Here is a 57671-nt window from a genome sequence, read left to right on the forward strand (position 1 = left end):
TAGTGTTCATGTCCCTGCTGTCTTTAACGATAATGGAGAGAGTTAATTTAAATTTGGGCTTTTGGCTATTGATTCCACTGATTGCTTTCGGTATCTGTTCCGTGTTGTATTGGCATCACACTGAGCTGACAGGGCAGGGGGACATAAGGCTTTACGCCATCACCCAGTTTTATTCCATGTTTGTCATCATGTTCGTGTTGCTTCTTTTTCCTAAACCCTACCCACCGTTAAACCGTTATTTATGGATGTTCCTTTTTTATGGTCTGGCTAAAATGGCTGAGTATTTTGATAGACCCATCTACAACTTAGGCCATGTACTGAGCGGACATACTTTAAAACATTTCCTGGCTGCAACCAGCGTGTATTTTGTTGTCGTCATTTTAAACGACAGTCTTGTAAAGCGTGCCAATAGCGTCTAATGTTTATCATGACCTCATCTGAAAAAAGGTTCATTTATCTATGACTCCTGCGGAATCAACTCCGTCTGAACAAGCGATTGCCTGGTACTGGAAGCCCTTTTACTGGCTTTTGGCCTTTATTCGTGTTGTCTGCCAGTTGGCCATCATCTCCTGGTCGAGTCTTGCTCTTTATTATTCGAATTTACCTTGGGTTTCTACACGCATCATCATGGGTATTTCTTTTGCTCTCTTTGGTGTCTGGGCATTTTGGATTACAAAAAAGCCACGCGGCGTGATCGTGTTTTTCATCTTATTTATTGGGATTCTCATCTGGTGGAGCACGATTTTACCCTCTCACGATCGTGAATGGCGGCCTGAAGTTGCTGTTATGCCCAGAGCGATTATCAATGGGGATACCGTACGTTTTACCGGATTTCGCAATTTTGAGTACCGCAGCCGTAATGATTTTACCCCTCGTTATGAAGAACGCGAAGTCTCCCTTGCGCATTTAACAGGAGTGGATTTTTATATTTCCTATTTTATGCAGGGACCAGTTGGCCATACTTTTGTAAGTTTCATTTTTGACAATGCTCCTCCCGTGAGTATTTCTATTGAAACCAGACCTGAAGTAGGCGAATCATTTGCTCCCGTTGCATCCATGTTTAAGCAGTTTGAACTGATTTACGTGGTTGGTGATGAACGAGACCTGGTGCGGGTGCGCACTAATTATCGTGGTGAACAGGTTTATCTTTATCATTTAAATATTACCAGAGAAAATGCACGTAACCTCTTCATGGTGTATCTGAACCGAATTAATGAGCTTGCTGATAAGGCCGAGTTTTATAATTTGTTAAGTAATAGCTGTACCGTGAATATTATTCGTTATGCTAATAAAGCAGGGCGTGAAGGACGCATGAATATCCGCCATTATTTAAATGGCCTGATTGATGGTTATCTTTATTCGCATGGATGGTTAGATACTGACTTGACCTTTGACGAATTACGCCGCCGATCTTTGATTAATGCCGCCGCCGAAGCCGCGGATCAAAGCCCCGATTTTTCAAAACTCATCCGGGTATCATTACCGTCAAATGATTAGGTCACCACAACCCAATCCATGCCCCAGCTACAAACCTTGCCAGGATTCAAGGTCTGTAGCCCCTTCCCCGATCCACGTCGTCCTGAGCGTGTCTTTTTGCGCGAAGGATCTCCAAGTATACCATGCCGATTTCAGGAGATCCTTCGCGCAAAAAGACGCGCTCAGGACGACGTAGGACTGTGATAACATTGTGATAACACAGATCTAATTCGAGCTTCTTACGTACGGTTACGGCTCGATTTTTAGTGTGCTGCAACTTTGGCACAATCTCTCGGAAACCCCTTGACCCCGCTTGCCTTTTAGGGCGTTGTGCGCAGGGACGCGCACATCGACCGCATGGATGCAGGTTTCCCTAAAAGGCAAGCGGGGTCAAGGGGTTTCTTGCTCTGAACTTCCACACTTCCACACTTTCGCACTGGAATTACTTATAAAGTTCATTGCCACTTCGATCCCGGCTGCAAGATAAACCACGATTAATGCGCGGCATCCCAGTTATCACCTGTTCCTATCGAAACAACCAGGGGTACCGATAAATGTACGGTTTGCTCCATCAGATTGTGAATAATGCGTGTGCAGGCTTCCAATTCTTCTTTCTTAACTTCAAAGACCAATTCATCGTGAACCTGCATGATCATTCGCGCAGGAGGGTTGGTTTGCGAATTTTGCCAGGCAGCAATGGCTAACATGGTTTTTTTAATGATGTCCGCTGCTGTACCTTGCATAGGGGCATTAATAGCAGTCCTTTCAGCAGCCTTTTGGCGCATGATATTACGGGCATTAATTTCCGGTAAATACAATCTTCTGCCAAACAACGTTTCAACATAACCCTGCTCATGAGCCTGCTTACGCGTTCGTTCCATGTATTCAAGCACTTTAGGGTAACGATGGAAATAGGTATCAATATAATGCTGCGCATCATGCCGATCTACACCAATCTGTTTTGCCAGGCCAAAGGCTGACATGCCATAAATTAAACCGAAATTGACTGCTTTAGCCCTGCGCCGTTGTTCATGGGTGACGTCATCAAGCGGTGTTTGAAAGATTTCACTGGCAGTGGCCGCGTGAATATCCCAGCCATTGGCAAAGGCTTTTAATAAATTCTCATCCTGCGATAAATGAGCCATGATACGTAATTCGATTTGCGAATAGTCTGCTGCCAGTAGGACGTATCCCGGAGGAGCAATGAATGCTGTACGGATAAGCCTTCCTTCCTCATTGCGTATAGGAATATTCTGTAAATTGGGCTCACTGGACGACAGACGCCCTGTAGCCGCTACCGCCTGATTATAAGAAGTATGAACCCGTTGTGTCCTTGAGTTAATCTTCTTGGGTAAGGCATCAATATAAGTCGAAACCAGTTTGCTCAATCCCCGGTATTCCAGAATAACCGCGGCTAACCTGTAATCAAAAGCAAGCTCCTGCAAAACCGATTCCGCTGTAGACGGTTGTCCTGTTGGCGTCTTGGCAATGACAGGAAGTTTTTGTTCATCAAACAGAATTTCCTGTAATTGTTTTGGTGAGTTGAGATTAAAGGGTCTGCCTGCCAGTTGCAGCGCTTCTTCTTCAAGAGCCACAATACGCTCTTTCAAACGCGCTCCATGCAGTTCTAAAGTATTTTGATCGATAAGTACACCCTGTCGTTCCATATCCGCCAGAACAGTAATCAAGGGCATTTCAATGTCGTGAAAAACCTGGCGTAAGGATTCATCCATCATCGGAGACAGCTTATGATGCAACTGTAAGGTAACGTCAGCATCTTCAGCTGCATAAACGCCTGCTTTCTCTACAGGAACCTGATCAAAACGAAGTTGTTTGGCTCCTTTGCCTGCAACGTCCTCAAAACTGATGGTTTTATGGCCCAGATATTTCAAGGCCAGGCTGTCCATATCATGTCGGCCTGCCCCACTATTAAGAACATAAGATTCCAGCATAGTGTCATAGGCTATACCTTTTAAGCTGATGCCATGATTCTTGAATACTCCGTAATCGTATTTAATATTTTGGCCTATTTTACCGATGTCTGGATTCTCTAAAACTGGTTTTAATGCGGTCAGCACCTCTTCACGATTCAACTGGGGACTGCCATCAGTATGAGTCAGAGGTATATAAACAGCATGGCCTTCTTCGATGGCCAGCGAAATTCCTACAATTTCAGCATTCATCACATCAAGATCAGTGGTTTCTGTGTCAACACAAAACTGCCTGCACTGTTCCAGGCGGTTAAGCCAATGGTTCAATTGTGGTAATGTGGTGACCATTTCATAGGGCGATGCTGCAGTTGCTGACTGTTCGACTCCAGTGGCTTTATTTTCTTCCTGCCCCAATAATTCCTTCAGCCAGTTTTTAAACTCCAGGTCACGGACTAATGTGAGCAGTCGCTCGTTATCGGAAGCCCTGGGTTTTAGTTCGTTAATATTTAGAGGCAAATCGACATCGGTTTTAATGGTAACCAATTTTTTTGATAAAGGGAGTTGGGGGATGCTGGCACGCAGATATTCCCCGATTTTTCCGGTGATATTATGGGCATTTTGAATTAAGTTATCGAGCGACTGATATTCGGACAACCATTTGACCGCAGTTTTGGGACCACATTTGGTTACCCCTGGTACATTATCTACACTGTCTCCAATCAAGGTCAGATAGTCGATAATCTGTTCTGGGGCTATCCCGAATTTTTCTTTAACGCCATTAATGTCCATGCTGTAATTACTCATGGTATTAACCAGCGAAATATGCTCATTAACCAATTGTGCCATATCCTTATCACCTGTGGATATGACGACTGGAATTCCTTGCTCGGTTGCCTGTCTGGCTAAAGTACCAATGACATCATCGGCTTCCACGCCTTCTATAATCAGCAAAGGCAAACCCATAGCCTGCAGCAGTTCCATTAATGGTTGAAATTGCGAACTCAATTCCTGAGGCATTGGCGGCCTGTTGGCCTTATATTCCGGGTACCATTCATCTCTGAAAGTTTTCCCTTTGGCATCAAAAACTACGGCAATTTCTTCGGGCTGATAATCCTTAATTAATTTTTTGATCATGTTTGCCACGCCATACACTGCGCCGGTGGCTTGGCCTTTGGAGTTAGTCAAAGGGGGCAGGGCATGAAAAGCACGAAAAAAATAAGAAGAGCCATCAATTAAAATCAGCGGTGCCTGCATAATTATTCTACCTCTTGACTGGTGATGCGCTTGTTCAGTAACGCAACCTGCTCGGTCAAGGTCTTAATATTTTTACGCATCAGAGGAATACGATTGACTGATAACTCATGTTTTATGGCCAGATCTTTCGGTCGTGCAGGATTACCCAGATAGACAGTGCCTTCTTTCAAATGTTTGTTAGGTGGTACGCCTGTACGGGCACCCAAGATCACGCCATCATCAATACGGACGTGGTCGCTTACCCCAACATTGGCGGCGAATATCACGTGATTGCCAGTGACGGTACTGCCGGCAATACCAGTGAATCCACAGAGAATATTATGCTTGCCTAATTTGACTGAATGCGCCACTTGGACCAGATTGTCAATTTTTGTACCCTCACCAATAAGGGTTGCGCCAAGCGTTGCGCGATCTACCGCTGTATTGGCGCCAATTTCCACATCATTTTCGATAACGACATGTCCCAGATGGGGGAATTTAAGATGTTGCCCATCGACAAACTTGTAGCCAAAGCCATCAGAGCCAATAACCGTTGATGCATGAATAGTTACTCTGGAACCAATCTGGCAATTGTCATAAACGGTGACATGAGAGTGAATGGTACTGTGTTCACCTACAGTCACATCATGGCCAATATGGATATGGCTTTTAAGGATGCTGTGATTACCAATGGTACTCCCTGATTCAATGACTACATAAGGCCCTATAAAAACCTCTTCTCCGAGGATTACTCCTTCACCAATGACGGCGGTTGGATGTATGCCGCTGTCCCTTTTTTTCGGGGGATTAAAATGATTAAGTAACTTGATAAAGGCTTTAAAAGGATGGGCTACCTGAATGAGTGGTTTTGTCGATTGGGTGATTGAGCCATTAACTAAAATTGCGGCTGCATCAGATGCTTCTGCAGCTTTAATGTTTTCATCACCTTCGGCTAAAACCAAAGATCCAAAGACAATATCATCAATAGGCGCTAATGACGAAATGGTTATTGAATCGTCGCCTATTATTACCCCTTGAACCAGGTTTGCTATATCCCGAAGTGAACTATTCATTCATGAACCTTTTTAATGCCGCAAAATAGGCTGATTATATACTCGTTACAGTACCTTTGAAATATAATGCTGAAAAACAGGTCAAGTCTTTTCCAGAAAAATACAATCATTCTTTTCTGCTCTGAAAGAGTACTGGCATTTTGCAGGAATTTGAGTATAAAATCGGGTAATCAGCTTTTAATTTATTGGTTTTATTGCCTTATTTTGAACTCAAAAGGACGGGATATGTTTAAAAAAATAATACTCGCAGGAGTTGGCGCCAGTTTTTCCCTCAGTGTTGCAGCAGGTCAATCTATTTATGATATTGACCTGCCTCTGGCCTGGGGCTCAATCATTACTTTAAGTGGTGGACCTTCCTGGGGAACAGCAGGTCAAAATCAATACTTATATCCTTCACCACTCCCGATGTATAATTTTTATACTTATAATTCACCAACAAGCACTATGGCCAATGCGGAAATCTTTTTTGGCTTGCAACGCCCCATTCTTCCTTATATGCTGGGTGAGTTGGGTCTTGGTGTGGCGGGTGTCAGTGATGCAAAAGTAACCGGTACGGTGAATGTAAACGGGTTCCCGGATCTTTATGGTTACGAATATAAAGTAAACCATGTCCGTATAGAATTAAAAGGTAAACTGATTGGTAATACCTGTCAGCCAGTACAGCCTTATGTCAGTGGCAGCCTTGGCGTCGGGTTTAATAATTCACACGATTACCGCAATGGCTATATCGATCCTAATCTGTATTTGCCACCATGGTTTGAATCAAATACTACCGTTGCTTTCGCCTATAGTTTAGGGGCAGGTGTTCAAACAATGGTTAGCAAGCATTGGCAGGTTGGCGTCGGGTATGAATTTGCTGATTTGGGTAAAAGCTTTTTAGGTGACGATAACGCTACACTGGTAACGGGTCCGCGTTTAACCCATATGTATAATCATCAATTACTGTTCAGTTTAAGCTTCTTGTATACTTAGCTGTTCACGTCGTCCTGAGCGCGTCTTTTGGCGCGAAGGACGACGTAGATCATCATCCTCTGTACTTACGCAATATCAACGCCGCATTCGCCCCACCAAAAGCAAAATGGTTGGATAGGGCAATTTCAATGGGCTTAGCCCGTGCCTCATTAGCTACGTAATCAAGGTCGCATTCAGGATCAGGCGTTTGCAAATTGATAGTAGGTAATAACATATCTTTTTGTAAACTCAAGGTAGTGGCAATTATTTCCATAGCGCCTGCCGCCCCAATAGTATGCCCCGTCATTGCCTTTTGCGCGGTTACCGGAATTTCATAAGCTCTCTCACCAAAAACGGCTTTGATGGTTTGAGTTTCAGTACTGTCATTCAATTGGGTTCCTGTTCCATGCGCATTAATGTAATGGATATCATTTGGCGACAGGCGTGCGTCATTTAATGCCGCATGAATCGCACGGGTTTGTCCCTGTGAATTGGGGGCGGTTACATGAAAGGCATCACAGCTGGCACCAAAGCCAATAATCTCGGCAAGAATTGTTGCGCCTCGTGCTTTAGCCTGTTGTAATTCTTCCAGAATCAGGATTCCGGCTCCATCAGCCATTACCATCCCGTCACGGTTCAAATCAAATGGGCGGCTGGCTTGTGATGGATTTTCATTGTTGGTAGACATCACGCGTAATTTGCACCATCCCGCCATAACAGATTCCCATACCAATGACTCAGTGCCTCCGCAGACGGCTGTGGTGAGGTTGCCTTGGGCAATTTGCTGATAGGCTGTACCAATAGCCTCTCCGGAAGAAACACAGGCGTTAGAAATGGTCGAATTAGGGCCTCCTAAACCAAAGGCAATTGCTACATGGTTGGCAACCGAGTTAGGCATTGCCCTGATGATGCTCAGTGGCGGGATTTTTTTCCAGGTTTCGGTGAAAAAGATTTTGTAGCCCAGTTCCATTTCAGGGTGACCACCAAGGCTGGTACCAATATAGGTTCCTGCCGTTGCGAGTTCTTCTGCCCCGAGTCCTGAGCGCTCTATGGCATGATGAGCGCAATATAAGGCAAACTGAGCCGCTTTTGGGTAGCGTTTGCTCTTATTAAATTCGGGAAGATGATCCAGTGACAAATCAGTCACTTCCCCCGCAATTTGAGTTGTATAAGGTGATGGATCATAAGCCTGGATACGTTTGATACCACAAAGTCCCTGCTGTGCAGCATCCCAAAACTTTTCTATACCAGTGCCTATGGAAGATGTTATTTCCATGCCCGTTATAACAACCCTTTTTTTCATTCATAGTCCTTTTTATCAAATAAAAAAGCCATATTCGGCGCGTTTTGAGATAACCTCCTTTAAAAACACCCAATTGCGTTTTTTAGAATTATGGTGAATGGTTATCTAAGCCTTCCATAAATAGACATCAGCAATACTAAAGGTGAGGTTTAAATCCTGTCAAGAATTATATGGACAGGCTTACGAAAAACTCATTTCGTCAGAGTTTTTTGTAAGTCTTTATGAATTAATGCACGATTATTGAGGCAGTTGATGCAGCTTGATTTCCCAATAATCACAGGCATTTTGAGTGACAAAGCCAAGTCGGGTATAGAGATCAAGAGCCCTTAAATTATGGGTTTCAACATCCAGGTTAAGATGCGGTTTGCCTTCGCTTAGAGCCAGATTGATGCAGTGAGCAATTAATGCTGTGCCCAGGCCTTTACCCTGTTGTGCGGGCAATATCGCGATATCAGACAGTGTGGCGCCATTCTCTTGCCAGCGCAGGTGCGCTTTTCCTACGGGTTGGTTATTTTGCAGAGCAATAACGATCTGATATTCCCTGCCATTCAATATATGTTCAAATCGTGCCACAGAATCCACATGATGCATGGGAAAACAGTGCTTATCTATGCTGCATAAAACGGGAATGTCGTCCATAGTTCCCTTACGGAAGGTCAGGGATTGGTTGTAATCCAGTAAAGGATTGAGATCATCCCTTTCCATATAATATTCACTATGCAGATAAGACAGTCCCTTTTGAGTAAGCCACTGGTTATTCAGGTGAGAGGGGCTGGAAAAGATAAGATTTTCATAATTCTGGCTTTGAATCAGCGGTACAATTTCCTGAATCAGTTGTCTGGCAATTCCTTTTCTACGCATAGAAGGGGTAACCAGGGTTGCGATCTCTACTGCATCTTCATAAAAAAAATAAGCGCTTAAAAAACCTACCAGTTCTTTTTCCTTATAAAAAAGCAGGCTTGCAGGCAGGCTTCTGGCCTGATTCAGAATATGAGTGTACACATTGGGTGTACTGCCATCTACTTTTTTGCACTGGGCTACTAAATGTTCCAGTTCTTGCAGTTGCGATGCATTAAGCTGATTCGTATGGTTAATCATAATGGGGCTTTTTTAGTTAATACTTATTACTGCTAAGATTAGCGTGTTTTGCACCGTTTTTCCTATTTTTTAGAAAAAAGTTTTAATTGCTTGCTGCATTAAAGATAGAATAGTTGTTTGCCTTAACCAGTAGTAGCGAAGGAACTTATGTCAACAGCAATTTTTTGGTTTAGACAAGATCTCAGGTGTTATGATAATCCTGCATTAACCCTTGCCTGTAAAAATCATCAGAAGATTATTCCTTTATACATCAAGGAAATAAAACCGGCGTTGGCCATGGGTGGAGCACAACTCTGGTGGCTGCATCATTCTTTGCTTTCGTTAAAAAGCAATTTGCAGCAAGTCAATCTGGATTTGTATTTGCGGCAAAGCGATCCCATGACCTTGTTTAAAGAGCTAATTAGCCAATATCAGGTAGAGGCAGTGTATTGGAATCGTTGCTATGAGCCTATGCACAGCGCAAGAGATCAGGCCATCAAGACTGAATTAAAAGCAATGGGCATTCAGGTCATCAGCTGTAACGGCAGTTTGTTGCACGAGCCCTGGGAAGTGATGAACCAAAGTGGAAACTATTTTAAAGTATTTACTCCGTATTGGAAGCAATGCTTACGTCAGATGCAACCCAGACCTTTAATGAATGTTGCCAAATGGCCTTTAAGCCAATCTATCCCTTCTGACCCGTTGGATGAATGGAATTTGCTGCCTAAAAAGCCTGATTGGGCTGTGGGCTTTGCTTCTTATTGGCAACCCGGTGAGCAGGGGGCTTTAGCTAATCTGGATTTATTTATTGACGAGTATTTGTCTGGCTATAAAGAGCACCGTAATGAACCAGGAACGTCTGGCACCTCAAGGCTATCCCCTCATCTGCATTTTGGTGAAATCAGTCCACAGCAAGTCTGGGCGGCGATACAGCAGGTTATGCGAGAGCCGGGTTGTGATTTGCTTTCTGCCGAAACTTATTTGGCTGAATTGGGCTGGAGGGAATTTTCGTACCAATTGCTTTATCATTTCCCTCAATTGATGGAGGCTAATTTCAAGCCGCAATTTGATGCCTTTCCCTGGCAAAATGATGAAGAAGGATTAAGGCTCTGGCAACGGGGTTTAACAGGATATCCCATTGTCGATGCCGGCATGCGTGAACTCTGGCACACGGGTTACATGCACAATAGGGTGAGAATGATCGTGGCCTCTTTTTTAACCAAACATTTAATGATTGATTGGCGCAGAGGGGCGGCCTGGTTTTGGGATACTTTGCTGGATGCTGATTTGGCTAATAATTCCGCCAGTTGGCAATGGGTGGCGGGCTCAGGCGCGGATGCGGCACCTTATTACCGTATTTTCAATCCCACCGTTCAAGGCGAGAAATTTGATCCGCAAGGGGAGTATATCAAGCGTTGGGTTCCTGAGCTGGCCTCCGCAACAAAACAATGGATACACCAACCCTGGAATGCCCCCAAGGGCACATTTGCTGATTATCCAGCTCCAATAGTAGACCATGCCACAGCACGGCAAGTAGCTTTAGAAAGCTACCAGCGCTTAAAGTAAATCATACGCTGAAACCTAAATCCTGGCAGGGTGCGTAGCCCGGTCTGCTTGCAGCCGGGATCAATGCGGCAAGGGGTTTCCGAAAGACTGTGCCAGAGCAGCAGAGAGTTACGAAATCTGAATCCTACCAGTATAACTGTTCCGCTTCCTAACGGTCGCGGCTCGGTTTCCGTGCTTTTGTAGATGCTTCATCGTGCACCGGAAACCGAGCCGCGACCGTTAGGAAGCGGAATTTTTGTTGCGGCACAGAGCCTGATTTAGCATTGGTCTAGGGCATAAACCAAGATGTGATCAAGAGACAGCTGCAAGCACACCGGGCTGTTTCAACTAATCAAAAAGAAAACAACAAAAACCAAACTCAAAACTACCACTAAAGGATTAATGTTTTGGCGTGTAAGTAATTTCAACAAAGTATAAAGAATAATCCCGCCCCCTATGCCATTGGCAATAGATGAAGTAAAAGGAATCATCATAATAGTAACCATACAAGGCGCTGTTTCACTGATGTCTGAAACCTTCATATCCGTTAAATGTTTCATCATGCAGCAGGCAACATAAAGCAAAGCAGGGCCTACCGCAAAACTGGGAATCATTTTTGCCAGGGGGAAGAAAAAGAGCATCAGGATAAAGCCTGCAGCGATTACCAACGCAGTTAAACCGGTTCGTCCCCCTGCTTCTATCCCTGTTGCTGATTCTATGTAAGGTGATGTGCTTGCTGATCCAAGTAGTCCAGCCAGAGAAGAGGCTGCAGCATCAGCAGTCAAGCTGTAACCAAGACGTTTAGGAAAATTTTCCTGGTTTTTGAACACAGTTGGGTTCAGCAAACCAATCAAAGTGCCAGTGGCGTCAAATATGGCTATCAGAAAAAAAGTAAAGGTGGCTTTTAAAGCATCGGGGCTGGTCATTCCTGAAAAATCAAGTTTCAGGAATGTTGCTTCCATCGAAGGCGGCAGGGCAACCAGGCCTTGCCATGATGATAGGCCAAGTATCAGACTCAAAGCGCTGATGCTCAATATGCCAAGAATAATGGCTCCTGGTATGCTGTAGTAATCAAGCAGTAAAATAAGTAAAAACCCTAAAAAGAACAAACCGGTTTCAGTGCGTTTGATATCGCCCAGTTTCATCAGGCTGTGTGAATCATCAATGATGATTTGATTGGTCTGTAAAGCGATTAAGGCAATAAGTAAGCTGATGCCGATTAAAATCGCAATTTGCAGATTATAGGGGATGGCTTCTATTAGCAACCGCCTTAAACTGGTCAGGGTTACCAGGAAAAAGAGTAATCCCGAGATAAACACCATAGCCAAGGCATGTTGCCAATCAATCCCCATGGCTTGTACTACGCTGTAAGAAAAATAAATATTGAGCGCCATTCCCGGTGCAACACCAATGGGTGTATTGGCCAGAATGCCCGTCAGGGCACAGGCAAAAGCTGTTACCAGACAAGTCGCAGTAAATACAGCCCCCTGATCCATACCCGCATCATGCAAGATAGCAGGGTTAACAAAGGCTATGTAAACCATGGTTAAAAAAGTAGTGATTCCAGCCAGAATCTCTGTTTTCAGAGTTGTGCCCTTAAGAAAATAGGATTTTAGAGTGTTCATGGGATAGAGCCTGGATAGGAAAATCTAATGCTACACAAAGAGAGGGGCTATTTGCAACCAAGATTGTATACTGAATAGGTTTTAAAGCAACTGACTCTTCTACGCTCGCTACGGCAGTGGCTACGACACCGGCTATTCCCCGATCCACGTCGTCCTGAGCGCGTCTTTTGGCGCGAAGGATCTCCAAACATTGTCACCACGCCACTTCCAGGAGATCCTTCGCGCCAAAAGACGCGCTCAGGACGACGTAGATCGGGTTAAAGCCTTATAGCTACAGCCTCAAAATTTAAAAATGGAAATTGGATATAAAGAGAATAATTTCTATAGCAATCAAAACAATAATAATGATTTCCAGATTATGGCCGTGGCGATTTTCCAGATAACCGTTAAACATCTCAAAAATTTCATTGAGCGTGTCCAGACGGTGGTTAATTGCATTTACCCGTCTTTGGATGTGTAAATAACGCTCCAACATGGAAAAATGCTGTTCCAGCGTAGGATGTTGCCAAAAATATTTGGGATGATAAAGGAAGTTACTGATTAAATTCAATTCGCTCTTGGCACCCAGAATTTCTCCGATAACCTGTTGAATCTGTTTGCGGCGGATCGGCATTTCACCTTTGTGCGATAAGGTTTGAATCATAGGGTTATACTTTTCAATCAAGGCATCAATGATGGTTTCAAAATATTGCAATTTAACCGATTGTGAAAACCCGTAAGAAAGGCTTAGTTTAAGCTCATCACTGTCATCTTCCATAGTGAGGCAATCTACATCATAGAAATCATGCGGTTCTATGGCTGTTTTATCGCTGATTTGATAATGAAACTCATCATGGACTAAAAGCGTCACCGGCTTATCGATCAGGAGCTTTATGGTGTTGAGGTAATCATTAATCTGGTACCGTTTGACGCCCCAGGAAACCACGGTTCCATTCTTAAAAATGAATACCGTATGCTCTTTGTTATTTCGTGGGTTGAGCTTTATCACATCGCGTGTTTTCACCGAAGTGTAAACAGTTGCAGAGTTTTTAAAATGATTGTCCAAACGTGACAAGTCTATTGATTTTGCGACACAAAAACTTAAGCATTCCATGATGATGATAACCAGCAATTTGAAAAAGGCGTTTGTTGTGGCAAACGCCATCTATTAGACTAAAGTATACAATAAATCCAATAATTTTACACGCTTTCAGCGGTTTCACGGCCTGGATACGCTTTTTTCCGGTCTGTAGCTCCACCCAACCATTGGGGGCATACTTCCAGAATTTCCGCTATTTTATCCAGAGTGTCACTGTTGGGAAGTATATGTCCGAAAATCATGGAATTTGCCAGGTGGCGGGTTACTCCAAAAACTTTAGATACGGCCTTGGTTTTTTCAGTTAATTCTTCTGGAAATCCCAGTGATGCTAATTCGCGATTAAAGCGTTGTGAAAACACTTTACTGTTCATTTTCTCACTCCATGAAAAAATAGCTAACCCAGCATCTCTTTTCAGTGACGCTGACCAACAACTTTACCCGTCAATCCTTGAACCAGGTAAGACTGTTATAACTTATTTTTTTTCAATAGCAAAGAGTTTTTTTATAAAATTAATTATTTTTCATCAGGTTAGGTGAATTATAGAGCAAATATCCATATTCAGCATGCCGCTCAGGGACAGAGAATACAGGTTGTCAGGATGGAATTTTAATAGTAATTTTAGCGTCTGCCGGATAATCTTTATAAAACGATGGAATCGATAACATGAATGTATTAAGAATTGATTTTGAAAAATCGGATGCGGTTTCTTTATTCGCCTCTTCTTTGCACCAAACTGGTTTTGCTGTTCTGGAAAATCACCCTATAGACATTCAATTAATTGATGACATTTATAAAGAATGGATGACTTTTTTTCACAGTGAAGACAAATTTAATTATCAATTTATTGTGGAAACTCAGGATGGTTATTTCCCCGCTTCAATTTCTGAAAAGGCAAAAGGGGCCGAACAGCGTGATTTGAAAGAATTTTATCAGTATTATCCATGGGGGCAATATCCCAAAAACCTGGGTGACAATACCAAAAAGCTATACCAGCAATTGAATCAGTTAGCTGCGACTTTACTATCCTGGCTGGAAGATGAATTACCCGCCGCAATTGCCAGCAAATTATCCATGCCTTTGTCAGCCATGATTGAGCACAGCAATCAAACCATGCTGCGCATCTTACATTATCCGCCTTTATCTGGAAACGAACCCGCTGGCGCTGTCCGGGCTGCTGCACATGAAGACATTAATCTCATCACGTTACTTGTGGGTGCAACCAGCTCTGGATTACAGGTAAAAGATAATCATGGCAATTGGCATGAGGTTCCCTGTGCTAAAGAAAGCATAGTAATTAATATTGGCGATATGCTGGCCTTGGCTACTGATAATTATTACCGCTCAACTACTCATAGGGTTATTAATCCCGATGCAAATCAGGAGGCCAGATTATCCATGCCTTTATTTCTGCATCCGGATACTAAAGTCCGCTTGTCTCCTGAAAAAACGGCAGGTGAGTATTTGCACGAGCGTTTGGTAGAGTTAGGGGTAAAATAGGGTTTATTTGTTGATAATGCTGATGACGTTATTGGCGTGCTCTATTCCCTGGAGGTAGGAACGGGTAAAGTCTTCTTGATTAATAGGGGCATTTTCTAATTTATTGAAATTGGCTTGCTCGTAATCAATGGTAAATTTCAGTATTTTACCCAATTCGCCATTATGGTTGAGCAGCGCTTCGTTAAGTGCTTCACTTAATTGTATTTTAGCTAACAAAGACTCCATCGGCTCATTGAGAATACCATCCAGGGTGGATAAAATGCCCACTGTATAGGCTTGGTGTGGGTTAGATTTACCATCAGCCCTGGATAAATACTCACACATTTTAGCGCGTATCAGGGTACGTTCCAGCAGATCAGGAACGACATCATCCATGCTGGCCAGTAATAAAAGGCTTAACCAGTTGCGGATTTGTATTAATCCCAATTGGGTTATTGCATCCATAAGTGAATCAATTTTTCTGCCCATATAACGTGACGCTGAGTTGGCCAGGCGCAAAATGCGGTAGCTTAATTTGGGGATTTGTAAAATGATTTCTTCTACTCGCTCTATTGGAACTTGCTCATCATTCAATTCGGCTAATAAACGCAAAAGATTGGTCTTGTTTTCGGTGATCGCTTGTCCTTTTAAAGGATCTGGTTTATTAAGAAAAAAGCCCTAGAAGAAATGAAAGCCCAGATCGACGCAATGGCCAAACTGGTTTTTGTCTTCAATTTTTTCGGCAAGTAATTTGCCTCTGAAATGACTCAGAGGATCTAATTGTCTGGCAATTTGGTCCTTGTTGAGATTCAGTACATCTATTTTAATGATGTCCGCTATTTCTATCAGTGGTTTGAGTTCATCGCGATAAATAAAATCATCAAGGGCAATTTTATAACCTAGTTTGTTGAGCGCTATTAAATTTTTAATGAGGTTTTGATCGATTTTCACTGTTTCCAATACTTCTATGACAATCCGTTCTTTAGGCAGTAAATTGGGTATTTGCTGTACCAGGTGATTATGAGTGAAATTGATAAAAGCCCGTTTGTTACCCAATATTGTTTCCATATCAAGATTGGTAAACAGCTGTGTAATGACTGATGAAGTCGCTGCGTCACCTGAAAAGGGATTCATATTATCTACATTGGCAGTAGGCGTATCACCATTACGATATAACAGTTCATAGGCGTACACCGACCTTTCCTTGTTGTAGATCCCCTGTCTTGCTAATAATGTTTTTATTAGTGGCTGATTCAATTTACACGCTTATTATTATATCTGTTTGTTTATATTATATATCACTTTTGCGGGTTTTTGGTGATAGTGCGTTTTTATTGATATTTTGTCTGGATTTTTTCATAAAACGTGAAATGAGCAGTCTTTACAACATTGGCGGATAAGTGCCAACTTAAGAAATGAAGGGTTTCAAATTCTTGTTCTTGTTCCTCCGAACTCCGTCGTCCTGAGCGCGTCTTTTGGCGCGAAGGATCTCCCGAAAGGCGGCATGGTGCCAGAAAGGGGAGATCCTTCGCGCCAAAAGACGCGCTCAGGACGACGAGGCCTGGGAGCGATGCTATTATTGCATTGAATCCTGCTTGGCAAAATAATTTAAATCCAGCTCTCTGGCTGCCTTAACATCATCCAACCGCTTAACAGGCAAGGTATGCGGAGCATCTTTCAGGATATCAGGATCTTTAGCTGCCTCTTCCCTGATTGCTTTCATAGCCTGAATAAAGCCATCCAGAGCTTCCTTGCTTTCTGTTTCCGTAGGTTCAATCAATAAACACTCTGGAACCAGCAAGGGGAAGTAGGTTGTTGGGGCATGATAACCATAATCCAGCAGCCTTTTCGCCAAATCCATTGCCGTAATGCCGTAATTTTTCTTTTCTGGGCTCAAGGTCAAAATGAACTCGTGAGACGCTCTTCTGGCAGGGTAAGCAGGGGTAAATCCTGCTTTGGTCAATTCCTTAAGCAAATAGTTGGCATTCAGTGTGGCGTATTCAGACACTCTTAATAGCCCTTCTTTACCAAGCACCACCATGTAGAAATAAGCACGCAGTAAAATGCTCGCATTTCCCATAAAGCAAGACAAACGGCCAATGCTTTGCGGGTAATCCTGACGGGTTGCCCATTCATAACCTGCCTCCGTTTTTTTAACTACAGGAAGAGGCATGAAGGGTACAAGGCGTTTACTTACCGCTACCGGACCAGCACCAGGGCCGCCTCCACCATGAGGAGTAGCAAAGGTTTTGTGTAAATTAAGGTGCATGACATCAAAGCCCATGTCCCCAGGACGTACTTTACCCAAAATAGCATTCAGGTTGGCTCCATCGTAATACAACAGACCGCCAGCCTGATGCACCAGGGATGCTATTTCCTTAATCTGACGCATGAACAAGCCCAGCGTTGACGGGTTAGTCAGCATGATTCCAGCAGTTCTCGGGCCTACTTTACTTTTTAGCTCTTCAAGGTCAATGTCACCATCAGCTGCAGTAGCTATTTCTACTACCTTGAAACCGCACATGACCGCAGACGCTGGATTAGTACCATGAGCTGCATCAGGAATAAGCATTTCATCACGGGCAGTATCACCTCGTGACTGATGATAGGCTTTTATCATCGCCACACCGGCAAACTCTCCCTGAGAGCCAGCCATTGGCGTAAGAGAAACACCTGCCATACCAGTAATTTCAGCAATGTTATTTTGCAGATGGTACATGGATTCTAAAAAGCCCTGGCTTTCCTGTTGCAACGCCAGGGGATGCCGGTTGGCAAAGCCTGGTAAAGAAGCTGCCTTATGAACACCACGCGGGTTGTACTTCATGGTACAAGAGCCAAGAGGATAAAAATTGGTGTCTATAGAGAAATTCTTGTGGGACAGGCGGGTAAAATGCCTGACCACTTGTAATTCAGAACAAGCAGGCATTCTCGGCGCTGCCTTGCGTTGAAACTCTTCAGGAATGGCATAACTGCTGGTTGCAATTTTAGGTGCCTGGGCTGTTGCCTGGCGATTCTCTTTGGATAATTCAAAAATTAACATAATTTGCCTTCCGTTTTTTGAATAAGTTCTTTAAGTTCTTCCCTATGCTTTACCGGCGTGAATTCAATAAATTGATAGTCCGCTATTTCAGCCAGAACATAAGGGTCTTGTTGGAACACAGATTCCAGATAAGCCTTATCGTTAGTCGCCGCGATAATAATTCCACCAGTCCTTGGTTTCATCGGTCCTGAGGCAACCAGCAAACCCTGTTTGTAATAGTAATCGAGAAACTCCCTATGGGCTTGCAGGTACTTATCCACTTCGCTGATAGGGGCTATATAAGTTAATTGCACTATAAACATCAGGCACCTCTTTTGGTCATAATGGCTTTCAGTGTTTTGGCATAGTGGGCTATATCATCTGCCGTACGCATTTCGGTTGCGCATACCAAAAGAGTGTTCGCCAATTGCGGATAATGGGCAGCTGGAGCATAACCACCAGCAATGCCTGCATCTGCTAATTGTTTTAATACTGCTTCAACAGGTTGATTCAACTTAAGTAAGGCTTCATGGAAATAGGGTGCGTTGAATACGGCCTCTACTCCTTCAATCTGAGTTAATGCCTTAACCAGCTCATGAGTGTTTTGGTGGCATTGACTTGCTACTTGACGTAAGCCTTCAGCGCCTAAAAGGCTCATATGAATGGTCGCTGCAGTAACCAGTAATCCCTGATTGGTACAAATATTGGACGTAGCTTTAGCACGGCGGATATGTTGTTCACGCGCCTGAAGCGTCAGACTAAAACCGGTCTTGCCGTCTTTATCAACAGTACAACCGATTAATCGTCCTGGCATTTGTCGTACGTGTGCCATACGAGTACTTAAAAACCCGAAATAAGGGCCTCCGGATGCCATAGGAGAACCTAAAGGCTGGCCTTCGCCACAGGCAATATCAACACCATGATCACCCCATAACCCTGGTGGCTTTAACAAAGCCAGTGACACCGGATTCACACAGGCCACACTGATGGTTTTATTCTGATGTGCCCAGTTGGTCAGTTTATCCACCTGTTCCAGACAACCAAAAAAGTTAGGTTGGGCAATAACCAGCGCAGTAATGTCTTCACCGGAATATTGTTCAAGGGTTGCAAGGGCAGTTATTCCCTGTTGTTCATCAAAGGGCAGGGTAACGACTTCAATATGCTGGTTACGGACTACGGTTTCTATCGTTTCACGATAAAAAGGATGTACTGTGCCAGCAATCAATACGCGATTGGTTTTGCTGTGTTTGTTTACCCTGACCGCCATTAATACTGCTTCGGCCAGTGCCGTTGCTCCATCGTACATGGAGGCATTGGATACTTCCATGCCTGTCAATTCGCAGATCATGGTTTGATATTCATAGAGTAATTGCAACGTTCCCTGGCTGGCTTCTGCCTGGTAAGGAGTGTAAGCAGTTAAAAACTCACCTCGTGATGCAATATCCCACACCGCCGCCGGGATGTGATGTTCATAGCATCCGGCACCAATAAAACAGATACCATTATGGTTTTTATTTGCTAATTGCTGTGCTTCTTTGAGCATGTCCATTTCGTTAACGCCCGCGGGAATATTCTGAAATCCGGCGTATTGCAAGGAGGCGGGAATTTCATCAAATAAAGCCTGAGTGTCGTTGACGTCTATGGCGGCCAGCATCCGCTTGGTGTCTTCTGGAGTATGTGGGATATAAGGCATGATTATTTTTCCTCAGCTATCTCATTTTGATATTGATCAGCGTTTAACAGGTCATTCATTTCGCTGAGATTGGTTGGCTTGAGCTTCACCAGCCAGCCAGCAGAATAAGGTTCGGTATTAACCAAAGCCGGGTTTTCAGAAACTGCTTCGTTCACGGCAGTAACCACGCCACTGATTGGCGCATAAAAATCAGAAGCTGCCTTTACCGATTCAACAACGCCCAACTCCTGTCCGGCATTAACTTCATCACCTACTTCAGGCAATTCAACAAACACCATATCACCAAGCAGTTGCTGTGCGTGATCAGTGATTCCAATGGTGACTTCATCAGAACCTGATTGTAACCATTCGTGAGTTGCGGTGAATTTTAAATCATTCATTGTCTTATCCTTATTTTTATATTTTGATCCGGCATTGGAACGGGATCAGGTTAAATCGCTTTACCTTGTTTTATAAATCGAGGTTTTCCTACTTGAGCAGGGATTAATTTTCCTCGTATATCAACCATCACTCTGTCGCCAGTTTCTACGGGAACACGTGCTAAAGCAATGGATTGTTCCAATGTTGGCGAATAACTGCCACTGGTAATGATTCCATCAGGACAGCCTTCTATGATGACCTTCTGGCCATGGCGCATAATTCCTTTATCTAATAAAGTTAAGCCCACCATTTTGCGCTCCACACCGTGCTGCTTTTGGGAAAACAAGGCACCCATGCCAATAAATCCTCTATCTTCAGGAGTCCATTTAACGGTCCAGCCCAGTCCTGATTCCAGTGGCGTGGTGGTTTCATCCATGTCCTGTCCATAGAGCAGCATTCCCGCTTCTAACCGAAGAGTATCACGTGCTGCCAGTCCGCAGGGTTTAACGCCCGCATTGATTAGGTCGCTCCATAGCTGGCCAATGATTTCTTTGGGTACGATAATTTCAAAACCGTCTTCACCAGTATATCCGGTGCGGGCAAAAAACCAGTTGTCTACGTCAACACATTCAAAATTGGTCAATGTGGATACGGCATCAATCTGAGCGGGGTTTAATATGCTGAGGGTTTTGGTAATTGCATCAGGTCCCTGGACGGCAAGCATAGCCAGCTCCCCCCTTTCCTGGAGTCCTACAGCAAAGCCTTCGCTTTTCTGGCGAATCCAGTTGATGTCATTTTGACGCGTTGCCGAGTTAAGGACAACGCGATAATTGTCCGAGGCACGCTGGTAAACAATCAGGTCGTCAATAATGCCGCCATGTTCGTTACACATGCAGCTGTAAAGCGCTTTACCGTTATGGCTTAACTGGTCAACATCATTGGTTAACAATTTACGTAAAAACTGGCGGCCACCCGCTCCGAGTATGTCGACAATAGTCATGTGGGACACATCGAACATGCCTGCATCATGACGCACGATGTGATGTTCATTCAGCTGAGAGCCGTAATGCAAGGGCATATCCCAACCATGGAAATCTACCATTTTAGCGCCACAAGCTATGTGTGCCGCGTGAAGTGGAGTCTTAGCAATCATTGCACTTCCTTTTTTTATCACCTTGATGCAAATGATTATACATATACGGTGGGTACTTTGAAATGCACTTTTTATGCTTATTGCCCTTTTCGATTGATGCAACGCCCGACCAGATAGTCATGAAAGCAACAGTATTTTTTACCTTATTGGAAGAAATATATATATACTATAAATTTACGAGATAAGATCATTCTAATGAACTGGTTCAATTCCTGGCGATGGATGCTTGATCTGACCTGGCTTGCCTTGCTGTTGGTTCTCCTGCGGCATTTCTGGCAGAACAGAAAGCTGTTAGTGCAGTCTAAATCCTGGCTAAAAGTTAAGGGGCATATTACCCATTGCGAATGGACTAAAGTGGGCCATAGCGTTTGGCCTAAAATTCAATACAACTATGAGGTGCATGATAAGGAACTGACCGGTGAGTATCTCTTTCTGGATACTTCACATAATAATCCCAACTCTAAATATGCCCGTAATATTGCATACAAAGCGGCCGTAGCCTTCAAGGAAAACTCAGAAATAGATGTCTATTATAATCCTAACCAGCCAGATCAGTCTGCTTTGGATGTTACTATCCCGCTTAAATTAAATGTGATTCTCGCCTTAATCAGTGCTCTGATCCTATTCCATCTTGGCTTTATTGTTTTCCACCTTCTTGTGTAGTTGCTGTAGCTGCTTCAGGTTGGCAAACGCAAGGAGGATTAATCACTTTCGATTGCAGGCTTGTTGCTGCAAAGCCTCGGACTCCTTGTCCGCTTGTTGCGGGTGAAAAGCTCAACACCACTCTTAAATTTTGCTGCTGTTGGTATTGTGGATTTTTATACACTACCAGTATGGTCATGGTGGCTTGCCAGTGAGTGGGATCAAGAGTGGTTATAACAGGTGGCTGTGTCGCAACTGCAGTCACTTCATAAGCATTTTTTTGTACGGCTTCAGGAAGCTTGGAGTCGTTAAGTGCTTTACTGTAGGCCATCCAACCGTCAGCAGTGAAATATTTGGCAATTTCCTTTTGCTGTTGCAGATAATTTTTGTAGTCAAAAGTATAGGTGGCAACAATGGCCTCATTAGCCCAAACGGCTAACTGGGTTCTATCCGGGGCTTCTGCATGGGCGCCCAGGCTGCCAAGAAATAATAGTACAACAGAAAGGAAGCCGATTTTTTTGTTCATGAGTCTATTCTCAAAATTTAAAGGATATAGCTTTATTGTAGCTATTTTTTAATAAGAAAAATGCGGGAATCAGATAAAAAAAACCCCGGTTAATATACCGGGGAAAATTGTGTGCCTGAATGAGTGCATTCAAACACTGTCCCGCATAAAAGAGGGGAACGCGGGACTGAGCAGTTCGGGGGGGAACGCTCATATACTTAGACACCTGAGTTATAAAAAAGTTCACTATTTATTCAAAAATTTTTTTATGGCTATTATCTGATGAGGCTTATCACTGGTTTTCAGCGGTTTATGCACCATAGACAGGTATCGAGCAGCGCATCTTTATGGTATTTTATAAGGTAGCGGCCTGCATATCCCCAAAAATCACTTGATGTGGGTTGTCTCATTATTCTTATTCAGTAGCTGATATTAAATTAATCAATAAATCCGTATTCAATTTGAGGTACAAAGGGCATGATTCGTAACAGTCGTTTTTATTTCGCTAATCCTGATACGGTCGGCAGATTTATTAATCGCTGGGACATGCTCTTAATCATTTTAATTTTTTCCGTGCTGTTCTTTTTGGGGTGGGCTGGTTCGCAAATGGCGACCCCTTATCAATTAGGCGATCAGATTCCCATTTCACTCGCTCCTTCAAACTTGCCTTTTTACGCTTTGCGGACCGTATTGCGCTTGTTTATTGCTTTAATTTTTTCCATATTATTCACGTTTATTGTGGGAGCCTTGGCTGCTAAAAACCGCCGTGCGGAGCAGATCATCATACCCGCCATTGATATTCTGCAGTCCATTCCGGTATTGAGTTTTTTATCAATCACCGTAACCGGTTTTATTCATCTGTTTCCCAATAGTTTACTGGGGCCTGAGTGTGCTTCTATCTTCGCTATTTTCTGTGCTCAGGTATGGAACATGACCTTTGGTTTTTACCAGTCACTAAAAACGTTACCCCATGATTTGAAAGAAGTGTCCTCCATGTTTCGTTTGTCGGCCTGGCAACGTTTCTGGAAAGTTGAAGTGCCCTTTTCCATGTCCAGCCTATTGTGGAATATGATGATTTCCATGTCCGCCAGTTGGTTTTTCGTGGTTTTGTCTGAAGCAATTTCAGTGGCGCATCAAAACATAAGATTACCAGGAGTCGGCTCCTACATAGCCTTGGCTATAGCGCAAAAAGATTTACATGCGGTGGGCTATGCCATATTAACCATGGTTATCGTTATTTTTCTTTATGATCAGATATTATTCAGACCTTTGATTGCCTGGTCAGAAAAATTCAAAGTGGAACAATCGCCTGATGATTCAGAGTACCAATCCTGGTTAATCGATCTCATCCGGGGTAGCCGTTTAATGAAGCGGGTGACCAAGGCTTTGAATGTGTTTACCGACAGTTTTGTCAATGCCCGATGGTTACGCATAAGCGAACCACGAGCTGTAAAGGAAATTGATTTTAAAAAACAAAAGCGTTTAGACCGATTATGGGGGGCTTTAGTTTTACTCTTTATTGTGTTTGGCAGCTGGGCTTTACTGCGCTTTATCCTTGCTGAATTGAAAGTCAGTGATATCTTGCATGTGTTTTTATTGGGTGCTGCTACGGGAACGAGAGTTATTGTATTGATTATACTGAGTTCTATAGTCTGGATTCCGGTAGGCGTCTGGATTGGATTAAGACCGAGAATCGCTCAGAGAATACAGCCCGTTATCCAATTTGTTGCGGCATTTCCCGCCAATTTGTTTTACCCCTTATTTGTTATAGCGATTGTCAAATTTAATCTGAGCGTTGAAATCTGGGTAACGCCACTCATGATTCTGGGCACCCAATGGTATATTTTATTTAATGTCATCGCCGGAGCTTCAAGCATTCCCCGCGATTTGTATTTGGCTGCAGATAATTTTGGTCTGAAAGGATGGAACTGGTGGAAAAGATTGGCTTTGCCAGGTATTTTCCCTTTTTACATCACTGGCGCGATTACCGCAGCGGGTGGCGCATGGAACGCCAGTATTGTTGCTGAATGGGTGAGTTGGGGAAATGTCACGCTGAAAGCGACTGGTTTGGGTGAATACATACAAGCCAGCACCACAGCAGGTGATTTTCCCAAGATTGCGCTGGGTACGGCAATGATGTGTGTGTACGTTCTGGCATTTAACCATTTAATCTGGCGTCCGCTTTACCGCTTGGCCGAAGAGCGTTTTAATTTTAATTGAGGCACCCATGTCTGAAACCATTATTGCCATAGAAAATTTGCGAAAATCATTTAAAAAGGCTTCTGCACAAGATTTACTGGTGCTTGAAGACGTCAATTTTAAATTACAGGAAGGTGAAATTGTTGCCTTGCTGGGTAAGTCGGGCTCTGGAAAGTCAACTTTACTCCGGATTATCGCCGGACTGGTTGCTCCTTCCAGCGGCTCTGTGACGTACAGAGGCAAGCCGGTGACACGTCCGGTTGAAGGCATTGCCATGGTTTTTCAATCCTTTGCCTTGATGCCCTGGCTTAACGTTCTGGAAAATGTGGAGCTGGGTCTGGAAGCACAAGGTGTAAGCCGTGATGAGCGGCGGCACAGGGCGATTGAAGCCATTGATATTATCGGTTTGGATGGATTTGAATCTGCTTTTCCCAAAGAATTATCTGGAGGTATGCGGCAAAGGGTGGGTTTTGCCCGGGCTTTGGTAATCAATCCTGATGTTTTATTGATGGATGAACCCTTTTCTGCGTTAGACGTATTGACTGCTGAAAACTTAAAGTCTGACTTGCTGGAATTATGGAAAGAAAAGAAAACCAATACCAATGGTATTTTATTGGTAACCCATAATATTGAAGAAGCGGCCACCCTTGCGGACAGGATAGTCATATTTGGCAATGATCCCGGTTATATTCGTGCGGAATTGCCGGTGACTTTGCCCCAGCCTCGAGATCCTGAAACAGCAGAATTCCGTGCTTTGGTGGACAAGATTTATACCTTGATGACGACTGGACCTAAAGAAAAAGCCAAAAGGGCGCAAAGGGAACGTCAGATTGGTTTGGGGTACCGGCTTCCTGATGTAGAGCCGTCAGAATTATCGGGTTTGATTGAAACCATGAAATCCTTTGAAGAGCGCATTGATTTGCCAGAACTGGCTGATGAATTGATGATGAACATCGATGATCTATTCCCTATTCTTGAGACCTTGGAAATTTTAGGTTTTGCCAAAGTTTCAGCGGGAGACATTCAGCTTAGCGATTTAGGCAAGCAGTTTTCCGAAGCCGACTTGCAAGAACGTAAGCAATTATTCGCCCAAAGGCTATTAGAAAAAGTACCTTTGGCACGTTACATTCGCCGTGTATTGGACGAAAAGACCGGACATCGTGTATCTGAAGAACGCTTTTTAAGTAAACTCGAAGATTATTTAAGTGAAAAAGAAGCGGAGCGGGTATTAAGAACCATGATTGACTGGGGACGTTATGCCGAGATTTTTGCTTACGATTTCAATACCGGTATTTTAAGTCTGGAAAACCCAGGTAAAGCATTGTAGGGCGCAGTACATTTGTGTAGGCCGCAGTACATGTCCACGTCGTCCTGAGCGCGTCTTTTTGCGCGAAGGATCTCCTGAAAGAGGCATGGTGCCAGTATTTGGAGATCCTTCGCGCAAAAAGACGCGCTCAGGACGACGTGGATTCAGGAAGAGGTTGATCCGGAATAGAACAGTGTGTAACCCGGTCTGCTTGCAGCCGGGATCGAAGTGGTAATGAACTAATCTACGTATTACTGCTATAAAATATACAATCCAATCACGCAGGTCTTTTCATCAAATAATCCAATATTTGAAACAGGCGCTCTGGACTGCCAGCCATTTGCAAATCCGTTTTATACTTGTTGTTCACCACAAAAGCAGGAACAGCATTGATTTGATAATTGGCCATTAAAGCCATGCCATTATGAACACGCATATCAATAGTGGGTGAATTCTCAAAAGCACTTTTTGCTATTTCCCTGTCTACACCGTGCGCAGTAAAGAAATCAATCATGGATTGTTTGGATGATAAAGGCTTTCTCTCTTCCTGAATGGCTTTAAATAATTGTGGGCTTAATTTCTCGGCTAAAGCCAGTGTCTTCGCTGTGTAATAGGCTTTGGCATAAAGTTCCCATTCTGGCTTGAACACGACAGGTACGCGATCAAGTTGGGCGTTTTTACCCATTTTATTGGCCCAATCATTAACGGTAGGCTCAATCTTGTAACACCAGGGACAACCATAACTGAAAAACTCGGTCACTACAGGAACCTTGCTTTTATTATCTGTTGTCTGAGGATTGGAAACAACCTGGTAATCTTTACCCTCTGTAAATACTGCCGCAAATGCCAGAGCAGGTACCAGTAATAAAATGGAAACTAATTTTCTTAACATGTGATATTCCTTAATATAAACCTTCAATATAATGTGCTACTGCTTCCATATCATCCTGGCTCATTCTGCCACTGATGTCTTGCATGATATGGTTTAAGTCATTTTTTCGTTTGCCGTCTTTAAACTCTTGCAATTGCAGTACTGTGTATGCAGCATGTTGTCCCGAAAGTACCGGGAATCCCGCCTGAGCATTTCCAGTTCCTTTGGGACCATGACAGGCAATGCATGCGGTAATGTGTTTTTCAAAATCACCGCCGCGATACAGTTGCTCACCGCGTTGCATGTACTTTTTAGGTGTTGACCCTTCTGCCAAGGGCATTTTAGCATAATATGCAGCCAAGTCATGTATGTCTTGTTCATTAAGATTTGCCATAATTGCTGTCATAGTTGGAACGGTTCTTACGGTGTTTTGTTTTATATCCAGCAATTGCTTCACCATGTACTTTTCACTCTGACCTGCCAGATTGGGCCATATTGGATTCGTACTGATACCTTGTTGCCCATGGCAGGCAGTGCAAACAGCGGCTTTATTCTGCGCTTCTGGCACGTTTTCCTGAGCATAAATGATCAGTGGTGAGCATAAAAAAATGGCGAGTGCTAATTTTTTCATCGCTATCTCATAATAAATAAGTAATTTAATGGTACACTGCTTAGGTCAAAATCCCAAAAAGAATTATCTAATGTTACCAAATTTATATTCTAAAGCAGTATTTTTAAAAAGTGCAGCCCGTGTGGATCAATTACCTCCGGATATTGGTTATGAAGTTGCTTTTGCCGGTCGCTCCAATGCAGGTAAATCCAGTGCATTAAATTGCCTTACTTCTATAAAAAATCTGGCACGTACCAGTAAGACGCCAGGGCGCACTCAGTTAATTAATTTATTTTCTTTGGATGATGAACGGCGTCTGGTTGATTTACCGGGCTATGGTTATGCCAAGGTTCCTCTGCAAGTCAAAATGGAGTGGCAGAAACATCTGGCGCATTACCTTGAAGTCAGGGAAAGCCTCAAAGGGCTGATTTTATTAATGGACGTTCGTCATCCATTAAAAGATTTGGATCAAATGATGGTTGATTGGTCACTTAATCGTGAGCTACCCGTCCATATCCTTTTAACAAAATCAGACAAACTAAGCCGTAGCGAGGTCAAAAATACGGTTCTGAAAGTGCGCAGGCATTATGAGTTGGCCAGTCATTTAGTAAGCGTCCAATCTTTTTCATCTTTAAAAAAAGAAGGCCTTGATGAATTGATTGCCTTATTAAATAACTGGTTTGAATTAGGCTAGCACACAACCGCCAGCACTAGATCTTCTGTTTGCTTATGCTCTCATTACCTAAAGAAAACCGAGCCGCGACCGTGAGGGAGCGGAACAGTTCGATGCACTCCATTGTTGATTGCTCATTAGGTGTACATCCAAAATTTCCGCTCCCTCACGGTCGCGGCTCGGTTTTCTTGGCATGATGCTTTTTTGTACTCTTGATTAGCGAGTCACAATACAGGCTCAAGGGGATATTTCGGGGGGATTCCTCAGCTCAGGACGACGTGCTTCGGTCTGGGGCTGTACTGTAACCAGCATGAATCAGCAGCTATTCCCCTAAATCCTTCATCAACTCAGCAACAATCTGTGGATTAGCCAAGGTAGACAAATCCCCCAACTCATCAATATGGTTCACTTCCCTGCACGCTATTTTACGTAAAATCCGGCGCATAATTTTACCCGAACGGGTTTTTGGCAAATCAGGGCTGAAATGAATTTTATCCGGCTTTGCAATAGCGCTGATTTCATTTTTTACTGTTTCAACCAATTCAGCCAGCAAGGTTTCATCCGCTTTATAGCCTTGCTTCAAAGTAACAAAAGCATAAATACCTTGTCCTTTGATGTCATGGGGAATTCCTACTACTCCGGCTTCGGCAACGGAAGGATGGCTTACTAAAGCACTTTCAATTTCGGCTGTTCCAAGACGATGTCCAGAGACATTGAGGACATCATCAATACGACCGGTGATCCAGTAATCCCCATCTTCATCACGTTTGGCGCCATCGCCAGTAATGTAATAGCCATTGGATAAATAAGTAGCGCAATAACGTTGATGATCACCTGCTATAGTCCGTGCCATTGACGGCCAGGGATATTTAATAGCTAAGAACCCTTCACCAGCACCATGAATCTCTTGTCCTTGATCATTAAGCAATACAGGAACTATGCCTGGAACAGGCTGTCTGGCAGATCCTGGTTTTGCTACAGGCTCATCGGCACGTGGACTCAGCATGATGGCTCCAGTTTCTGTTTGCCACCAGGTATCCACTACAGGACATCTGCCTTCGCCAACTTCCTGCTCGTACCAATTCCATGCCTCAGGGTTAATGGGTTCACCTACGGAGCCTAATAACCGCAGTGATTTTCGGGAACTGGAAGCTAACCACTGATCACCGGCTCGCATTAAAGAACGGATGGCAGTGGGGGCGGTATAAAAAACATTGACCTGATGTTTGTCAACTATATGCCAGTTTCTTGCTGCATCTGGCCAGGTAGGAATCCCTTCATACATCAACGTGGTAATCCCATTACAAAGGGGGCCATAGACCACATAACTGTGGCCGGTAATCCAGCCAACATCGGCTGTACACCAGAAGACTTCCTCAGGTTTGCAATTAAATATTAATTGGTGCGTATACGCTGCCTGCACTAAATAACCGCCGGTAGTATGGACTACGCCTTTGGGTTTTCCTGTGCTTCCCGAGGTGTAAAGAATGAACAAAGGATCTTCGGAATTCATCGGTTCTGGCGCACATTCCGCAGCAACGGTTTGTTTCAGTTCATGCCACCAGTAGTCTTTTTCAGGATTAAAGCTAATGCTGTTGCTATCGTTTTTAACAACCAGTATTCTGATATCCAAATCTTTCGTGGCTTCATCCGCCTGATCTTTTAAATTGACTGCTTTACCACCGCGATGAAACCCATCAGCGGTTATCAAACAGGCACAGTCGGAAGCAATCAGGCGTTGCCTTAAAGCCTGGGCTGAAAATCCGGCAAAAACAACGGTATGAATGGCGCCAATTCGTGTACAGGCAAGCATGGCAATTGCAGCTTCGGGGATCATCGGCAAATAAATAGCGATTGTATCCCCTTTTTTTATTTTTAACTGTTTCAACACATTGCTCATGCGGCACACTTCTGCATGTAATTGCGCAAAGGTCAGGGTTTTTTGTTTTGCTGAATCATCGCCTTCCCAAATAATGGCAGGCTGATTTGCTTTATGAGGCAAATGTCTGTCCAGACAATTGGCGCTTACATTGAGTAATCCACCTTCAAACCAGGTTACATCACCATGCTTTAAATTGCCTGTCAGAACCGTATTCCAGGGGCGTATCCAGTCAAGCGTCTGGGTAGCAATTTCCGCCCAGAATTCGGTCAATGATGCTGCTGCAGGTGTCAGTTCAGGATGGATTACATCAGACTTACTCATATTTATACTCCGTCAGTCTTGGCTATGAGTTTAATGATGGCAGAAAAATCAGACTCGCCCAGACCCTGATCAATAAAGTGTTGATAAAGTTCTGTGGTCTTGGCACCTAGCGGCGTGTCTACATGTACTGACTGAGCAGTGTTCTGGCTTAACAATAAATCTTTCAGCATCATGGCCGCGGCAAAACCGGGTTTGTAATCATTATTCGCCGGAACGTTTTCCAGAATATCGGGAACAGGGACATATTTGGTCATGGCCCAGCATTGTCCAGAGGCATTGGAAACGACTTCAAATAATTTTTTAGCGCTGAGGCCTAATTGTTCAGCCAAAGTAAAGGCTTCTGAAATAGCAACCATGGAAATACCCAGAATCATGTTATTGCATATTTTTGCAGCCTGGCCACTGCCCGCATCACCGGTGTGAATGATTTTTTGCCCCATGGCAGCGAGTATTGGCCGAGCAGCAATAAATGCTTCTCCATTTCCACCCACCATGAAGGTTAATGTACCTGCAGCCGCACCTGCCACACCACCGGATACGGGGGCATCTATGGAGAGTAACTCGCTTTCTTTGGCCAGTTGATGAATTTCGCGAGACGTTTTGACGTCTATAGTCGAACAATCAATAAACAAAGCCCCTGGGATCGCTCTGCTCAGTAATCCATCTACACCAAGACAAACGTGCAGTACCTGTTGCCCGGTCTGCAGCATGGTAATGATAATTTCCTGCCCTTTACCCGCTTCCTGTAAGTTGGTGGCAACCAGGCCGCCCTGTTCTGCAAAACGATCCAGAGCTGACCGTTGTAGGTCAAACCCTGTCACCTGATGTCCTGCTTTAACCAGATTGATGGCCATAGGCAATCCCATATGCCCCAATCCTACAAATCCTATTTTTGCCATTTTGTTCTCCCTGCATCCTGTATTAGTGAGTAGGCATAGCAAACGCATTTTCCTTCACTTGGTTCACTGGCCATTTGCTGGTAATGGTTTTCAACCGGGTGTAGAAATGAATACTTTCTTCGCCATGCATGTTGGTATCACCAAAGGCAGAACGCTTCCAGCCGCCGAAAGGATGATTGGCAATGGGAACAGGAATAGGAATGTTGACTCCTACCATACCCACTTGAACACGTTGGCTGTATTCACGGGCGCTAAAGCCGTCACGGGTGAAAATAGCTGTACCATTACCGTATTGATGTCTGTTCACCAGATCCAGGGCTTCTTCAAAAGTATTTACCCTGACGATGACTAACACGGGACCAAAAATTTCCTGTTGATAAATCGACATGTTTTCATCTACGTGATCAAACAGACAAGGACCAACGAAAAATCCCTGCGGGTATTGTTCATGTTTAAAGCTGCGGCCATCAATGATTAATTGTGCGCCTTCACTCACGCCTTTATCTATTGCAGCCAGTACTTTCTGACGGTGAGCGCTGCTGATTAATGGTCCCATATCAGTGCCGGCAATGTCTCCTGCATCAATTTTCATTGCGCGAATTTGCGGTGCCATTTTAGCAATTAAGGCATCAGCAGTCTGATCGCCAACTGTGACGGCAACAGACAGAGCCATACATCGTTCACCAGCAGAACCGTATGCGGCACCTACAATAGCACTTGCGGCCTGATCCAGATCGGCATCGGGCATCACCACACAATGGTTTTTAGCGCCACCAAAAGTATGCGCGCGCTTGCCATAAGCCGTCGCTGTGGAATAAATGGATTGTGCTACAGGTGTTGATGCAACTGCGGTAAATGCGGCAATATCCGGATGCGCTAATAATTGCTCCACAGTGGTTTTATTACCCTGCAAGCAGTTGGCAACACCTGCAGGTAAGCCTGCTTCACTCAATAATTCCAACAAACGTACAGGCGCTGATGGATCTTGTTCTGAAGGTTTCAGGATGAAGGTATTGCCACAGGCAATAGCCGGTATCATCATCCACACCGGAACCATGACCGGGAAATTAAAAGGAGAAACTCCCGCGCAGACACCCAAAGGCTGTTTGAAGGTATGGCAATCAATATGGCTTGCGACGTCAGCAGAAAAATCTCCTTTGAGTTGATTGACCAGACCACAATGTAATTCAACCACTTCAATAGCGCGTGCGACCGAACCTTTGGCATCGTCCAGAGTTTTACCATGTTCCCGGGTTACGATGCGTGCCAGATCCATTTGGTATTTTTCCATTAAATCCCTGAAACGGAAGAGGATGCGGGCTCTTTTTATTGCTGGAGTTTGTGACCATTCAATGCCAGCCTCTTTGGCTGTGGCTACTGCTTTGTCACAAGTTGATTTTGAGGCGAAATGTACCTGAGCTATTATTTCACCTAATGCGGGGTTATAAATGGATTGAGCTTCTGTGCTGGTTTCATTAACTGGCTGCCCGCCAATATAATGTGGTACGTTGTATCCCATTTGTTAAACTCCTTTTAGTAGTTAATTCTTTGCCGCCACGACTGCCGGCTTTCCTTAATTCAAGTCAGGAAATGTCAGCAGTTTCTAATGTTTTTAACACCACTTTATAGTGACGATTGTCTGTATTATTGTGGGTTCCAATTGTTTCTATCACTTCAAAATCAGTGGGATTCCCTGCATTTTCAAGAGCATTTTGTACTGCATCATCAATACCCTCTTCTGAAAAACCTGTAAAATTTTCGCTACTTTTCATAGACATCCTTTTATAATTTTTCAAAAAAAATATAGTTTAGCACGAAGTAAAACTATTAAGGTAATCAACTTCCTGATATCTTAGGCAGACTAAATAATTTAAATATTGAATACAGGGCATTGTTTCAGAAAATTATTTATACAATAATGAAAAATCAAAAGCAGTAAAGGACTAAGCTATGAGAAAAGGCATAATTTTACGTGTTGTGGACGGTACGGCATTATCTCCTGAGTTATCTCGTACATTAGAAGAACTATTACCTAAACATAAAATAGAATATTTTCAGAACAAACCTGATTATGCTCAGAGTATAGAGCGTCGCATAAACAGTCTTTATGATGCTTTTTTATTTATTCTCGATGCCTATCCCCTGGATCCCAAATTCACCAACCTTAATGCAGACACCTTAAGAAATTATGCACAATTGTGTAAAGACAACTGTGATTTGACTAAAGGTTCGGTGGAGGAACTACATAAAGAGCTGGAAAAATATACGGCTAAATTAGTTGATGTCTTATCTGTTGCCTGGGAATGGCCAAAGGGTAAAGCGGTTAAAGAGTCAATCGCCTGTCTGAATGAGGCAGAGCAATATGTGCTGATGGGCAGGGGCCGTCCCGATTTGGCTACCTTGACACCAATACAGATTGGCACTGAGACAGAGTACGTTTTACAGTTTGATGAGTCTCTTCCTCCATACTATGATCAAATAGTAACTGAGTTACAAACATTAAAGGAAAATAATTATCCCAGAACACCTGCCTGGTTCCGCCATCTTTCTGAATATCAGCAAGCTTATTTTTGCAATTTGGATATGAAAAAGCTTGATGCGACAACTGTGATGCAGGATTTCAACAGTTTTATGTCTGTCTGGGAGAGCACTCAAAAGAATTCTCTCAGTCTGGCAAGCGATTTAAATAAAATTAAAACCCATGCAGCGCCTTATCCTAACTGGTTCAATTCTTTAAATGTGGCGCAACAGGCTATGGTGAGGGTTTTGTCCGAAGATCCTGCGAGTTTTGATTCTCATTTAAGGTCATTTAAAAAGACATTAATCGAATTAGCTACAAAACTGGCCTACAATAAAACGCTTAGTCTTATCCCACGCTTGCCACAATGGTACTGGGTATTGCCAAAAACGCAGCAGGCTTTTTTGGCTCAGGTACTTAAAAAAGAAAAAAATGTAGAGGATGCCGTTTCTTTTGTATCCAGCAGGCATCGTACTTTACCTCTGCCCGCAAATTTTGCAGCCCATAGCCTGATTAAACTGAATAAGGAAGGCGAGTCGGAAGTATTTTTTGGAAGACGTTTCCGTTCGAGCCATATCGCGAGCCGTGACGGCCTGGATTTTCCCGAAGCGGTGCAACAAAGACATTGTGATGCCAACCTGGCTCAGGTTATGTCCAAGGCGCATGCAGAGCAATTCCGGTTATTGCAAACCTTAATCAGCCCCATACATGCTCTGGATTATGTGCCCAGTGCTGTTACTGATTACTTGCCAGAGTTACCACCAGATCTAGAATTATATAAAATCGCACGCGCAGCAGTTAAGCGCAGCGAAAAGGCCTTAGTAACCTTACAGCATAATCACCCATTTAATGTAGCCAAACGCTATTATTATACTGAATTTAATGATCCTGACAGTCTGCTTTTACTGGAGATCGCACGAAACTATGTTTCAACTATTCCGGGTTTAAAAGAGCTTTTGACGGATTATGAAAATGTACTGAACTCACCTTTGGGAACAGCTACTGTTTTGGATCATGATGGGCGGGAATTGTTTTTAAGTTCTTTGGAACAATTAATTATTCTCACCCTTGGTGGCTATAGTTATGGTTCTTGTGTCAGCGGTAAAGACAGAAAAGCAATCGAGTTAATGCATACTGATGCGATGATTCTGTATAAAGCAAAATACGGAGCCTGGCCTAAATTTGGTGATCCCAAAGAGAAAACAGATCGGGTGAACTTTGTTGAGATATTAACTGATTTGTACATGTCCAGACATCAGCATGTTCATGCGGGACAAAATGCCCCAGGTTCTGAAGGCATTAAAACCCCTGGCATGTATTTACCTGCGGATGTGGCTGAGGCGATTAATAAACACCTGGGTACAGAAAAAGGCCTTGATTATGATGATCGCTTGGCTACTGATAATGAAGTGAAGAATATTAGTAAAGAATTAAAAAACTATCTGTTACCGGAAAATGACCTGTTATGTAAATTGATGGCCAGGCAATTGGGCGAGGTACTGTGTACTCGGCTCTATGATTCTTTGAGTGCCCTGATTAATGAGGAACGTCGTTTTCAGCCGAAGAAGGATATATGGAGTCTGGGTTGGTTTGATAGCAGTAAAAAAGAAAGTGGGGCAACTCCTACAGGAATACAATCCATTCGCGGACTCATGCTTGATGAACATGCGGGAAAAAACAATGTGAACCGCATGGAAAAAATATTTGCTGCCGTATTAAGTCGCCCTGAAACAGATTCTTCCCGTACCAAGGAAACCAATTCCGTTTATTCGCGCATTCGCGATATGCTAAGGCCGCTTAAATCAGGGCTTAATCTTGATAAAGTTGCTGAAGAAGCTGTTACTGAATGGTCTCAATTGTTTGAAGACTCAAAAAGGGACAACAGCCTGTTAGTGTATTAAATGGTAGCCCGGTTGCAAGCTGATTCACGTCGTCCTGAGCGCGTCTTTTGGCGCGAAGGATCTCCAAATACTGGCACCATGCCGCTTTCAGGAGATCCTTCGCGCAAAAAGACGCGCTCAGGACGACGTAGATCGGGGAATGGCAAGGATGTAAGGATGTATAGAAGAGTCAAGTTGCTTGCAACCGGGCTACCATTACTAGAGAACATGCTCCAAACCATAAACCATACCGGTTAAGGCGCTCACTTTTTGGCATGCCAAAACCACGCCTGGCATAAAACATTGTCTGTCTATGCTATTGTGGGTAATAGACAGCGTTTCTCCCTGATTACCGAATAATACTTCCTGCCGTGCCAGAGTCCCCGGTAAACGCAGAGAGTGGATATTAATATCATGATGGGAACCACCACGTGCTCCGGCAACCAATTCTTTCAACTCAAGCTTATTTTTAGGATGCTTCCTTGCCTCAGCTATCATTTCAGCCGTTTTTAAAGCAGTACCAGATGGCGCATCCAGTTTTTGTTGGTGATGCATCTCAATGATTTCAACTTCAGACAAATATTCTGCCGCTTTTGCTGCAAAAAGCATCATGAGCACTGCACCAATTGAAAAATTGGGTACGATAATTCCACCCAATTGTTTTATTTCGCATGCCGCGGATAATTCCCTGATTTGCTCAGTGACCAGGCCTGATGCACCAATAACAGGATGAGCACCATGCTCAATGATGGTTAAAGAGTTTTCATAAACAGAATCAGCTCGTGTTAAATCGACAACCACCTGAGCATGGGTGTCTTTGATCACCTGGCCAAGATTATCTTGCTTTGTGAGCTGCGCTACCAATTCAAAGTCAGGGTGATTATTCAGGGTGTCGCAGGCAAGCGAGCCCATTTTTCCTTTAGCGCCATTCACAATAACTCGAGTTAACATAAGTACTCCTTGGGACGTTTTTGGCAGACGGTAAGGGAACCATGTTCCCTAAGCCATAAGTGAATTATTCTTTGGGGATATGGCCAGTTCGCGCTGGAAATAGTGTACGCCAGGCCCAAATGGATGCAAAAGGCCAGCCAATTACCGTAGCCTGCATGATCAGGGCTACAAGAGCACCCCCAGGATTATCGTTAATTAATAAGATCAACCACGGTAAAAGTACAGCAAGAATTGACATAATTATTCGTTTCATACGCACTCACCATTAAAATTATGGGAACTGTTAACAGTCCCTGGCCGAAAGAATTTTTTGTAAGCTCTAATCTTACTTCATTTTATTCTTTTGATACAAATTATACACTTTATTTCCCAGTTTTTTGTTTGTGATCCAAATCATACAGAATACTTGCAAACGCTCATTAAACATTGTACATTGTGCGCTCATTCCGAAAGCGAATATACATATTATTCAATTATCCAATTCCAGACATGACAACCAATAAAGCAGGGGCATCACGTTTTTTAAATCAGACCCTAAATTATAATCCTATTAGACTTTATATAACAAAGGTATCACAATGAGAAAACAGGAGCTGCATCCACGTACCGCTGTCATTAATAAAGCGCAAAAAAATCAGTCGAAGAAAGCCCGATCAGAAGCATTGACATGGCTTGCAGCAAACTTTCCTGCTGCCTTTGATAATTCATTGCGTATACGTCCGTTAAAAACAGGTATTATGGATGACCTTTTGCAATATGCGGATAAAGCGGCCGAAGCAGGTATTTCCAAAAGTAAATTAAGGGAAGCCGTGGTTTTATTTACCCGCCGGCTTGATTATCTGACTTGCCTCAAAGCGCGTGAAATGCGAATCGATTTACAAGGCACAGTGGTGAGCGAAGTGACCGAGGAAGAAGCGGAGCATGCTGCGGTAAAAATAAAGAAACGCGTTGAAAAAAGTGTGAGGAATGCACGTAAAGTTTTAGCTGCCAAACCTGTGACTAACAGTTCTTCTGCAAGCAGCAGTGGCTATGCTGCCAAATCATCTGCGTACAGCTCATCAGCATCTGCCAGCGATGATTATTTACCGACTTATCCGCCAAGAGCTCCAGCCTATAGTTCACAAAATGTGGCAGCGACTCCTGTACGAACTGCGTCAGTGGTAGTGAAACATAAAACGACAAGACAGTATGATCCCAGTGCTGTAGCCCGTTTAAAAGAAAAACTGGGCTTATCACGCAGCATTGAAGAGAAAAAAGAAACGGCAGAATAATGAAAACCAAACTCCTTTTTTTAAGTTTTTTCCTGATGCAACATCTTGTGGCCGCACCTCGATTTGTTGCTTCTTCCCCTGATTTTCAGGGGGCTTACCGTCTCGATTCTGCAGCACTTTGTGCTACAGCAAAACAGACAGTAGCTTACTTAAATAAAGGGGCGTCTTATGATCCACAAGTCATTCATGATGGTAAGGCACTAAGCATTCCTCTGGCGCGAATGAAAGCGACCTTGCTGTTTATTTGTCAGAATCAAGACAAGATGAATGATCCTGCTTTTATTAAGCAGCACTTTGAATTTATCCGTTGGTATCCAGACGTCAGTCATGCCAAATCTTTAGCGACCAATAAGTCCTTACTGCGCCATTTGCCAGACGATCGTATTTTAATGACTAAATATTACGTCCATTTAGCCAAGGCCAGTGCGAAACAAAACGCACAAAAGCCCTATGCATTATATGGTTTGCCAGCAGATGAGCAGAATTTAACACTTGAAGAAGCCGAGAAGCATCCGGAGCTCGTGCGTTTTCACTATGGAAAGCAGGCCATTTTAGCTGGCGCACTTAAAAACAAATCTGTTCCTGCGTTGGCATATTTCAGTAGAGACGATCTTGAATCTGCCTTGTTACAGGGGACTGTTGTTGCCGATTTCGGCGGCGCCAGGAAAATCTTTAATGTGCATCGCAATAATAATATTGCGTATAATCGAACTAAAAACCCTTACCAGCAAGAGCGTTATTGGTATTTCAAGCAGGTTGATGGCATAAAAGGCTATGGAAAAGATGCAGACCATAAAATCACCGTCAATCCTGAAGCCACTTTTGCAGCCGACTTAAATCAATTTGGATTAGGTAAAGTGTTACTGATCCAATATCGTGACCCATCAGGCACTACTATTTCAAAAGCTGGAATTTTTGCAGATACCGGAGGAGCTTTTGCGGATAATTTATATCAGGTAGATTATCTGGCTGGCAGTTATGCTGGTAAAGATGCATTTTCCCAGGCGACTCGAACGTTGCCAGATTATGTAGCCGCCTATTTTATGGTATTAAAGTAACGCTCCTTTACTTATTGTCTGTTTATCATGGCCTTTTGTGACTCCTCACTGGAAGTGATTGATGGGGATTTGTCGGGTTCGGCTTTAGAAAAGAGTTGGCTATGAGGTACTGGTTTCTCATCTTCCTGTGATTTATCCATGGATTGGGTCTTCTCTGTCCCTCTCAGTGATTCTAATATGGCGGTACTACTGCTGCTTTCTGGCTGTTCTTGTATGAGTTGCTCTTTCTCTGAATCCTTATTTAAGGTATCAATCGGAGCTGCTGTAATCACTTTTGCAATACCGTAACCTATCAATCCGGTGAAAACCGCAGTCCCCAGCACTGCCAGACCTGCTGGAGCTAATTCTGTTGCAGCTAAAGCTCCTCCTAGAAGCAATCCTGCAGCAGAAGAAATTCCCAAAATGATGCTTGTGCGATAATCAGAAAGTGAGCCTGACTTTGTTGGAGCGGTATGCCCTGCATCGTGTTCTTGTGTTAATCCTTTGTCACTTGAATCAAGAACTTTGTACCGCATAATATTGTTGATAGTTTCTAACAATTCATCTTTTTCAAGCGAATCTGGCATCTTCATGAGGTGCTTTCTTGTGACTTCTACGTCCTTACGTGACCCTTTACCAATTGGGGTATCCAGATTTGTTATGTGTTGCATGGGGCTTTGGAAGGGATCATGGCCATGGACGTAATGAATTTTATAATCATTATTGGATGCTGGTCTTGCATCTTCCGTTTCCTTGTTTTCATTCCATCGATTCCAGATCATATAAATCAGAGGATAAGCTTTTCGTTCTTCTAAACTCATATCAGCCAAATCCATTGGGTCATCAACAGTGCAATATTCATGAACCCTGTTTTCTTCTACTATTTGAGCAAATTGCTGGTTTATTTTATCAATGGTTTTAGCAAGGGCTTCCTTAGTTGAATCATCGTAATCTACACCTAATTGACTGGCAATATCCTGTATGCTGTCAAAACGAACCGGTGCATGAGTGAATAAAGTGATCCCATCCTCATTCAACGTGTAATCCAAAATCTTCAGCGATGGTTTGTATGCCTTGTTAATCAGGGACGTGACCTCAGATTCTGTAATGACCTGTTCATCAAGCAAGATACGCAAGCCGGCAAAAGAAGGTTTTTGTTGGGGATGGACATAACCCACCTCTTCAAGATAATGTCTGTTGATCAGATTTTCATATCCGGTAACAAATTCATTGCCATGATTGGAGATTAAAGTATGTACTTCAACCTTGTTATCATGGAGAAACCCTAATAATCGTAATGTAAAATAATCATTACTGCCGCGATCTGCGAATTCATCACCAATTAAGCGTACTAATGCCTTTTGGTCATCAATTTCAAGTGTACCCATGAACTGATTAAATTGAGCAATCATGGTTTTGTATTCAGCCACAATGTTGCTCAGAGTTCTGTTTGCAGCGTCTGTTATCCTTTTTGACTCTTTCAGGGAATCAGTAAGAATGGTTATATCCAGGTCTGCTAACTGAAACTCTTCATCTGGAGTACGTGGATCCTTGTCTTTGAGACGGTGATAGAGCTCAATGCTCTTCTCATATTCTTCAGCTTTTTCTTTCTGAGTATACAGTTTAAGCAGTTGTTCATCATAAAGACTGACATAATCAGCCATCTTTTCATAAGTTGTAACAAATTGATTGTATTGCTCTGCGGGATTACTGACTTCATCTTTAAATTTAATAATTTTATGACGAAACAATACGTGAGCTAATTTGACCGCATTACCGTGGAGATCGCCTATGGTTATAGAACCTGAGTTACCTTCAAATTCCTCAGGATATTGGTAAATATCAACTTTCTTTTCAATAAGTTTGCTGACCATTATGTTCTCAGGAAGGATTCTATTGATTATATTTTAGACTATTGAGCAAGAATTGGTTTTTTTTTGTAGCCCGTATTAGCGCATAGGAGTCAACTTAAGAAAGGAAGATCCATGTCGTCCTGAGCTGAAATATCCCCACGAAAATGATTTATTTATCAGCACTACCTCTTCTGTTTGCTTATGCTCTCAGTTACCTAAAGAAAACCGAGCCGCGACCGTGAGGGAGCGGAAATTTTGGATGTACACCTAATGAGTAATCAACAATGGAGTGCAGCGAACTGTTCCGCTTCCTTACGGTCGCGGCTCGGTTTTCTTAGCTTGTACTCTTGATTAGCGAGTCACAATACATGCTACAACCCCAAAGTCCCTATGATAACGCGAATTTTGGGTTTCTATTTCAAATTATATAGCAATAATTTCCATGCAATTAGTACCGCCAGGCGTTCCTATAGTTCTGCCTCGTGTTAACAAAACAAAACCTTTGTTATCGATATAACGAGCTTTGATAAGTTCCTGTATCACCTGTTGGTTCAGGTTTTGCTGATCCAATTGATGATAATCAAGGAAAATCGGGAATACATTATTGACCAGGCTTAATCGTCCCACAGTTCTCCTGTTAGCAGAAACTGCAAAAATAGGAACAGTACTATGCTGCCTTGATATCCACAGTGCCGTATCACCTGATTCGGTAAGCGTAATAATGGCCTGGATAGGAAAATGATTGGCTGCATGCATGGTGGCTATGGCTATTGCCTGATCAGCGCGTTGATAATGACAGGTTTCCGGATCGTTGCGATAGAAAAAACTGGCATGCTTTTCTGCACTGAGACAAATTTTATTGACCATAGAAACGACTTTAATCGGGAACTGGCCACTTGCAGTTTCCGCTGAAAGCATCACTGCATCCGTTCCATCCAGTATCGCATTGGCCACATCCGAAACTTCAGCACGAGTAGGTTGTGGGTTTGCTATCATGGATTCCATCATTTGTGTTGCGGTAATGACGACTTTATCCAGGAGCCGTGTTTGCTCTATGATTCTTTTTTGAATGGCTGGAACTTCCGCGGCTCCCACTTCAACGCCCAAATCGCCCCGTGCAACCATAATGGCATCCGATTCGAGAATAATATCAGACAAGTGATCCAATGCTTCTGTGCGTTCGATTTTGGCAATAATGGGTATGGGGTGTCCGCCGTATTCTTTAATTAAGGTGCGGGTGTTACGAATGTCTTCCGCGTCTTTGACAAAGGACAGGCTGATGTAATCAACCTCTGCGGCAATAGCAATGCGCAAATCCTGGCGATCTTTATCCGTTAAAGTTCTGGCCGCAAGGCCACCGCCTTTACGGTTTAATCCTTTCAGATTCGTCAGAACTCCACCTTCAATGACCACGCAGTGGATTTGAGAGCCTGTGATTTTGGTGACTTCCAACTCGATTAAGCCATCATTAATCAAAAGATGATCGCCTGCCTGAAGTTCATTGGCCAGATTAGGGTAGGCTACTGAAACACCATGGATATCTCCCATGCTGTCTTCGGTCTGACAATCCAGTATAAACGACTGGCCATCAACCAGATGAACTGATTTATCCTTAAAACGTCCTATTCGTATTTTCGGACCCTGTAAATCAGCCATGACGGCAATAGGGTGGTTCAATTCCGCTGCAATTTCTCGCACCATAGCAATCAGTTGTATGGCAGTGGCATCCGCATGGGAAAAATTAATTCTGACTACATCAACTCCTGCGCCCAACATGGCGCGCAGTGTTTCCGGGCTATTGCTGGCCGGGCCCAGAGTGGCTACGATTTTAGTTCGACGTAACATCTTTGGCGCGCTCCTGCAAAATGGCTACAGCGGGTAAGGTTTTCCCTTCCAGATATTCGAGAAATGCTCCACCGCCAGTTGAAATATAAGATATTTGCTGATTGAGATCATAAAGATCCACTGCCGCTAAAGTATCCCCACCTCCGGCAATGGAAAAGGCATCGCTTTCCGCAATGGCTATAGCCAGAGCTCGAGTGCCGTAAGCAAATTGAGGGAATTCAAACACGCCAACCGGACCATTCCAGATGATGGTTTTTGCTTCATCAATAATGTCCACATAATCACTAATGGTCATTGGACCTATATCCAGAATCATATCGTCACTGGCTACATTGGCCAATGTTTTATTAAAAGCAGGGCAGGTATCGCTAAAGGTTTTACCTACTACTACATCAGTAGGTAGAGGAATTTTACAGCCTTTCTCTTCAGCCAATTGCAGAATTGCGCGGGCTTCATCCAGTAATTCAGGCTCGTATAAAGAGATTCCTATTTCAAAGCCTTGAGCTTTAAGGAAGGTATTCGCAATACCGCCTCCGGGGATAAGAAAATCCACCATTCCAACTAATTGCTTTAGCAAAGTCAGCTTAGATGATACTTTTGCTCCACCAACAACCGCAACAATGGGTTTTTGCGGGTTTTTAAGAACAGCGTGTAAGGCTTCAAGTTCTCTTACCAGCAAAGGGCCTGCTGCTGCCACAGGGGCGTATTCGGCCACACCATAGGTAGAGGCCTGAGCCCGATGAGCCGTACCGAAGGCATCCATGACAAAAACATCACAGAGCTTCGCCATTTGTCTGGCCAGATGCTCGTCATTATTTTTTTCACCCGGATTGAAGCGTACATTTTCGCAAATGACCAACTCACCTGGTTTGACCTCAATGCCATCAAGATAGGTGCTGACAAACCTGACGGGATAATTTAAGTGTTGCTCTAAATAATCAGCGACTGGTTGTAAGGAAAAGCGTTTTTCAAAACGTCCTTCTTCCGGGCGGCCAAGATGTGACAGAACCATAACAGCAGCTCCCGCTTTCAAGGCTGCCTCCAGAGTAGGCAACGCCGCTTGCAGGCGTTGATCACTGGTTATTATGCCGTCTTTGATAGGCACATTTAAATCTTCGCGAATTAAAACCCGCTTACCTGCCAGGTCTATATCGCTCATTTTTATCAGGTTCATGTAATTCCCTTAGCAATTCATCATTTGGTGTGCGGTATCCAGCATACGATTAGAAAATCCCCATTCATTATCATACCAGGCTACAACCTTGACCAAATTACCTAACACTTTGGTTTGGGTTGCATCAAAAATAGCTGATGCGGGATTGTGGTTAAAATCGCAGGAAACTAATGGATCATCATTGATTTGTAAAATGCGGCTTTTGGCTTTACGTACCAAATCGTTTACTTCGGCAACGGTAGTATCTCGTTTCGCTGTAAACGTAAGGTCAACAACCGATACATTTAAAACAGGAACGCGCATGGCGAAACCATCCAATTTTCCTTCCAGTTCTGGTAATACCAGACCAACTGCTGCAGCAGCACCAGTTTTGGTAGGAATAATTGATTGGGTCGCAGAACGGGCGCGGCGTAAATCTTTATGGCTGCCATCTAAAAGCATCTGGTCTTTGGTATAGGCATGAACAGTGTTCAATAAGCCGTGTTCAATCCCTAAACCATCATTTAAGGGTTTGACTACTGGAGCCAGACAGTTTGTAGTACAGGAAGCATTGGATACTATAGTGTCTGATGCTTTCAGTATGTTGTGGTTTACTCCATAAACTACAGTGGCATCAACGCCTTTTCCAGGAGCAGAAATCAATACTTTTTTAGCGCCGGCAGTAATATGCTGCATGGCACTTTCTCTGCTGGTAAAGAAGCCTGTGCATTCAAAAACCAGATCAATGTTCAAGTCTTTCCAGGGTAAATGGGAAGGATTGCGTTCTGCAGTAACCTGTATGCTGTGACCATCGATAATCAGGTTGTTGCCTTCAACAGACACATCCGCATTAAAATGGCCATGTGTTGAGTCAAAACGGGTTAAATGCGCGGTTACTTCAATGCCTGATAAATCATTGATTGCAACTACTTCAAATTCATTTTGTCTGTTGGATTCAAAAATCGATCTTAAAATGCAACGGCCAATGCGGCCATAGCCATTAATTGCGACTCGTATTGTCATGCTACTTCTCCGAGTTAAGGTGTCCTGGCTTTCACTGGGACTGTCATCATTTCTTATCTTAAGCAAAATCGAAACAGTGACAACCCCTGTAGGAATAGCGGGTTACACAAGTGTTTTCTTAGTTAATTTTTCCAGGGTGTTGATTATGGTTTCAACTGTAAGGCCTAAAAATTGATAAGCCTGGCTGGCCGGGGCTGAAACGCCAAAGCAATCCAGGCCGATTACTGCGCCATCCAATCCTGTAAATTGATGCCAATAGGCACTGCTTGCAGCTTCAATTGCTATACGGACTCGAACGTCATCGGGTAATACCTGCTGTTTGTATGCAGCATCCTGTTCCAGGAATCGTTCGCCACAGGGCATGGATACTACCCTTATTTTTAATCCTTTTGCTTGCTCTGCTGCCGCAAGGGCTAATTGTACTTCAGAACCCGTTGCGATCAGGATAGCATCTGGCTTTCCAGCGCAATCAGCGATAATGTAACCACCTTTTCTGATCTGTTCGCCAGCATCTTGCTTATGCGGCAGAGCCGGTAAGTTTTGTCTTGAAAGCAATAAGGATGAAGGGCCATTGTGATGTTCAAGAGCCGATTCCCAGGCAACTGCCGTTTCCATCAAATCAGCGGGTCTCCAGACAGTCATACCAGGCGTCATACGCAACATGGCGGCATGCTCTATGGGTTGATGAGTGGGACCATCTTCACCTAATCCTATAGAATCATGAGTAAAGACATAAATGACCCGTTGCTTCATCAAGGCACTTAAACGCACTGCATTGCGGGCGTAATCAGCAAAAACAAGGAAGGTTCCACCATAAGGAATAAAGCCGCCATGTACGGCCAGACCATTCATAATGGCTGCCATAGCAAATTCGCGTACCCCGTAATACAGGTAATTACCAGAACAATCTTCAGCAGAAATAGCCTTGGTGCCTGACCAGTCAGTATTGTTGGAGCCGGTTAAATCTGCAGAGCCACCCAACATTTCCGGTAAGAACGAGGCAAAATATTCAATACATTGCTGTGATGCCTTGCGTGTTGCAATCGCTTTCTCATTACCACGACATTGTTCCAGGAAGGCTTTTGTTTTCTCTTGCCAGTCATCAGGAAGATCACCATTAATACGACGTAAAAATTCAGCATTTTCCTGGGGATAGCATTGTTGGTATTCGTGTTGTAATTGCAGCCAGTCTTGTTCTTCTTGTTCTCCTGCTTCTACGTGGTTCCATTGTTGATAAATGGTGTCAGGAATAACAAAGGGCGCATGCGGCCAGTTAAAGTAGTTACGAACTTTGACTATATCATCAGCACTCAGGGGCGAGCCATGTGATTTTTCACTGCCGGCGACTGAAGAACCGAAACCAATAATGGTTTTGCACATGATAAGGGTAGGTTGCTTTTTATTCGCCTGAGCTTTAATAATGGCCTGTTCTATGGCATTCATATCATGGCCATCGACATCTTCAATGACTTGCCAGTTGTACGCTTTGAAACGGGCTGCAGTATCATCCGTAAACCAGGATTCTACCTTGCCATCAATGGAAATACCGTTATCATCATAAAAAACAATGAGCTTGCCTAATTCCAGAGTTCCCGCCAGAGAACAGGCTTCGTGGGAAATACCTTCCATTAAACAGCCGTCACCGGTAAAGGTATAGGTATAATGATCTACCAGATTGAAATCAGTTTTATTGTATTGGCTGGCGAGAATTTTTTCTGCCAGAGCCATACCTACAGAATTGGCAAGACCTTGGCCTAATGGCCCTGTGGTGGTTTCAACTCCTGGCGTATGTCCGTGTTCGGGATGGCCTGGAGTTTTTGAATGCAGTTGACGGAAATTTTGCAGCTCAGTAATGGGCAGGCTGTATCCTGTCAAATGGAGCAGGGAGTAGAGCAACATGGAACCATGCCCATTGGATAGTACAAAACGATCTCTGTTAAACCAATAGGGGTTTTTAGGGTTAAATTTTAAGAATTTTTTCCATAAAACGGTGGCTATGTCAGCCATTCCCAAGGGCATACCCGGGTGACCTGATTGTGCCTGGTTGACCGCATCGATACTTAACATGCGCACGGCGTTGGCTAATTCTTTGGAAAGATTCATGCGTACTCTTCTGCATTTAAGTGAGGTGCTATTGTCGCTCAGAAGAAAAAAATCAGCAAGAAAAGCGTTCATTTTTAGTAAGAACTCATGTAAATTTCATATGGGAATGTTTTTAAAATTTTACTTTTTGTCTATTTTTTGTAATAATGGGCGTTTTTTCGGTGCAGCATGATGCTGAGGGATTGAAAAAGATCAGGAGATCAAACGAAAATAAATTAATACCTTTAAGAAGTGTTGCAGAAAGGCATGAATCCAGTAATCGTACATTTACGAAGTATTTTTCCAGAGCTGCCCTTACCCGCAGCGCAACACTCCCTGCATTGGACTTTTGATCAGCAGATTAATGCGCTTGGTCCTGAATTTTACAGTAAAGTAGTTCCTCTTCATCTTTCCCTGAACATGGAATACAGCGTTTTATGCCATCAATTAAGACACAGTTTTTCCTTTCCGGATCAAATCAGCCATGATCAGGCGATGGAGCAATTAGCGGCGGCATTATGTCTCGCGGAACTCCTGGAACATACTTACCAACACTATTTAATTGTGCCACGAGAAGTAGCACGCCTGCGCCGCCAACAACAGGTTTACCGTGACTTGCTGACCGAAATGGGTGGCTATACTTTTTCTCCAAGGCTTCCAGAAATGAAACCTGTGTCAGTAGGCTGGTCATTAACGCAACTAATTCGCGATAATACCGCATTAGCTAATTGGTACCGCTTGCTGGTCACACGATCCAAACGGGTACTGAACTTTCTCGATTTGGTTGTAACCAATTCACCGATGTTTCATGATTTTGTCTCATTATTGGATGAGTATACCAATCCCTTTTTCGCTTATTTGGCCTGGTGTTTTTTCCTGCCACGTTTAATCACCAACCTCTTTTTAATGGTGAAGCATACTATTCCATGGCCCTGGATGGATGATAAGGAAAAAGCGCTGGATTGGTATTTGCGATTTGAAGCGCAGATTCAAAGAAGATGGTTTGAGTTAGGCAATGACGCAGTCTGGGTTTTCGTCGGGCTCAGTACCTGTTTTATATTGACCGGAGTGTTAGCCCCATTAGGCGTTTATTTAACCCTTTTCGCCTTTGCTTTTGATATCGCCAACTCCGCATTGCGTGCTTATGTTGAGCTCAATCGCCTGTATGAATTACAAGATGACTATCAGCAAATGTATCTTGAGGCAGAAGATGACGAAAGCAGAGAGGCCATAAAAGAATATCAAAACTATTTGAATTATCGCGTCAATTTTGAAAAATTACGCTTGGGCTTGCATCTTGCCGGAACGGTTGCAGTCTTGCTGGCAATGAGTCTTGCCATCCCTGCTTTGGCAACCAATCCCGTACTGCCTTTAATCGGTGCTGTCTTATTAATTTTAATATGGATTGCTGCTTTTGTTTTGACGCAGATGCTGGAGCAGTACAGGCCTGATGAACATCTGGAAAAACCCGTATCTGTCGGCAAAACAGGCTTTTTTGCTCCGAAGAAAGCTCCTGTCGATGAGCCCGATCCCACCCTGTTCGATGAAGAGGAGCTGTCTGGAGAAGTACAACCTCTAATGAGCTAAGGTATAGAGCCTTTGCTAATGGATATGCTATGCTTTCAAACAAATACATCAATTTGAAGGTTAAACATGTCAGCACTCGTTGGATTACCACAGTTCAGTCGTATTGATGTCGATGGTTTTAAAATACATCTTGAAAAGATGTTGAAAGATCATTTGGAACGCATTGATGACTTACTGAAACAAAATCATCATTACACCTGGGATAATTTAATTTATCCTCTCGATGATTTGGAAGACGAACTGGAGCGCTTTTGGTCACCTATGTCGCATTTACATTCCGTGATGGATTCCAAAGCCTTACGTGAATGTTATGACGCCTGCCTGCCTTTATTATCTGCTTATGAAGCGGCAATCGGCCACAACCATAAATTGTATGAAGCGATTAAATCAATAGACAGACATTCTCTGGATGCAGTGCAGCAAAAAATTATTGACGATGCCTTGCGTGGTTTTGAATTATCTGGTGTAGCCTTATCCAAAGAAAAGAAAAAGCGCTTTGAAGAAATTCAGGCAAGGCTTGCGGAATTATCCAACCGCTTTTCAAATAACGTGCTCGATGCAACTCAAGCGTTTACCGTCCACATACTGGACATGGAAGAGCTGGCAGGTATGCCCGCACATGCCTTAAACACTGCGAAAGAACTGGCCGTTGAAAAAGGGTTGGAAGGCTATTTGCTGACCCTTGAGTATCCATGTTTTCAAGCCGTGATAACCCACGCCGAAGATCGCAATTTACGTGAGAAAATGTACCAGGCTTATGTCACCAGAGCATCAGACGTAGGACCAAGCGCGGGCGCTTTTGATAACACCGATTTAATCAATGAAATTCTTGCCTTGCGTCATGAAAAAGCACAACTGTTGGGTTTTAACAATTACGCAGAATTGTCTTTAGCTACCAAAATGGCGGAATCAACTGATCAAGTGATGGAGTTCATGATTGATTTGGTTGACAGGGCGCGAAAACAAGGGAGCGGTGAATTCGAACAGTTACAACAGTTCGCAGCTGAGAAGTTTAATCTTGATCCTGTAGAACCCTGGGATGTTGCCTATCTCTCTGAAAAAAGAAGACAGGATTTATTTTCTTTATCCCAGGAAGATTTACGCCCCTATTTCCCACAGCCCAAAGTCATGCAAGGCTTATTTACCATAGTCAAAAAGCTATACGGAATGACGCTTGAAGAAATTCCAGGCGTTGATGTTTGGCACAAAGACGTACAATGTTACGGCGTTATTGATGAACACAATCAAGTGCGCGGTTACGTGTACACCGATTTATTTGCCAGACCTAACAAACACAGCGGTGCCTGGATGGATTCTTTGCAAAGCAGAAGAAAACTGGAAGACGGCACCATTCAGTTACCCATTGCTACCTTAACCTGTAATTTTGCCAAACCTTCAGGAAACAGGCCCGCCATGCTGTCGCATGATGAAGTAGTCACCTTGTTCCATGAGTTTGGCCATTGTTTACATCATTTACTGACCCAAGTGGACTATCTCAGTGCCTCCGGGATTAATGGCGTTGAATGGGATGCAGTGGAATTGCCCAGCCAATTCTTTGAAAACTGGTGCTGGGAACAAAGTGCGCTGGCTTTAATGACCGGACATGTCGATACAGGCGAGCCACTACCTGCTCAATTATATGACCGTCTGATCACAGCGAAAAACTTCCAATCCGCAATGGCTATGCTACGCCAGATAGAGTTTTCTCTCTTTGATTTCCGCATTCACCAGGAATTCGACAGCAGCCGCAATTCATTAGTCAGTGATGTGCTCAATGATGTAAGGACAAAAACAAGCGTAATACCTCTGGCACCCTACAATCGTTTCCAACACAGCTTCAGCCATATCTTCGGCGGCGGCTACGCAGCAGGCTACTACAGTTACAGCTGGGCAGAAGTCCTGTCCAGCGATGCATTCTCCCGTTTCGAAGAAGAGGGAATATTCAACCCCAAAACCGGCCACGACTTCCTGAAATTCATTCTGCAAGTAGGCGGCTCCAAAAAAGCCTCCGAAGCCTACAAAGAATTCAGAGGCCGCCCGGCAACAGTAGATGCATTACTCCGTCACAACGGGATACAGTAATTTTGCAGAGGGGCATTAATGATTTTAATGCCCTCCCCGTAAGCGGATTAAAAAAATATAAGAAAACACTCTATCACCATGCTAGCTGAATTCAAGCGCTATTTTACGGAACGCACCTATAACCGCTATAAAAATGAGGCGGCTAGTGAGAAACAACAAACAGAACGCTCCATTAAAGAATCATTAATCGTCCTTGAAGCAAACAAAGAAAAAAGCTATGACACGGACAGCTAAAGAGCTGTTTGAAGACATCAGGAAGCGTTTCGAAAGCGATGGGAAATACTTATTCGTGACCCTGGAAGAATTTAAAAAAGATTTCTTCAAACCCCATTTTTATTTCCAATCTTATTATGACAAAGCCCCTACAGTTAAAATTTCCTGGTTTCATGAGTTCTCTGCAGGTATTGACGTTGAAAATAAGAAAAGAATCCCTGGAAGCCTGGAAGGAAAAATTCATTTCATGCTCGAAAAACCTGAGAGCTTATGGCCTGTATTGTTGAAACAATTTAATTTCAAAGCCACGAATGCTGAAGTGACATTTGGTCATCAAACCGAATGGTTACCCGAGCATTTGCTTCATCGTGGAGACAATGGTCGTAAACTACTCGTCTTTCTAATGGGACAACAAGCAGGCATACAACCCAGAGGAACAACACGTTATTGGTTTGAACTGTATTTGCAAACTTTAACAAACCCTAAAAATGGACTGTTTGTCAACAATCAGGAGCACGCGCTAGACCACTTGGCATTGTGTCAGTTACATCAATTTTTTTATGAGTTATCTCAATCTCGCAATACTGATATAAGAAAAGAAAGTGCAGAATTAGTGGTACACGCAGGTAGAACATTTGCTGAATGTGTTGGTGCGCTTTTAAATCAACAAGGTACTTCAAATGAAGCGATAAAAGCAAGACAAGAAATTATTACTCGCTATTACACACTAAATTATAATTTTATGATGAAGAAGATAGGCTCTAATTGGAGTCTGGATTCTGAAGAATTTTTCCAATTATACCAGGTAATATCCTTGTTAAGAGGAATGAAGGTTAAATTTGAATTTTTCCCGATTGTGCCTTTATCCTATGATGAAGCACAAACACTACTTAGCCAGCCTGACGAAGTCATTATATATAATAGAAAAGCAGGTGATAAGATAGAAACAGTTTCTGCCGTGATACCAAACCACAACGAGCGAGAACATGTGATACCCTTATCACACTACTCAAGCCACCTTCATACATTAATACAGTCAGGCGTGAAAATAGTTAATGCTTCAAAGCGAGGCAAGATAATTGATGGACTCAATAGAGATAAATACCTGTGGCTCTTCCAAAATGATTTAGCCACCCTAAAGCAAATACTGGAATCTTCAAACAAAGGTACAGTCAATCGGGTATGGAAGCATTTAGGTAGCAGTGAAAACCCTTTAACGGATAAGCATGCCACTTGCATCACCTTAATTTTAGAATCAACCGGAAACACTACAGATCCTGAAATCTTATTCGAGGTGTTACAAATTATAGAGTATTATTTTGATAGTAAAGAACGTCATCAAGTGTTAGTAAACAATAAAGCGCTGATGGAAATGCGCGGCCTTTCCAGGTTTCAAATCGCAAAACTTATGGGTACTCAACAAGCCTATCTGGATGCATTGGCAAGTGCTTCTGTGTCCCGTGATGCAAAGAAAATAATAGAAGAAATGCCAGCTAATTTTATGGTGCGAGAATTTGAAGCGCAGCCTAATAAGATTAATGGTTATGATAAGCCAAAAAAAGTAGCGCCTTTTGCTTATCTTTTAGATCATTTAAATAAACAGACACATCATAAAGCGGGAGTCCTGCAGTCATTAGAAAGCCCATTTGGTGAAAAATTTATAGAGCAATTACTTAAGTATCCTGAAATGGAGAGAGCTCGTTATGTTTTTGTCTTACAGAAACTCACCACCCAATTGTCTGATGAGTACATCAACACCCATTATAGAGGAATATCACAACTTCTAAGACCAGCACTTTATGAGCTTGGTCAAGATCCTTCAGTCGTGACTAATAATGAAATCAAATCCGATGTTCTTATTCTTGGCCAATACCTTCCTGAGGTTTTTCTGACAGCAATCAACACAGCAAGAGCGGCTGGTGTTGAATGCTATGAACAAAATGGTGAGGATTATTTTAAATCTGGTTTTAGTGCCAAATATACTTACTTGATTCAGGATTGCCTCAAAATTTTTGATGAGAGCCCAGAGTTAGATCAAAAGCAGTTTGAAGAAAAAGTTAAAGAGTGTTTAAAGGAATTTTATGACGACTTATATGAATCATACCCTGCAAAAGAACGTCTGGAAAATCTTACAAACATTAAAATCTTGAAGACACTATATCAAGAGGACAGCGAGCAGCTGGCAGCTAAAGAAAGAGTCGCTGCTGCAAGTGGCGCTGTACAAAGACTCAGTGATGCATTGGCAGAAACAGATGGAAAATTAGACTCTTTGAAAAAGCAAATGGAAGCATTGCACTTAATTAGACACAGGCAATCTCAAGATTTAGACAATGCGAAAAGAAAATTAAGCGATGCGAATGATATATTGGAACAATTAACGCAAAACAAAGCTCACAGGATTTAATTGCCGATTCCCTGGAGTTGGGGGCAGGCTTGAATGCCACCAAGATGCTTGTGTAGCCCGGTCTGCTTGCAGCCGGGAATGGAGTCTGCTTCGAACTTCGGCTGTATAACGAGCATCGGTTCCCGGCTGATTTAATACTCTCCCGCAAGCGAATTAAAAAAGTTACGCTAAGATCGAAACTTAAATTAATGGCAGTGGGAGTGGGGAGAAGGCCGCAGCCATTAAGTTAACGTCAGTTTCGGACAAGAAGCGTGTTTTATCCAGTCGTTACTTCGATGCCGTTCGGGCTGAGGAGAGGCGGTAGCCTCGTCTCGAAGCCTTAGTACAGTGTCAAGGCTTCGAGACAGCGTTATCGCGCTTCCTCAGTCCGAACGGATCGAGGTAAACACTGGCTCAAACAACTTTCTTATCCGAAACTCACGTTAAATTAAGGAGTTCCGCCGTCCCGCGGCTTGTCCGCGGGATCCAGGAATCTCACTCCGAACTTAGATCTCTGGATACCGCGGACAAGCCGCGGTACGGTGGAGTAGCGCTTAAATTAATGACAGTAGGGGAGAAGGCCTGCATGGGTATTCATCCAGGTTTTCTCACCCTAAAATCCTCCCTATCCCAAGAAATATTACATATCTCCCATCATTTTATGTTATACTTAAAGTGTACAAATTGGGGGCGACCTGGCTTCGACGTGGGTTGCGAAACCGGAAGTGCATGCCGAGAATGAGAACTCTCGTAAATCAGACTCAAAAAATATAAATGCAAACGATGCAAACTTCGCTGATAACGTTGATGGAGCAATTGCTGCTTAATCAATAGTTAAAAGCAACGTGTACTGGCCTAAACCCCGGTGCCCCGTTGACCGAGCTCGCTTATTGGTATCGAATCAACGGTCATAGAAGATAAGCTAGCTTCTTAATGAATCCCGAGTTAAGACGCGAAATTCAGGGAATCGCTGTGTACCATCCTGCCCGTCGGAGTGTCCACAGTTAAACCAAAAGACAAGGCTACGCATGTAGAGCTAAAGGCAGAGGATTTGCGGACGCGGGTTCGATTCCCGCCGCCTCCACCAACTTAAAGTTTTTTACCATCCGATAAAGTCCAAAAATCATTTAAAATCAACATAGTTAACCTAGTAATAAGGTCATTAAGGTCTTTTTTCGTCCGTTGACATCCATCATTTTTGGGGGCAACATTGGGGGCAATTCCAATAGCCGTAAATGAGTTGCCCCCAAATGCCTATATCTCCTGTCTCACTTCGTAATATAAAAGCAACAGATAAAACTCAACGCATTTTTGATGGCGGAGGTCTTTATCTTGAAATTACTCCTAAAGGTAAAACATGGTGGAGACTAAAATATCGGTTCAATGATAAAGAAAAAAGGATCTCACTTGGTGTATTTCCTGAAGTTTCTTTGGCTTTAGCACGTGATAGGCGAGACGACGCACGCAAATTACTGGCTAAGGAGATTGATCCAGGTGAACACCGTAAAATAATGAAGCAAGCCTCGTCTGATCGCGCAGCTAATAGTTTTGAGCTTATTGCTCGTGAATGGTTTGTAAAACACTCACCAAATTGGGTCGCAAGCCATGCTGATAAAATTATTCGTCGTTTTGAGCGTGATATTTTTCCTTGGATAGGCGCAACTCCTATTGCTGAAATATCAGCGCCCGCATTGCTTTCGGTCATAAGACGCATTGAAGCGCGCGGTGCTTTGGAAACTGCCCATAGAGCAATGGGTAATTGTGGGCAAGTGTTTCGCTATGCTGTCGCAACAGGGAAGGCGGATCGTGATCCATCCCAAGACTTAAGAGGTGCTCTGCCTCCTGTAAAGGGAACTCATTTTGCCGCCCAAACAGATCCGCAAGGTTTTGCTGAGGTACTAAGAGCAATTGATGGTTATGAGGGTACTCTGACAGTCCGTTGTGCATTACGACTTGCCCCATTACTTTTTGTACGGCCTGGGGAGTTAAGGAGCGCGGAGTGGATTGATGTTGATTTAGAAAAAGCAGAATGGCGTTATATGGTTACCAAAACTAATACCCCTCACATTGTTCCTCTTTCTAAACAAGCAATTGCTCTTTTTCAAGAGTTACATCCCTTAACTAGCCAAGGTCGATATGTCTTCCCAAGCGCGCGGAGTAATGACCGCCCAATGAGTGATAATGCAATATTGGCAGCTTTACGGCGCTTAGGTATTAGTAAAGAAGAAGCAACTGGTCATGGATTTCGGGCGACTGCAAGGACACTGTTAGATGAAGTATTAGGGGTTCGTCCTGACCTGATAGAACATCAATTAGCTCACGCTGTGCGCGATCCTAATGGGCGCGCTTATAATCGGACAGCCCATTTAGTAGAGCGTAAGAAAATGATGCAGGATTGGGCTGATTATTTAGAAAAGCTTAAAACAGAAATCATAGTCAATAAAAGTTAAGCTTAAATTATGGAGCTTCAAATGGATATAAATGATTTGGCGTGGCAAATGCAGCATGAGGATGGATGGTATAAGAATGACTTTGCAAAAGTATTGGCTGCTTATAACAAAGATATCGGTGATGAGTCTTTTTTTAGGGAGCTGCTCTACAATGCCGTTGCCGCAAACAAGCTGACACCTGTCAATTCAATCATTAATTTGAGCACCCCTCCGAGCCAACGTAATTTTTTATTTACTCCTGAGTCGTTAGTCGATTGGGCATCTTCAAAAGTATGGAGTTTACCTCAATCATTTAAAGATGGGAAAAAAGACGAAAATGCGCCACTGACCTTCCAACAAATAATTCAATACCTGTTGAAGCGTAAATTTCCAGATTTAGAACTGATAGAAGCAAGTGTAGGGGAGTATGGTAAGCAATTAGATGCGGTTAATGCCTATTTTAACAGCCTGAAAGAATATGCTTTTGAGGAGTTGGTGTCCCAATATGATCAAGAAAAAAGGCGTGAGCAATTAGTAATGGCCTTGCTTGCTGTTCGAGATGATAAGCTCCGTTTCTTTAATCGATCTGATGCTAAGGCTGATTTTATTCACCACTGTCAGAAAAAAACTTGGACTAAAGATGAAGCTCTTGCTCTTAGTTTTGGTAAAAACCCTAAAATTGTTAATATGGATGTTCTAAATAATTATAGAAAAAATAGACCTGTCAATGATCCACCATCAGACTCAATCTTTATTAAAGATTTTGAAAAACAAAGGGATATCCTTTTTAGCGATCCGTTGCTTGAGGATACTGGTCCTCCAAAAGTTTTTCTTGAATGGTTTGCGGATAATCGTATTCCAATACATCCTGAATTACAAAAAATGACTATTGCTTTTAAGCTTATAGCAGCAGAAAAATACACATGGATGGAAAATATTTTGCAAATTGAGAATCAATCAGAGTTTAAACCTAAGATTCAAGAAGGCAATGAAACCGTACTGTCTTTTGATGATTTTTTCCCATCATTTCCTCAAAAGCCTGATATACCAGCGGAAGTAATTAAGTACTTTTTAACCGAGTATATCTCTTTAAATAAGAAATGCCCTGAGGACTTAGAGGCTTGGAGGTTTATGCATTGTCACCCCACAAAAAAGTATCAAGTAATTGAACAGGGGAAGACTTTGCTTTTAGAAGGTGAGCTATTAGATTTTCCAAACTTTAAAAAAAGGCTTAAACGTTACAAGCGGGGAGTTCAATAGTTTCCAGCAGACACTAGAAATAAGATCTTAACATGACCAATCGAGGACAATCTCGTCCAACTTAAGACAATCATGTCCAGGCTCTTCCAATCACCAATTTTTTTAAATAAACCCTTTAGGATGCTCTTGTTCTTTATTAAACAGGAGTAGCCCATTATGTCTCATTTGCCACAAACAGGTTTTTTACGTCTTCCACAAATTATCGGTAACTCGAAAGTTACTCCTCCAATTAAACCCTTAATTCCGGTTAGTAAATCTACTTGGTGGAATGGTATTAAAGTTGGTCGATTTCCAAAACCGATTAAACTTTCCTCCCGTATTACAGTATGGCGTGTAGAGGATATTCGCCTATTAATTGAAAACGGTGGTGACCCGGTAGATTGGAGATAATTATGGGCTCTAATATTCCTGAGGAAAAAGGTTACTCTAAACTTCCCTATTTTATAGCTACCCCAGTTAAAAAAATTATTGTGTGGTTAGCTGTATGGGAAATAATTTCTGGTAAGAGGGCCGAGTTACTAATACATTGTTTGGGGTTACGGCATGCATAAATTTATTGAGCAATTTCGTTATGCAATTGAACAGTCGGGCTTAACCCCACCAACTGCAATTGAATGCGATAGTAAAATACATCGCTTTTCTAGTAGTGGAAAACCTCAAGATAAAGCTGGATGGTATTTACTATATTCGGATGGTATTCCTGCTGGTTGTTTTGGGGATTGGCGTACAGGGCTAAATCAAAATTGGCGGGCTGATATTGGCCGTTCTCTATCTTCTATTGAGGAAGCAGAGCATAGAGATAGAATAAAAAAAATGCAAATAAAACGTCAAGCCGAAGAGATTTTAATTAAAGCCGAAGCTCAAGCTAAAGCACTGTCGATGTGGAAAAAAGCAAGCCCCGCCCCTGACACGCATGCTTATTTGGTAAAGAAAGGGATTACGACTCACAGTGCGAAACAAATTGACGGTGCATTAGTGCTCCCTTTGAGGGACGAAAATGGCACATTACATTCACTTCAATTTATCAACGAAAATGGAGAAAAACGCTTCCTAGTAGGTGGTCGGGTATCTGGCTGCTATTTTAGTATTGGCTCTATTCAAGATGCGAAAGTTCTTTGCATCGTTGAGGGGTTTTCTACTGGCGCAACTATTCATGAAGCAACAAATTATCCAATTGCTGTAGCGTTTAATGCTGGCAATTT

At 43.1% G+C, this 57671-nt stretch carries 48 protein-coding genes and 1 other RNA gene (2 of these 49 cut by a window edge); 21 read left to right on the forward strand and 28 right to left on the reverse strand.

Going from position 1 to position 57671, the window contains the following annotated elements; all coding sequences use genetic code 11:
* Together B094_RS16130 and B094_RS0111165 are read left to right on the forward strand one after the other, a co-directional pair.
* On the forward strand, positions 1-419 hold the 3' portion of the coding sequence (locus B094_RS16130) for a ceramidase domain-containing protein (RefSeq protein WP_018577894.1). The gene continues 388 nt to the left of window position 1, outside the view; 419 of the gene's 807 nt are visible here — the last part of the coding sequence; its start codon lies off the left edge, out of view; the stop codon is at positions 417-419.
* A 40-nt stretch (positions 420-459) separates the two neighbouring features.
* Positions 460-1497: an Lnb N-terminal periplasmic domain-containing protein gene (locus B094_RS0111165; protein ID WP_018577895.1), complete on the forward strand. Its 1038-nt coding sequence runs from the start codon at positions 460-462 to the stop codon at positions 1495-1497.
* Between the two features lie 473 nt (positions 1498-1970).
* On the opposite strand, the gene polA is transcribed toward B094_RS0111165, so the two are convergent.
* Positions 1971-4661, reverse strand: coding sequence for a DNA polymerase I (gene polA / locus B094_RS0111170; RefSeq protein ID WP_018577896.1), 2691 nt, complete (start codon positions 4659-4661; stop codon positions 1971-1973).
* A gap of 2 nt (positions 4662-4663) precedes the next feature.
* Positions 4664-5713: a UDP-3-O-(3-hydroxymyristoyl)glucosamine N-acyltransferase gene (lpxD, locus tag B094_RS0111175; protein WP_018577897.1), complete on the reverse strand. Its 1050-nt coding sequence runs from the start codon at positions 5711-5713 to the stop codon at positions 4664-4666.
* Positions 5714-5938: 225 nt separating this feature from the next.
* Between lpxD and B094_RS0111180 the strand changes: the two genes are divergently transcribed.
* Positions 5939-6685, forward strand: a complete 747-nt coding sequence (locus B094_RS0111180) for an outer membrane protein (protein ID WP_018577898.1) — start codon at positions 5939-5941, stop codon at positions 6683-6685.
* A 52-nt stretch (positions 6686-6737) separates the two neighbouring features.
* On the opposite strand, the gene B094_RS0111185 is transcribed toward B094_RS0111180, so the two are convergent.
* Together B094_RS0111185 and B094_RS0111190 are read right to left on the reverse strand one after the other, a co-directional pair.
* On the reverse strand, positions 6738-7967 hold the full coding sequence (locus tag B094_RS0111185; RefSeq protein ID WP_018577899.1) for a beta-ketoacyl-[acyl-carrier-protein] synthase family protein: 1230 nt from the start codon (positions 7965-7967) through the stop codon (positions 6738-6740).
* Positions 7968-8204: 237 nt separating this feature from the next.
* The gene (locus B094_RS0111190; protein ID WP_018577900.1) at positions 8205-9065 is read right to left on the reverse strand and encodes a GNAT family N-acetyltransferase; all 861 of its coding nucleotides are present in this window, start codon (positions 9063-9065) and stop codon (positions 8205-8207) included.
* A 147-nt stretch (positions 9066-9212) separates the two neighbouring features.
* Here B094_RS0111190 and B094_RS0111195 point away from each other — a divergent pair, with 147 nt between their 5' ends.
* Complete coding sequence (locus B094_RS0111195; RefSeq protein ID WP_018577901.1) at positions 9213-10610, forward strand: cryptochrome/photolyase family protein; 1398 nt, start codon at positions 9213-9215, stop codon at positions 10608-10610.
* A 323-nt stretch (positions 10611-10933) separates the two neighbouring features.
* Here the strand turns inward: B094_RS0111195 and B094_RS0111200 are convergent, their stop codons facing one another.
* The 3 genes from B094_RS0111200 to B094_RS0111210 form a co-directional block, all read right to left on the reverse strand.
* Complete coding sequence (locus B094_RS0111200; protein WP_018577902.1) at positions 10934-12214, reverse strand: NCS2 family permease; 1281 nt, start codon at positions 12212-12214, stop codon at positions 10934-10936.
* A gap of 286 nt (positions 12215-12500) precedes the next feature.
* Positions 12501-13307: an RMD1 family protein gene (locus tag B094_RS0111205; RefSeq protein WP_026253995.1), complete on the reverse strand. Its 807-nt coding sequence runs from the start codon at positions 13305-13307 to the stop codon at positions 12501-12503.
* 86 nt (positions 13308-13393) lie between these two features.
* A complete protein-coding gene (locus B094_RS0111210; RefSeq protein WP_018577904.1) occupies positions 13394-13663 on the reverse strand; it encodes a hypothetical protein in 270 nt (89 codons plus the stop codon).
* Positions 13664-13956: 293 nt separating this feature from the next.
* On the opposite strand from B094_RS0111210, the gene B094_RS0111215 reads away from it, so the two are divergent.
* A complete protein-coding gene (locus tag B094_RS0111215; protein ID WP_018577905.1) occupies positions 13957-14790 on the forward strand; it encodes an isopenicillin N synthase family dioxygenase in 834 nt (277 codons plus the stop codon).
* A gap of 3 nt (positions 14791-14793) precedes the next feature.
* Here B094_RS0111215 and B094_RS17595 read toward each other — a convergent pair whose 3' ends face one another.
* The 7 genes from B094_RS17595 to gcvT all read right to left on the reverse strand — a co-directional run bounded on the left by B094_RS17595 (position 14794) and on the right by gcvT (position 20994).
* Positions 14794-15381, reverse strand: a complete 588-nt coding sequence (locus tag B094_RS17595) for an EAL and HDOD domain-containing protein (RefSeq protein ID WP_018577906.1) — start codon at positions 15379-15381, stop codon at positions 14794-14796.
* 66 nt (positions 15382-15447) lie between these two features.
* Complete coding sequence (locus B094_RS17600) at positions 15448-15963, reverse strand: EAL and HDOD domain-containing protein (RefSeq protein ID WP_018577907.1); 516 nt, start codon at positions 15961-15963, stop codon at positions 15448-15450.
* A 382-nt stretch (positions 15964-16345) separates the two neighbouring features.
* Positions 16346-17809 (reverse strand): aminomethyl-transferring glycine dehydrogenase subunit GcvPB, encoded by a 1464-nt coding sequence (gene gcvPB / locus B094_RS0111225; RefSeq protein WP_018577908.1) that lies wholly within the window; start codon positions 17807-17809, stop codon positions 16346-16348.
* Positions 17803-18111: a YciI family protein gene (locus tag B094_RS0111230; RefSeq protein ID WP_018577909.1), complete on the reverse strand. Its 309-nt coding sequence runs from the start codon at positions 18109-18111 to the stop codon at positions 17803-17805. Before B094_RS0111230 ends, gcvPB begins: the two co-directional genes overlap by 7 nt.
* On the reverse strand, positions 18111-19481 hold the full coding sequence (gene gcvPA / locus B094_RS0111235; RefSeq protein WP_018577910.1) for an aminomethyl-transferring glycine dehydrogenase subunit GcvPA: 1371 nt from the start codon (positions 19479-19481) through the stop codon (positions 18111-18113). Before gcvPA ends, B094_RS0111230 begins: the two co-directional genes overlap by 1 nt.
* 2 nt (positions 19482-19483) lie before the next feature.
* Positions 19484-19861, reverse strand: a complete 378-nt coding sequence (gene gcvH, locus B094_RS0111240) for a glycine cleavage system protein GcvH (protein WP_018577911.1) — start codon at positions 19859-19861, stop codon at positions 19484-19486.
* Positions 19862-19911: 50 nt separating this feature from the next.
* Entirely contained in the window at positions 19912-20994 is a 1083-nt protein-coding gene (gcvT, locus tag B094_RS0111245; protein ID WP_018577912.1) for a glycine cleavage system aminomethyltransferase GcvT, read from the reverse strand.
* A 195-nt stretch (positions 20995-21189) separates the two neighbouring features.
* Between gcvT and B094_RS0111250 the strand changes: the two genes are divergently transcribed.
* On the forward strand, positions 21190-21657 hold the full coding sequence (locus B094_RS0111250) for a DUF3592 domain-containing protein (protein WP_026253996.1): 468 nt from the start codon (positions 21190-21192) through the stop codon (positions 21655-21657).
* Here B094_RS0111250 and B094_RS0111255 read toward each other — a convergent pair.
* Positions 21632-22162: a DotI/IcmL family type IV secretion protein gene (locus B094_RS0111255; RefSeq protein ID WP_018577914.1), complete on the reverse strand. Its 531-nt coding sequence runs from the start codon at positions 22160-22162 to the stop codon at positions 21632-21634. The genes B094_RS0111250 and B094_RS0111255 overlap by 26 nt on opposite strands.
* Before the next feature lie 459 nt (positions 22163-22621).
* On the opposite strand from B094_RS0111255, the gene B094_RS0111265 reads away from it, so the two are divergent.
* Together B094_RS0111265 and B094_RS0111270 are read left to right on the forward strand one after the other, a co-directional pair.
* Positions 22622-24361, forward strand: coding sequence for an ABC transporter permease (locus B094_RS0111265; RefSeq protein WP_026253997.1), 1740 nt, complete (start codon positions 22622-22624; stop codon positions 24359-24361).
* 7 nt (positions 24362-24368) lie between these two features.
* Positions 24369-25667, forward strand: a complete 1299-nt coding sequence (locus tag B094_RS0111270) for an ABC transporter ATP-binding protein (protein WP_018577917.1) — start codon at positions 24369-24371, stop codon at positions 25665-25667.
* A 256-nt stretch (positions 25668-25923) separates the two neighbouring features.
* On the opposite strand, the gene B094_RS0111275 is transcribed toward B094_RS0111270, so the two are convergent.
* On the reverse strand, positions 25924-26538 hold the full coding sequence (locus B094_RS0111275) for a thiol:disulfide interchange protein DsbA/DsbL (protein WP_018577918.1): 615 nt from the start codon (positions 26536-26538) through the stop codon (positions 25924-25926).
* A 10-nt stretch (positions 26539-26548) separates the two neighbouring features.
* Positions 26549-27148 carry a c-type cytochrome gene (locus B094_RS0111280; protein ID WP_018577919.1) on the reverse strand — a complete coding sequence of 200 codons (600 nt, stop codon included), beginning with the start codon at positions 27146-27148 and terminating at the stop codon, positions 26549-26551.
* Between the two features lie 70 nt (positions 27149-27218).
* Between B094_RS0111280 and yihA the strand changes: the two genes are divergently transcribed.
* Complete coding sequence (gene yihA / locus B094_RS0111285) at positions 27219-27821, forward strand: ribosome biogenesis GTP-binding protein YihA/YsxC (protein WP_018577920.1); 603 nt, start codon at positions 27219-27221, stop codon at positions 27819-27821.
* A gap of 301 nt (positions 27822-28122) precedes the next feature.
* On the opposite strand, the gene acs is transcribed toward yihA, so the two are convergent.
* The 4 genes from acs to B094_RS0111305 form a co-directional block, all read right to left on the reverse strand.
* Entirely contained in the window at positions 28123-30003 is a 1881-nt protein-coding gene (gene acs, locus B094_RS0111290) for an acetate--CoA ligase (RefSeq protein ID WP_018577921.1), read from the reverse strand.
* A 2-nt stretch (positions 30004-30005) separates the two neighbouring features.
* On the reverse strand, positions 30006-30902 hold the full coding sequence (gene mmsB / locus B094_RS0111295) for a 3-hydroxyisobutyrate dehydrogenase (protein WP_018577922.1): 897 nt from the start codon (positions 30900-30902) through the stop codon (positions 30006-30008).
* Positions 30903-30924: 22 nt separating this feature from the next.
* Positions 30925-32421, reverse strand: a complete 1497-nt coding sequence (locus B094_RS0111300) for a CoA-acylating methylmalonate-semialdehyde dehydrogenase (RefSeq protein WP_018577923.1) — start codon at positions 32419-32421, stop codon at positions 30925-30927.
* Positions 32422-32485: 64 nt separating this feature from the next.
* A complete protein-coding gene (locus B094_RS0111305; RefSeq protein ID WP_018577924.1) occupies positions 32486-32674 on the reverse strand; it encodes a dodecin domain-containing protein in 189 nt (62 codons plus the stop codon).
* 178 nt (positions 32675-32852) lie between these two features.
* On the opposite strand from B094_RS0111305, the gene B094_RS0111310 reads away from it, so the two are divergent.
* Entirely contained in the window at positions 32853-35321 is a 2469-nt protein-coding gene (locus B094_RS0111310; RefSeq protein WP_018577925.1) for a hypothetical protein, read from the forward strand.
* 198 nt (positions 35322-35519) lie between these two features.
* On the opposite strand, the gene dapB is transcribed toward B094_RS0111310, so the two are convergent.
* Positions 35520-36251 (reverse strand): 4-hydroxy-tetrahydrodipicolinate reductase, encoded by a 732-nt coding sequence (dapB, locus tag B094_RS0111315; RefSeq protein WP_018577926.1) that lies wholly within the window; start codon positions 36249-36251, stop codon positions 35520-35522.
* Positions 36252-36315: 64 nt separating this feature from the next.
* Positions 36316-36504: a hypothetical protein gene (locus B094_RS0111320; protein WP_018577927.1), complete on the reverse strand. Its 189-nt coding sequence runs from the start codon at positions 36502-36504 to the stop codon at positions 36316-36318.
* A 325-nt stretch (positions 36505-36829) separates the two neighbouring features.
* On the opposite strand from B094_RS0111320, the gene B094_RS0111325 reads away from it, so the two are divergent.
* Positions 36830-37522 (forward strand): ProQ/FinO family protein, encoded by a 693-nt coding sequence (locus B094_RS0111325; protein ID WP_018577928.1) that lies wholly within the window; start codon positions 36830-36832, stop codon positions 37520-37522.
* Positions 37522-38580, forward strand: coding sequence for a hypothetical protein (locus B094_RS0111330; RefSeq protein WP_018577929.1), 1059 nt, complete (start codon positions 37522-37524; stop codon positions 38578-38580). The genes B094_RS0111325 and B094_RS0111330 overlap by 1 nt, the downstream gene beginning before the upstream one ends.
* 11 nt (positions 38581-38591) lie before the next feature.
* On the opposite strand, the gene wip is transcribed toward B094_RS0111330, so the two are convergent.
* From wip to tkt, 5 genes are all read right to left on the reverse strand, one after another.
* The gene (gene wip, locus B094_RS16140; protein WP_018577930.1) at positions 38592-40433 is read right to left on the reverse strand and encodes a Dot/Icm T4SS effector Wip; all 1842 of its coding nucleotides are present in this window, start codon (positions 40431-40433) and stop codon (positions 38592-38594) included.
* A 402-nt stretch (positions 40434-40835) separates the two neighbouring features.
* Entirely contained in the window at positions 40836-42257 is a 1422-nt protein-coding gene (pyk, locus tag B094_RS0111340) for a pyruvate kinase (protein WP_018577931.1), read from the reverse strand.
* On the reverse strand, positions 42241-43431 hold the full coding sequence (locus tag B094_RS0111345; RefSeq protein ID WP_018577932.1) for a phosphoglycerate kinase: 1191 nt from the start codon (positions 43429-43431) through the stop codon (positions 42241-42243). Before B094_RS0111345 ends, pyk begins: the two co-directional genes overlap by 17 nt.
* 9 nt (positions 43432-43440) lie before the next feature.
* Positions 43441-44433, reverse strand: a complete 993-nt coding sequence (gene gap / locus B094_RS0111350) for a type I glyceraldehyde-3-phosphate dehydrogenase (RefSeq protein ID WP_018577933.1) — start codon at positions 44431-44433, stop codon at positions 43441-43443.
* A gap of 102 nt (positions 44434-44535) precedes the next feature.
* Positions 44536-46608 carry a transketolase gene (tkt, locus tag B094_RS0111355; protein ID WP_155823840.1) on the reverse strand — a complete coding sequence of 691 codons (2073 nt, stop codon included), beginning with the start codon at positions 46606-46608 and terminating at the stop codon, positions 44536-44538.
* A 174-nt stretch (positions 46609-46782) separates the two neighbouring features.
* Here tkt and B094_RS0111365 point away from each other — a divergent pair, with 174 nt between their 5' ends.
* From B094_RS0111365 to B094_RS17025, 9 genes are all read left to right on the forward strand, one after another.
* Positions 46783-48102 (forward strand): hypothetical protein, encoded by a 1320-nt coding sequence (locus B094_RS0111365; protein ID WP_040524246.1) that lies wholly within the window; start codon positions 46783-46785, stop codon positions 48100-48102.
* Between the two features lie 66 nt (positions 48103-48168).
* The gene (locus B094_RS0111370) at positions 48169-50184 is read left to right on the forward strand and encodes a M3 family metallopeptidase (protein WP_018577937.1); all 2016 of its coding nucleotides are present in this window, start codon (positions 48169-48171) and stop codon (positions 50182-50184) included.
* A gap of 78 nt (positions 50185-50262) precedes the next feature.
* A complete protein-coding gene (locus B094_RS17355; protein ID WP_018577938.1) occupies positions 50263-50418 on the forward strand; it encodes a hypothetical protein in 156 nt (51 codons plus the stop codon).
* Complete coding sequence (locus B094_RS0111380) at positions 50402-52801, forward strand: hypothetical protein (protein ID WP_018577939.1); 2400 nt, start codon at positions 50402-50404, stop codon at positions 52799-52801. The genes B094_RS17355 and B094_RS0111380 overlap by 17 nt, the downstream gene beginning before the upstream one ends.
* Positions 52802-53466: 665 nt before the next feature.
* Positions 53467-53867, forward strand: a transfer-messenger RNA (tmRNA) gene (gene ssrA, locus B094_RS17020).
* 163 nt (positions 53868-54030) lie between these two features.
* The gene (locus B094_RS0111390; protein ID WP_018577941.1) at positions 54031-55230 is read left to right on the forward strand and encodes a tyrosine-type recombinase/integrase; all 1200 of its coding nucleotides are present in this window, start codon (positions 54031-54033) and stop codon (positions 55228-55230) included.
* 21 nt (positions 55231-55251) lie between these two features.
* A complete protein-coding gene (locus tag B094_RS0111395; protein ID WP_018577942.1) occupies positions 55252-56469 on the forward strand; it encodes a hypothetical protein in 1218 nt (405 codons plus the stop codon).
* 156 nt (positions 56470-56625) lie between these two features.
* Positions 56626-56859 carry a helix-turn-helix transcriptional regulator gene (locus B094_RS0111405; RefSeq protein ID WP_018577944.1) on the forward strand — a complete coding sequence of 78 codons (234 nt, stop codon included), beginning with the start codon at positions 56626-56628 and terminating at the stop codon, positions 56857-56859.
* A gap of 153 nt (positions 56860-57012) precedes the next feature.
* Positions 57013-57671, forward strand: the 5' end (the start) of a protein-coding gene (locus B094_RS17025; protein WP_018577946.1) for a DUF3987 domain-containing protein. The gene runs 1783 nt beyond the window's last position; only the first 659 of its 2442 coding nucleotides appear in the window; it begins with the start codon at positions 57013-57015; its stop codon lies beyond the right edge, outside the window.

The sequence above is a fragment of the Legionella shakespearei DSM 23087 genome (genome assembly GCF_000373765.1).
GTDB classification, from domain to species: Bacteria; Pseudomonadota; Gammaproteobacteria; order Legionellales; family Legionellaceae; genus Legionella; species Legionella shakespearei.

What these genes read in the sequence shown, in the direction of transcription:
- gcvPA (WP_018577910.1), bottom strand. Translation starts at nt 19,481, where the DNA reads ATGCCTTATATCCCACATACTCCAGAAGACACCAAGCGGATGCTGGCC.
- B094_RS0111310 (WP_018577925.1), top strand. Translation starts at nt 32,853, where the DNA reads ATGAGAAAAGGCATAATTTTACGTGTTGTGGACGGTACGGCATTATCT.
- B094_RS0111325 (WP_018577928.1), top strand. Translation starts at nt 36,830, where the DNA reads ATGAGAAAACAGGAGCTGCATCCACGTACCGCTGTCATTAATAAAGCG.
- B094_RS0111390 (WP_018577941.1), top strand. Translation starts at nt 54,031, where the DNA reads ATGCCTATATCTCCTGTCTCACTTCGTAATATAAAAGCAACAGATAAA.
- B094_RS0111280 (WP_018577919.1), bottom strand. Translation starts at nt 27,148, where the DNA reads ATGAAAAAATTAGCACTCGCCATTTTTTTATGCTCACCACTGATCATT.
- B094_RS0111215 (WP_018577905.1), top strand. Translation starts at nt 13,957, where the DNA reads ATGAATGTATTAAGAATTGATTTTGAAAAATCGGATGCGGTTTCTTTA.
- gap (WP_018577933.1), bottom strand. Translation starts at nt 44,433, where the DNA reads ATGACAATACGAGTCGCAATTAATGGCTATGGCCGCATTGGCCGTTGC.
- B094_RS0111250 (WP_026253996.1), top strand. Translation starts at nt 21,190, where the DNA reads ATGAACTGGTTCAATTCCTGGCGATGGATGCTTGATCTGACCTGGCTT.
- tkt (WP_155823840.1), bottom strand. Translation starts at nt 46,608, where the DNA reads ATGAACGCTTTTCTTGCTGATTTTTTTCTTCTGAGCGACAATAGCACC.
- B094_RS0111255 (WP_018577914.1), bottom strand. Translation starts at nt 22,162, where the DNA reads ATGAACAAAAAAATCGGCTTCCTTTCTGTTGTACTATTATTTCTTGGC.
- B094_RS0111200 (WP_018577902.1), bottom strand. Translation starts at nt 12,214, where the DNA reads ATGAACACTCTAAAATCCTATTTTCTTAAGGGCACAACTCTGAAAACA.
- B094_RS0111210 (WP_018577904.1), bottom strand. Translation starts at nt 13,663, where the DNA reads ATGAACAGTAAAGTGTTTTCACAACGCTTTAATCGCGAATTAGCATCA.
- B094_RS0111330 (WP_018577929.1), top strand. Translation starts at nt 37,522, where the DNA reads ATGAAAACCAAACTCCTTTTTTTAAGTTTTTTCCTGATGCAACATCTT.
- yihA (WP_018577920.1), top strand. Translation starts at nt 27,219, where the DNA reads ATGTTACCAAATTTATATTCTAAAGCAGTATTTTTAAAAAGTGCAGCC.
- polA (WP_018577896.1), bottom strand. Translation starts at nt 4,661, where the DNA reads ATGCAGGCACCGCTGATTTTAATTGATGGCTCTTCTTATTTTTTTCGT.
- B094_RS0111195 (WP_018577901.1), top strand. Translation starts at nt 9,213, where the DNA reads ATGTCAACAGCAATTTTTTGGTTTAGACAAGATCTCAGGTGTTATGAT.
- B094_RS0111275 (WP_018577918.1), bottom strand. Translation starts at nt 26,538, where the DNA reads ATGTTAAGAAAATTAGTTTCCATTTTATTACTGGTACCTGCTCTGGCA.
- B094_RS0111320 (WP_018577927.1), bottom strand. Translation starts at nt 36,504, where the DNA reads ATGAAACGAATAATTATGTCAATTCTTGCTGTACTTTTACCGTGGTTG.
- lpxD (WP_018577897.1), bottom strand. Translation starts at nt 5,713, where the DNA reads ATGAATAGTTCACTTCGGGATATAGCAAACCTGGTTCAAGGGGTAATA.
- gcvT (WP_018577912.1), bottom strand. Translation starts at nt 20,994, where the DNA reads ATGATTGCTAAGACTCCACTTCACGCGGCACACATAGCTTGTGGCGCT.
- B094_RS0111180 (WP_018577898.1), top strand. Translation starts at nt 5,939, where the DNA reads ATGTTTAAAAAAATAATACTCGCAGGAGTTGGCGCCAGTTTTTCCCTC.
- B094_RS0111345 (WP_018577932.1), bottom strand. Translation starts at nt 43,431, where the DNA reads ATGAACCTGATAAAAATGAGCGATATAGACCTGGCAGGTAAGCGGGTT.
- acs (WP_018577921.1), bottom strand. Translation starts at nt 30,003, where the DNA reads ATGAGTAAGTCTGATGTAATCCATCCTGAACTGACACCTGCAGCAGCA.
- B094_RS0111365 (WP_040524246.1), top strand. Translation starts at nt 46,783, where the DNA reads ATGAATCCAGTAATCGTACATTTACGAAGTATTTTTCCAGAGCTGCCC.
- B094_RS0111405 (WP_018577944.1), top strand. Translation starts at nt 56,626, where the DNA reads ATGTCTCATTTGCCACAAACAGGTTTTTTACGTCTTCCACAAATTATC.
- B094_RS0111300 (WP_018577923.1), bottom strand. Translation starts at nt 32,421, where the DNA reads ATGGGATACAACGTACCACATTATATTGGCGGGCAGCCAGTTAATGAA.
- mmsB (WP_018577922.1), bottom strand. Translation starts at nt 30,902, where the DNA reads ATGGCAAAAATAGGATTTGTAGGATTGGGGCATATGGGATTGCCTATG.
- B094_RS0111395 (WP_018577942.1), top strand. Translation starts at nt 55,252, where the DNA reads ATGGATATAAATGATTTGGCGTGGCAAATGCAGCATGAGGATGGATGG.
- gcvPB (WP_018577908.1), bottom strand. Translation starts at nt 17,809, where the DNA reads ATGTTAATTTTTGAATTATCCAAAGAGAATCGCCAGGCAACAGCCCAG.
- B094_RS17355 (WP_018577938.1), top strand. Translation starts at nt 50,263, where the DNA reads ATGCTAGCTGAATTCAAGCGCTATTTTACGGAACGCACCTATAACCGC.
- B094_RS0111380 (WP_018577939.1), top strand. Translation starts at nt 50,402, where the DNA reads ATGACACGGACAGCTAAAGAGCTGTTTGAAGACATCAGGAAGCGTTTC.
- B094_RS0111185 (WP_018577899.1), bottom strand. Translation starts at nt 7,967, where the DNA reads ATGAAAAAAAGGGTTGTTATAACGGGCATGGAAATAACATCTTCCATA.
- pyk (WP_018577931.1), bottom strand. Translation starts at nt 42,257, where the DNA reads ATGTTACGTCGAACTAAAATCGTAGCCACTCTGGGCCCGGCCAGCAAT.
- wip (WP_018577930.1), bottom strand. Translation starts at nt 40,433, where the DNA reads ATGGTCAGCAAACTTATTGAAAAGAAAGTTGATATTTACCAATATCCT.
- B094_RS0111370 (WP_018577937.1), top strand. Translation starts at nt 48,169, where the DNA reads ATGTCAGCACTCGTTGGATTACCACAGTTCAGTCGTATTGATGTCGAT.
- B094_RS0111270 (WP_018577917.1), top strand. Translation starts at nt 24,369, where the DNA reads ATGTCTGAAACCATTATTGCCATAGAAAATTTGCGAAAATCATTTAAA.
- B094_RS0111305 (WP_018577924.1), bottom strand. Translation starts at nt 32,674, where the DNA reads ATGAAAAGTAGCGAAAATTTTACAGGTTTTTCAGAAGAGGGTATTGAT.
- gcvH (WP_018577911.1), bottom strand. Translation starts at nt 19,861, where the DNA reads ATGAATGATTTAAAATTCACCGCAACTCACGAATGGTTACAATCAGGT.
- B094_RS0111230 (WP_018577909.1), bottom strand. Translation starts at nt 18,111, where the DNA reads ATGTTTATAGTGCAATTAACTTATATAGCCCCTATCAGCGAAGTGGAT.
- B094_RS0111205 (WP_026253995.1), bottom strand. Translation starts at nt 13,307, where the DNA reads ATGGAATGCTTAAGTTTTTGTGTCGCAAAATCAATAGACTTGTCACGT.
- B094_RS0111165 (WP_018577895.1), top strand. Translation starts at nt 460, where the DNA reads ATGACTCCTGCGGAATCAACTCCGTCTGAACAAGCGATTGCCTGGTAC.
- dapB (WP_018577926.1), bottom strand. Translation starts at nt 36,251, where the DNA reads ATGTTAACTCGAGTTATTGTGAATGGCGCTAAAGGAAAAATGGGCTCG.
- B094_RS0111190 (WP_018577900.1), bottom strand. Translation starts at nt 9,065, where the DNA reads ATGATTAACCATACGAATCAGCTTAATGCATCGCAACTGCAAGAACTG.